General features: G+C 45.2%; 57 protein-coding genes, 9 tRNA genes and 1 pseudogene (1 of these 67 only partly in view). 39 read left to right on the top strand and 28 right to left on the bottom strand.

Annotated elements, in window-relative coordinates:
* A protein-coding gene (gene metH, locus MD535_RS17620) for a methionine synthase (protein ID WP_265676354.1) crosses the window boundary here: on the top strand, positions 1-1400 show its 3' end. It extends 2278 nt beyond the left edge of the window; only the last 1400 of its 3678 coding nucleotides appear in the window; the start codon falls outside the window, past its left edge; its stop codon occupies positions 1398-1400.
* Positions 1401-1475: 75 nt separating this feature from the next.
* On the opposite strand, the gene MD535_RS17615 is transcribed toward metH, so the two are convergent.
* Both MD535_RS17615 and MD535_RS17610 read right to left on the bottom strand, forming a co-directional pair.
* A complete protein-coding gene (locus MD535_RS17615; RefSeq protein WP_265676353.1) occupies positions 1476-2747 on the bottom strand; it encodes an HlyC/CorC family transporter in 1272 nt (423 codons plus the stop codon).
* Positions 2748-2851: 104 nt separating this feature from the next.
* Positions 2852-3646 (bottom strand): cytochrome C assembly family protein, encoded by a 795-nt coding sequence (locus MD535_RS17610; RefSeq protein ID WP_265676352.1) that lies wholly within the window; start codon positions 3644-3646, stop codon positions 2852-2854.
* Positions 3647-3818: 172 nt separating this feature from the next.
* Here MD535_RS17610 and ffh point away from each other — a divergent pair, with 172 nt between their 5' ends.
* The 5 genes from ffh (at position 3819) to rplS (ending at position 7649) form a co-directional block, all read left to right on the top strand.
* Entirely contained in the window at positions 3819-5207 is a 1389-nt protein-coding gene (ffh, locus tag MD535_RS17605; protein WP_265676351.1) for a signal recognition particle protein, read from the top strand.
* A 430-nt stretch (positions 5208-5637) separates the two neighbouring features.
* On the top strand, positions 5638-5886 hold the full coding sequence (gene rpsP / locus MD535_RS17600; RefSeq protein ID WP_250615891.1) for a 30S ribosomal protein S16: 249 nt from the start codon (positions 5638-5640) through the stop codon (positions 5884-5886).
* A gap of 20 nt (positions 5887-5906) precedes the next feature.
* Positions 5907-6461 carry a ribosome maturation factor RimM gene (rimM, locus tag MD535_RS17595; protein WP_265676350.1) on the top strand — a complete coding sequence of 185 codons (555 nt, stop codon included), beginning with the start codon at positions 5907-5909 and terminating at the stop codon, positions 6459-6461.
* A 35-nt stretch (positions 6462-6496) separates the two neighbouring features.
* Positions 6497-7246: a tRNA (guanosine(37)-N1)-methyltransferase TrmD gene (trmD, locus tag MD535_RS17590; RefSeq protein WP_265676349.1), complete on the top strand. Its 750-nt coding sequence runs from the start codon at positions 6497-6499 to the stop codon at positions 7244-7246.
* A 49-nt stretch (positions 7247-7295) separates the two neighbouring features.
* The gene (rplS, locus tag MD535_RS17585) at positions 7296-7649 is read left to right on the top strand and encodes a 50S ribosomal protein L19 (protein ID WP_265676348.1); all 354 of its coding nucleotides are present in this window, start codon (positions 7296-7298) and stop codon (positions 7647-7649) included.
* Positions 7650-7823: 174 nt separating this feature from the next.
* Here rplS and mgtE read toward each other — a convergent pair whose 3' ends face one another.
* The 12 genes from mgtE to MD535_RS17525 all read right to left on the bottom strand — a co-directional run bounded on the left by mgtE (position 7824) and on the right by MD535_RS17525 (position 17007).
* Complete coding sequence (mgtE, locus tag MD535_RS17580; RefSeq protein WP_265676347.1) at positions 7824-9182, bottom strand: magnesium transporter; 1359 nt, start codon at positions 9180-9182, stop codon at positions 7824-7826.
* Positions 9183-9296: 114 nt separating this feature from the next.
* Complete coding sequence (locus MD535_RS17575) at positions 9297-9572, bottom strand: HPr family phosphocarrier protein (protein ID WP_265676346.1); 276 nt, start codon at positions 9570-9572, stop codon at positions 9297-9299.
* Between the two features lie 9 nt (positions 9573-9581).
* Positions 9582-10439, bottom strand: coding sequence for an RNase adapter RapZ (rapZ, locus tag MD535_RS17570; protein WP_265676345.1), 858 nt, complete (start codon positions 10437-10439; stop codon positions 9582-9584).
* Positions 10440-10457: 18 nt separating this feature from the next.
* Complete coding sequence (gene ptsN / locus MD535_RS17565; protein WP_265676344.1) at positions 10458-10904, bottom strand: PTS IIA-like nitrogen regulatory protein PtsN; 447 nt, start codon at positions 10902-10904, stop codon at positions 10458-10460.
* A gap of 1 nt (position 10905) precedes the next feature.
* On the bottom strand, positions 10906-11193 hold the full coding sequence (gene hpf / locus MD535_RS17560) for a ribosome hibernation promoting factor (protein WP_265676343.1): 288 nt from the start codon (positions 11191-11193) through the stop codon (positions 10906-10908).
* 25 nt (positions 11194-11218) lie between these two features.
* Positions 11219-12685: an RNA polymerase factor sigma-54 gene (locus MD535_RS17555; RefSeq protein ID WP_265676342.1), complete on the bottom strand. Its 1467-nt coding sequence runs from the start codon at positions 12683-12685 to the stop codon at positions 11219-11221.
* Positions 12686-12730: 45 nt separating this feature from the next.
* A complete protein-coding gene (gene lptB, locus MD535_RS17550) occupies positions 12731-13456 on the bottom strand; it encodes an LPS export ABC transporter ATP-binding protein (protein ID WP_265676340.1) in 726 nt (241 codons plus the stop codon).
* A gap of 11 nt (positions 13457-13467) precedes the next feature.
* On the bottom strand, positions 13468-13962 hold the full coding sequence (gene lptA, locus MD535_RS17545) for a lipopolysaccharide transport periplasmic protein LptA (protein ID WP_265676339.1): 495 nt from the start codon (positions 13960-13962) through the stop codon (positions 13468-13470).
* Positions 13943-14506, bottom strand: a complete 564-nt coding sequence (lptC, locus tag MD535_RS17540; protein ID WP_265676338.1) for an LPS export ABC transporter periplasmic protein LptC — start codon at positions 14504-14506, stop codon at positions 13943-13945. The genes lptA and lptC overlap by 20 nt, the downstream gene beginning before the upstream one ends.
* Positions 14503-15060: a 3-deoxy-manno-octulosonate-8-phosphatase KdsC gene (kdsC, locus tag MD535_RS17535; protein ID WP_265676337.1), complete on the bottom strand. Its 558-nt coding sequence runs from the start codon at positions 15058-15060 to the stop codon at positions 14503-14505. Before kdsC ends, lptC begins: the two co-directional genes overlap by 4 nt.
* Complete coding sequence (locus MD535_RS17530) at positions 15060-16028, bottom strand: KpsF/GutQ family sugar-phosphate isomerase (protein WP_265676335.1); 969 nt, start codon at positions 16026-16028, stop codon at positions 15060-15062. The genes kdsC and MD535_RS17530 overlap by 1 nt, the downstream gene beginning before the upstream one ends.
* A gap of 10 nt (positions 16029-16038) precedes the next feature.
* The gene (locus tag MD535_RS17525; RefSeq protein ID WP_265676334.1) at positions 16039-17007 is read right to left on the bottom strand and encodes a calcium/sodium antiporter; all 969 of its coding nucleotides are present in this window, start codon (positions 17005-17007) and stop codon (positions 16039-16041) included.
* A gap of 301 nt (positions 17008-17308) precedes the next feature.
* Between MD535_RS17525 and mlaF the strand changes: the two genes are divergently transcribed.
* From mlaF to MD535_RS17485, 8 genes are all read left to right on the top strand, one after another.
* Positions 17309-18103 carry a phospholipid ABC transporter ATP-binding protein MlaF gene (mlaF, locus tag MD535_RS17520; protein ID WP_265676333.1) on the top strand — a complete coding sequence of 265 codons (795 nt, stop codon included), beginning with the start codon at positions 17309-17311 and terminating at the stop codon, positions 18101-18103.
* 1 nt (position 18104) lies between these two features.
* The gene (gene mlaE / locus MD535_RS17515; RefSeq protein WP_265676332.1) at positions 18105-18884 is read left to right on the top strand and encodes a lipid asymmetry maintenance ABC transporter permease subunit MlaE; all 780 of its coding nucleotides are present in this window, start codon (positions 18105-18107) and stop codon (positions 18882-18884) included.
* A 17-nt stretch (positions 18885-18901) separates the two neighbouring features.
* Positions 18902-19390 carry an outer membrane lipid asymmetry maintenance protein MlaD gene (gene mlaD / locus MD535_RS17510; RefSeq protein WP_265676331.1) on the top strand — a complete coding sequence of 163 codons (489 nt, stop codon included), beginning with the start codon at positions 18902-18904 and terminating at the stop codon, positions 19388-19390.
* Positions 19371-20036 (top strand): ABC transporter substrate-binding protein, encoded by a 666-nt coding sequence (locus tag MD535_RS17505; protein ID WP_390902952.1) that lies wholly within the window; start codon positions 19371-19373, stop codon positions 20034-20036. The genes mlaD and MD535_RS17505 overlap by 20 nt, the downstream gene beginning before the upstream one ends.
* Positions 20033-20332: an STAS domain-containing protein gene (locus MD535_RS17500; protein WP_265676330.1), complete on the top strand. Its 300-nt coding sequence runs from the start codon at positions 20033-20035 to the stop codon at positions 20330-20332. The genes MD535_RS17505 and MD535_RS17500 overlap by 4 nt, the downstream gene beginning before the upstream one ends.
* Positions 20333-20341: 9 nt before the next feature.
* Positions 20342-20596: a BolA family iron metabolism protein IbaG gene (gene ibaG, locus MD535_RS17495; RefSeq protein WP_250615872.1), complete on the top strand. Its 255-nt coding sequence runs from the start codon at positions 20342-20344 to the stop codon at positions 20594-20596.
* Between the two features lie 9 nt (positions 20597-20605).
* Entirely contained in the window at positions 20606-21871 is a 1266-nt protein-coding gene (gene murA / locus MD535_RS17490) for a UDP-N-acetylglucosamine 1-carboxyvinyltransferase (protein ID WP_265676329.1), read from the top strand.
* Between the two features lie 70 nt (positions 21872-21941).
* The gene (locus tag MD535_RS17485) at positions 21942-22670 is read left to right on the top strand and encodes a 1-acylglycerol-3-phosphate O-acyltransferase (RefSeq protein WP_265676328.1); all 729 of its coding nucleotides are present in this window, start codon (positions 21942-21944) and stop codon (positions 22668-22670) included.
* Positions 22671-22756: 86 nt separating this feature from the next.
* On the opposite strand, the gene MD535_RS17480 is transcribed toward MD535_RS17485, so the two are convergent.
* The 5 genes from MD535_RS17480 to arcA form a co-directional block, all read right to left on the bottom strand.
* Positions 22757-23146, bottom strand: coding sequence for a RidA family protein (locus MD535_RS17480; protein ID WP_265676327.1), 390 nt, complete (start codon positions 23144-23146; stop codon positions 22757-22759).
* 109 nt (positions 23147-23255) lie between these two features.
* Complete coding sequence (gene pyrI / locus MD535_RS17475; protein ID WP_265676326.1) at positions 23256-23717, bottom strand: aspartate carbamoyltransferase regulatory subunit; 462 nt, start codon at positions 23715-23717, stop codon at positions 23256-23258.
* 12 nt (positions 23718-23729) lie between these two features.
* Positions 23730-24659, bottom strand: a complete 930-nt coding sequence (gene pyrB, locus MD535_RS17470) for an aspartate carbamoyltransferase (RefSeq protein WP_265676324.1) — start codon at positions 24657-24659, stop codon at positions 23730-23732.
* Positions 24660-24947: 288 nt separating this feature from the next.
* The gene (gene argF, locus MD535_RS17465; RefSeq protein WP_265676323.1) at positions 24948-25955 is read right to left on the bottom strand and encodes an ornithine carbamoyltransferase; all 1008 of its coding nucleotides are present in this window, start codon (positions 25953-25955) and stop codon (positions 24948-24950) included.
* 119 nt (positions 25956-26074) lie between these two features.
* Complete coding sequence (gene arcA / locus MD535_RS17460; RefSeq protein ID WP_265676322.1) at positions 26075-27295, bottom strand: arginine deiminase; 1221 nt, start codon at positions 27293-27295, stop codon at positions 26075-26077.
* Positions 27296-27854: 559 nt separating this feature from the next.
* On the opposite strand from arcA, the gene rraB reads away from it, so the two are divergent.
* Together rraB and MD535_RS17450 are read left to right on the top strand one after the other, a co-directional pair.
* The gene (gene rraB / locus MD535_RS17455) at positions 27855-28271 is read left to right on the top strand and encodes a ribonuclease E inhibitor RraB (protein ID WP_250615864.1); all 417 of its coding nucleotides are present in this window, start codon (positions 27855-27857) and stop codon (positions 28269-28271) included.
* A gap of 127 nt (positions 28272-28398) precedes the next feature.
* Complete coding sequence (locus tag MD535_RS17450) at positions 28399-29202, top strand: glycosyl hydrolase 2 galactose-binding domain-containing protein (RefSeq protein ID WP_265676321.1); 804 nt, start codon at positions 28399-28401, stop codon at positions 29200-29202.
* 87 nt (positions 29203-29289) lie between these two features.
* Here the strand turns inward: MD535_RS17450 and mutS are convergent, their stop codons facing one another.
* On the bottom strand, positions 29290-31848 hold the full coding sequence (gene mutS, locus MD535_RS17445; protein WP_265676320.1) for a DNA mismatch repair protein MutS: 2559 nt from the start codon (positions 31846-31848) through the stop codon (positions 29290-29292).
* A gap of 122 nt (positions 31849-31970) precedes the next feature.
* Between mutS and pncC the strand changes: the two genes are divergently transcribed.
* The 22 genes from pncC (at position 31971) to luxS (ending at position 49923) form a co-directional block, all read left to right on the top strand.
* Positions 31971-32471, top strand: a complete 501-nt coding sequence (gene pncC / locus MD535_RS17440) for a nicotinamide-nucleotide amidase (protein WP_265676319.1) — start codon at positions 31971-31973, stop codon at positions 32469-32471.
* Positions 32472-32619: 148 nt separating this feature from the next.
* Positions 32620-33660, top strand: a complete 1041-nt coding sequence (gene recA, locus MD535_RS17435; RefSeq protein WP_250615860.1) for a recombinase RecA — start codon at positions 32620-32622, stop codon at positions 33658-33660.
* A gap of 238 nt (positions 33661-33898) precedes the next feature.
* Entirely contained in the window at positions 33899-36484 is a 2586-nt protein-coding gene (gene alaS, locus MD535_RS17430) for an alanine--tRNA ligase (RefSeq protein ID WP_265676318.1), read from the top strand.
* Positions 36485-36739: 255 nt separating this feature from the next.
* Positions 36740-37927, top strand: a complete 1188-nt coding sequence (locus MD535_RS17425) for an aspartate kinase (RefSeq protein ID WP_265676317.1) — start codon at positions 36740-36742, stop codon at positions 37925-37927.
* A 92-nt stretch (positions 37928-38019) separates the two neighbouring features.
* A complete protein-coding gene (csrA, locus tag MD535_RS17420; protein WP_009847619.1) occupies positions 38020-38217 on the top strand; it encodes a carbon storage regulator CsrA in 198 nt (65 codons plus the stop codon).
* A gap of 210 nt (positions 38218-38427) precedes the next feature.
* A tRNA-Ser gene (locus tag MD535_RS17415) sits at positions 38428-38520 on the top strand.
* 51 nt (positions 38521-38571) lie between these two features.
* Positions 38572-38648: transfer RNA gene (locus MD535_RS17410), tRNA-Arg, on the top strand.
* A 35-nt stretch (positions 38649-38683) separates the two neighbouring features.
* Positions 38684-38776: transfer RNA gene (locus MD535_RS17405), tRNA-Ser, on the top strand.
* 65 nt (positions 38777-38841) lie between these two features.
* Positions 38842-38918: transfer RNA gene (locus tag MD535_RS17400), tRNA-Arg, on the top strand.
* A 39-nt stretch (positions 38919-38957) separates the two neighbouring features.
* Positions 38958-39034: transfer RNA gene (locus tag MD535_RS17395), tRNA-Arg, on the top strand.
* 63 nt (positions 39035-39097) lie between these two features.
* Positions 39098-39174 (top strand) — tRNA-Arg (locus tag MD535_RS17390).
* Between the two features lie 40 nt (positions 39175-39214).
* A tRNA-Arg gene (locus MD535_RS17385) sits at positions 39215-39291 on the top strand.
* Between the two features lie 62 nt (positions 39292-39353).
* Positions 39354-39430 (top strand) — tRNA-Arg (locus MD535_RS17380).
* A gap of 38 nt (positions 39431-39468) precedes the next feature.
* Positions 39469-39545, top strand: a tRNA-Arg gene (locus tag MD535_RS17375).
* A 400-nt stretch (positions 39546-39945) separates the two neighbouring features.
* A complete protein-coding gene (locus MD535_RS17370) occupies positions 39946-40203 on the top strand; it encodes an oxaloacetate decarboxylase subunit gamma (RefSeq protein WP_265676312.1) in 258 nt (85 codons plus the stop codon).
* 31 nt (positions 40204-40234) lie between these two features.
* Positions 40235-42019, top strand: a complete 1785-nt coding sequence (oadA, locus tag MD535_RS17365) for a sodium-extruding oxaloacetate decarboxylase subunit alpha (protein WP_265676311.1) — start codon at positions 40235-40237, stop codon at positions 42017-42019.
* Between the two features lie 9 nt (positions 42020-42028).
* Positions 42029-43159, top strand: a complete 1131-nt coding sequence (locus MD535_RS17360) for a sodium ion-translocating decarboxylase subunit beta (RefSeq protein ID WP_265676310.1) — start codon at positions 42029-42031, stop codon at positions 43157-43159.
* Between the two features lie 182 nt (positions 43160-43341).
* Positions 43342-44292 carry an NADP-dependent oxidoreductase gene (locus MD535_RS17355; protein ID WP_265676309.1) on the top strand — a complete coding sequence of 317 codons (951 nt, stop codon included), beginning with the start codon at positions 43342-43344 and terminating at the stop codon, positions 44290-44292.
* Positions 44286-44741 (top strand): YqaA family protein, encoded by a 456-nt coding sequence (locus MD535_RS17350; protein ID WP_265676308.1) that lies wholly within the window; start codon positions 44286-44288, stop codon positions 44739-44741. Before MD535_RS17355 ends, MD535_RS17350 begins: the two co-directional genes overlap by 7 nt.
* Before the next feature lie 9 nt (positions 44742-44750).
* Complete coding sequence (locus MD535_RS17345) at positions 44751-47606, top strand: M16 family metallopeptidase (protein WP_265676307.1); 2856 nt, start codon at positions 44751-44753, stop codon at positions 47604-47606.
* 87 nt (positions 47607-47693) lie between these two features.
* On the top strand, positions 47694-49271 hold the full coding sequence (gene gshA, locus MD535_RS17340) for a glutamate--cysteine ligase (RefSeq protein WP_265676306.1): 1578 nt from the start codon (positions 47694-47696) through the stop codon (positions 49269-49271).
* A gap of 133 nt (positions 49272-49404) precedes the next feature.
* The gene (luxS, locus tag MD535_RS17335) at positions 49405-49923 is read left to right on the top strand and encodes an S-ribosylhomocysteine lyase (RefSeq protein WP_265676304.1); all 519 of its coding nucleotides are present in this window, start codon (positions 49405-49407) and stop codon (positions 49921-49923) included.
* A gap of 123 nt (positions 49924-50046) precedes the next feature.
* Here luxS and ruvX read toward each other — a convergent pair whose 3' ends face one another.
* The 8 genes from ruvX to metK all read right to left on the bottom strand — a co-directional run bounded on the left by ruvX (position 50047) and on the right by metK (position 56607).
* Positions 50047-50472 carry a Holliday junction resolvase RuvX gene (ruvX, locus tag MD535_RS17330; protein WP_265676303.1) on the bottom strand — a complete coding sequence of 142 codons (426 nt, stop codon included), beginning with the start codon at positions 50470-50472 and terminating at the stop codon, positions 50047-50049.
* 2 nt (positions 50473-50474) lie between these two features.
* A complete protein-coding gene (locus tag MD535_RS17325; protein ID WP_250615846.1) occupies positions 50475-51044 on the bottom strand; it encodes a YqgE/AlgH family protein in 570 nt (189 codons plus the stop codon).
* 97 nt (positions 51045-51141) lie between these two features.
* Positions 51142-52089, bottom strand: coding sequence for a glutathione synthase (gene gshB / locus MD535_RS17320; protein ID WP_265676302.1), 948 nt, complete (start codon positions 52087-52089; stop codon positions 51142-51144).
* Between the two features lie 13 nt (positions 52090-52102).
* Entirely contained in the window at positions 52103-52834 is a 732-nt protein-coding gene (rsmE, locus tag MD535_RS17315) for a 16S rRNA (uracil(1498)-N(3))-methyltransferase (RefSeq protein WP_265676301.1), read from the bottom strand.
* Between the two features lie 99 nt (positions 52835-52933).
* Positions 52934-53644, bottom strand: a complete 711-nt coding sequence (locus MD535_RS17310; RefSeq protein ID WP_265676300.1) for an endonuclease — start codon at positions 53642-53644, stop codon at positions 52934-52936.
* A gap of 93 nt (positions 53645-53737) precedes the next feature.
* Positions 53738-54235, bottom strand: coding sequence for a SprT family zinc-dependent metalloprotease (locus MD535_RS17305; protein ID WP_265676372.1), 498 nt, complete (start codon positions 54233-54235; stop codon positions 53738-53740).
* A gap of 73 nt (positions 54236-54308) precedes the next feature.
* Complete coding sequence (locus MD535_RS17300) at positions 54309-55103, bottom strand: DUF2189 domain-containing protein (protein ID WP_265676299.1); 795 nt, start codon at positions 55101-55103, stop codon at positions 54309-54311.
* A 349-nt stretch (positions 55104-55452) separates the two neighbouring features.
* A complete protein-coding gene (gene metK, locus MD535_RS17295) occupies positions 55453-56607 on the bottom strand; it encodes a methionine adenosyltransferase (RefSeq protein ID WP_265676298.1) in 1155 nt (384 codons plus the stop codon).
* 327 nt (positions 56608-56934) lie between these two features.
* On the opposite strand from metK, the pseudogene MD535_RS17290 reads away from it, so the two are divergent.
* Positions 56935-57336: pseudogene (locus MD535_RS17290) on the top strand (transketolase); the annotation flags it as partial.

Raw genomic sequence — 57336 nt, 5'->3', positions numbered from 1 at the left:
ATGACATCGGTAAAAATATTGTTGGCGTTGTACTGCAATGTAATAATTACGAGATCATCGATCTTGGCGTCATGGTGCCGTGCGAAAAAATATTGAAGGTAGCTAAAGAAGAAAACGTCGATATTATTGGTCTGTCAGGATTGATTACCCCATCGTTAGATGAAATGGTGCATGTTGCTAAAGAAATGGAGCGACAAGGCTTTGACCTACCATTGCTCATCGGTGGCGCCACGACGTCTAAAGCGCATACCGCTGTTAAAATTGAACAAAATTACAATCAGCCCGTTGTCTATGTTAACAATGCATCGCGGGCGGTAGGCGTGTGTACTTCGCTACTGTCGAACGAGTTGAAACCAGATTTTGTTAGCAAGCTCGATATTGATTATGACCGTGTACGTGATCAGCATAATCGTAAGAAGCCAAGAACCGCGCCAGTCACACTTGAGCAAGCTCGAGACAATAAAGTCGCGATTGATTGGGATAGTTATACGCCTCCAGCACCATTAAAACCTGGCATTCATATTTTCGATGACTTTGACGTTGCGACGTTGCGAGAGTATATCGATTGGACGCCATTTTTTATGACGTGGACACTAATGGGTAAGTATCCGAAAATCTTTGAACATGAAGAAGTTGGTGAAGAAGCGAAGCGCTTGTTTAAGGATGCGAACGATATGCTCGATCGTGTTGAAAAAGAAGGACTTCTGAAGGCGCGAGGCATCTGTGGTTTATTTCCTGCTGCCAGCGTTGATGACGATATTGAAGTATATACCGATGAGTCACGAACCGAAGTCAAACAGTTATTGTGTAATCTAAGACAGCAAACCAAGAAACCTAAAGGTTTTAACTACTGTCTATCAGACTACATTGCACCGAAGAGCAGTGGTAAGCATGACTGGATAGGTGCCTTCGCTGTAACGGGCGGAATTGGAGAGCGAGAGTTAGCTGATGAATATAAAGCGAATGGCGATGATTATAATGCGATTATGATTCAAGCCGTTGCTGACCGCCTAGCAGAGGCATTTGCGGAATACTTACATGTCCGTGTTCGTAAAGACATTTGGGGTTATGCTCCCGATGAGTCATTGGATAACGAAGATCTGATTCGTGAAAAATACCAAGGTATTCGACCTGCGCCGGGTTACCCTGCATGTCCTGAGCACACAGAGAAAGGGCCGCTTTGGGATTTACTTCAAGTGGAAGAATCTATCAATATGTCGCTAACAACAAGCTATGCTATGTGGCCAGGAGCGTCGGTGTCTGGTTGGTATTTTTCCCACCCAGATTCGCGTTATTTTGCCATAGCTCAAATTCAAGAGGATCAATTGTTGAGCTATGCAGATCGCAAAGGCTGGGATAGGCTTGAAGCTGAAAAGTGGCTGGGACCAAATATAAACTAACGCGAGTGTGTCTGAAGTAGACAATCAAAAAACGGCTCATAAAGAGCCGTTTTTTTCTGGATGAAAATGCGTCTATCAAGACTGATGGTTTTTAGGGAAGACCTTAACCATTTTTATTCGGTTTTCTTCTAGTTCGACAATTTCCATTTGGTGCTCGGCCACTTCGATACTTAGATGGCTTTCAGGAATATCTTCTAAGTGCTCAAGCATTAAGCCATTAAGCGTTCTTGGACCATCGGTGGGTAGTGACCACTTTAATCCTTTGTTGATGTCTCGTATATTTGCGCTGCCTTCGATTAAGAAGCTGCCATCGCCTTGTGGTGAAATTTCTTCAGCTAAGGTTGGGGCGATAGAAGTGGTAAATTCACCAACAATCTCTTCTAAGATATCCTCTAGCGTTACAAGACCGTTGATGTCGCCATATTCGTCGACGATAAGACCAATCCGCTGTTTATTACGCTGAAATTTTAGCATTTGTACGTTGAGGGGAGTGCCTTCCGGAATAAAGTAGACTTCATCGGCGCTGCGCAACAGTGTCTCTTTAGTGAATTCATTTTTTTCTAGCATAAGACGATAAGATTCACGAAGTCTTAGCATACCGACAACTTCATCTATTTGATCGCGATAAAGTACCACTCGACCGTGAGGGGAGTGTGTTAGCTGGCGCACAATAGATTTCCAATCATCATTGATGTTGATACCGGTGATTTCATTACGTGGAATCATAATGTCGTTTACGGTGACATGTTCAAGATCCAAAATTGAAATCAGCATGTCTTGGTGACGTCTAGGGATTAATGACCCGGCTTCATTAACCACGGTACGTAATTCATCAGAGCTTAAGTGGTCTTCATCATTGTGGTTAGCTTTAATGCCAAGAAGTCGAATAAAGCCGTTAGTAATGAAGTTAACCAGAATGACGAGAGGAGAGAGTAACTTCATTAAAATGGTGAGTAAGATGCTGCTCATGAAGGATACTCGCTCGGGATAGAGAGAGGCCAGAGTTTTTGGGGTGACTTCCGCAAAGACTAAAATAACAAGGGTCAAGGCGCCCGTTGCTATCGCGACACCAACATCCCCATAAAGACGTAAGCCAATAACGGTTGCAATTGCAGACGCGAGAATATTGACGAGGTTGTTTCCGATAAGGATTAATCCTATCAGGCGGTCTGGACGATTTAATAATCGTTCAACGCGCTTTGCGCCTTTATGACCCGTTTTTGAGAGATGTTTGAGTCGATAGCGATTCAAAGACATCATCCCTGTCTCTGAACCAGAAAAATAGCCGGAAATTACAATCAGACCTGCGAGAATCGCAAATAAAATACCGGTCGAAATGTCGTCCAAAACGTAGCCGTTCCTTTAATAATAGTATTGGTCAATTAATGAGCGAGTTGACGCTTGATGTCAATGCTACTTTTGAATAACAGTGAGCAAGGCGTCATTCTGAATTAGTTGAGTATGATTTCTTGAACAAAGCGACTACCAAAGTACGCTAAGGTGAGCAATGTTGCGCCAGCAATGGCAAACCAAGTCACTTTTTTACCACGCCATCCCTTATGGTAGTGACCCCAAAGCAGTACAGAATAAATTACCCATGCCATGAATGACAGGATACCTTTGTGCGCCTTGCCTTGAGCAAACATATCTTCGACAAAGATGAAACCTGTGATCAGTGTGGCACTGAGTAGAGCGGTTCCAATTAAAATGATCTTGAAAAGTTGCCTTTCCACCATCATTAATGGGGGTAAGTTCGGGTTGATGCCCAACGCTTTCTTATTTTTTAGTTTGTGATCGAGCCAAGCAAGTTGGATAGCATAAAGAGCCCCAATGGATAACGTGGAATACGAAAATAATGCTAATGCAATATGAAGCAATAGCTTTGGATTATGTTCTAAATGGGTAATGAAGGCGGTCGGTACAAATGCCGCGACGGATAAGTTGATAGCGGCAAAGCTGTAGACGACAGGCAGTAAAAACCAAATGCGCGTTTTCATCATAGCCGCACTCATAAAGAGTGAAATAATAAAGCCAATCAGTGAGGCGACATTTAGGATGCTAAGGTTTTGTCCAGAGCCACTTAGGATAAGATCACTTAGCAACCAGGCATGACATAGCAGGGCTAGCGAAGCACTGATGAGAACAGTTTTCGTGCGGATCCCGACTTGTTGAACCAAGCCTGGGATGATGGTAGCGATAGCAAGCGCATAAAAAATGGCTGCAGATGTTGCGATTAAACTGTCCATTTTGCCTAAAAATCTATGGTTTAGAGCTTGAATTATACCCTGCATCGACCCAATGAGCTACGGCATATGTAAAAAGTATTGATTAGTATTTGATCTTGTTAAGTATGACTCTGATCGCTGGCTAAGGTATACTCACCATAATTGATCGCAATTTTTAAGCGAAGAGAAAAAAATGTTTGAGAATTTAACGGATCGTCTATCCAAAACGCTGAAGAACATCAGCGGTAAAGGTCGTTTGACCGAAGAGAATATTAAAGACACGTTACGCGAAGTTCGCATGGCGCTTCTGGAAGCGGATGTGGCATTGCCTGTGATCCGCGAGTTCATTAAAGGCGTTAAAGAACGTGCCGTTGGTGTTGAGGTGTCTAAATCGCTGACACCAGGCCAAGAGTTCATCAAGATTGTTCAAGCAGAGCTTGAGTCTGTGATGGGCGAATCGAATGAAGCTTTAGATCTTGCCGCACAGCCACCTGCCGTTATTTTGATGGCAGGTTTGCAAGGTGCCGGTAAAACGACCAGTGTTGGTAAGCTTTCAAAAATGCTCCATGAGCGTGAGAAGAAGAAAGTACTGGTTGTGTCTGCCGATGTTTATCGCCCGGCGGCGATTAAACAGCTTGAGACATTGGCGAGTGATGTAGGCGTTGATTTCTTCCCTTCATCGGCAGATCAAAAACCGATTGATATTGCCAACAATGCGATTGAGCATGCGAAGAAAAAATTCTACGACGTATTGATTGTTGATACGGCGGGTCGTCTCGCGGTTGATCATGAAATGATGGAAGAGATTCGCGATCTTCACGCGGCTATCGATCCTGTTGAAACGCTATTCGTTGTTGATGCGATGACCGGTCAAGATGCTGCGAACACGGCAAAAGCGTTTGGGGACATGCTGCCATTAACGGGTGTCGTTCTTACCAAGGTTGATGGTGACGCACGTGGTGGTGCTGCGTTATCGGTTCGTCATATTACCGGTAAGCCGATTAAGTTCTTGGGTGTGGGTGAAAAAACTGACGCGCTTGAACCTTTCCACCCGGATCGTGTGGCATCGCGTATTTTAGGCATGGGTGATGTGCTGTCGTTGATTGAAGACCTACAGCGTAATGTCGATACCGAAAAAGCCGAAAAAATGGCTAAGAAGTTTAAGGAAAAGAAAGGTTTTGACCTTGAAGACTTCCGTGAACAGCTTGGCCAAATGCAAAATATGGGTGGAATGATGGGAATGATGGACAAGCTACCAGGCATGTCGAACGTCCCAGATAATGTTAAAGATAAAGTTGATGACAAAATGTTTAAGCAGATGGAAGCCATCATCAACTCTATGACGATGAAAGAGCGCCAGCGTCCAGAGCTTATTAAAGGCTCACGCAAAAAGCGTATTGCTGCAGGTTCTGGTACTCAAGTTCAAGATGTTAATCGTCTTCTTAAGCAGTTTACCCAAATGCAAAAGATGATGAAGAAGATGCAAAAAGGTGGCATGCGCGGCATGATGCGTAATATGCAAGGTATGATGGGCGGTGGCGGCATGGGCGGCGGCGGTGGTTTTAACCCATTTGGACGCTAATTGACATGCTGTTCATAGAATGAGCTAGCTAACACAGCTTCTCTACCCATTTTGAAATTCGGGTTGCTCACAACGATGTGAGTAACCCGTTTTTATATCGCCAGCTTCTACCTAAATACAACCTATCAAAGATGTCAGTTATCACGGTGAGTGACGGCTTGTTTGTGAGCGGAAATTATAGAACGATTGTTGGTTTTTTAATCATGAGTTGTGTTTAATTTCTCATCGTTGTGATGTTACTTTTCAAACTGTTAACTCAATCACACTACAAAGCTCTCGTTTGTGCTGGTGAAAAAATAGCTAAATACCTTGCATTGAAACGGAATAAGAGTAAAATTCCGGGGCTTTATTTTGGCACGAGACCTCAGGTTTTTCATAAGAGAAACGCTTCTGAGGTCATTTTTATTATTGAGAAAGCAAAGAGGACGATATGGTAACCATTCGTTTGGCACGTCACGGCGCGAAGAAGCGTCCATTCTATCAAATCGTAGTAGCGGATAGCCGCAATGCTGCAACTGGTCGTTTCATTGAGAAAGTAGGTTTCTTTAACCCAACTGCTCAAGGTCAAGAAGAAGGCCTACGTCTAGATCTAGAGCGCGTTAACCACTGGGTTAGCCAAGGCGCTACAGTTTCTGACCGCGTAGCTAAGCTAGTTAAAGACGCTCAAAAAGCGGCTTAATTATTAGCTCAGTAAGCAGTATGTCGATGAAAGGTAAAGACACGATGAGTAACCAAAGCGAAAGAATTGTTGTAGGTAAATTAGGTTCTACTTATGGCATTCGTGGATGGCTGAAAGTTTTTTCCTATACAGACGATCCTGAAAACCTTTTTGATTACAGCCCTTGGTATATTAACCAAAAGGGCAAATGGGTTGAGGTTAAGGTTGAAAGTTGGAAGCGCCATAACAAAGGTATGGTGTGTAAGCTAGAAGGTTTAGAGGTTCGAGAAGAAGCTCACCTACTGACTAACTTTGAAATCGCAATCGACCCAGCGGTGCTGCCTGAGCTGTCAGAAGATGAATTCTACTGGCGTGAATTGTTTGGCATGAAAGTGTTTACAACAAAAGGTTACGACTTAGGTGAAGTAACTGACATGTTAGAAACCGGTTCAAACGATGTTTTGGTAGTGAAAGCAAATCTTAAAGATGCTTTTGGGCAAAAGGAACGGTTGGTACCGTACCTTGAAGAGCAAGTGATCAAAAATGTTGATCGCGAAGCTCGACGGATCGAAGTTGACTGGGATCCTGGATTCTAATCCAGTAGCTGGTAACCAACAGAGCGAGAGAACAGATGTGGGTTGGCATAATTAGCCTGTTTCCAGACATGTTCCGCAGCGTTACTGACTACGGAGTAACAGGTCAAGCGGTTAAAAAAGGTTTATTGTCTATTGAGACATGGAATCCTCGAGATTTCACTCATGACAAGCATCGCACTGTCGATGATAGACCTTACGGTGGTGGTCCAGGTATGTTGATGATGGTTCAGCCTTTGCGCGATGCCATTAAAACTGCCAAAGCTGCATCACCGGGTAAGACGAAAGTGATTTACCTATCTCCCCAAGGTCGAAAGCTCGATCAGCAAGGGGTAGAGGAATTAGCGAAGAACGACAACCTAGTGTTGATATGTGGTCGCTATGAAGGGGTAGATGAGCGCATCATCCAAACTGAAGTTGACGAAGAATGGTCAATTGGAGATTTTGTGATGACGGGTGGGGAGATCCCAGCCATGACGTTGATTGACTCAGTGTCTCGGTTTGTTCCGGGAGTATTGGGTGACTTTGCGTCAGCAGAAGAAGACTCTTTTGCAAATGGTTTGTTGGATTGTCCGCATTACACGCGCCCTGACGTGTTGGACGGACTGGAAATACCAAGTGTATTAAAGTCTGGAAATCACAAAGACATTCGTCGCTGGCGACTACAACAGTCGTTGGGCCGTACTTGGCTAAGAAGACCGGAACTCCTGGAAAACCTAGCTCTGACTGACGAACAGGAACAATTACTGGCTGAATTTGTCAAAGCGTATCGTTTAGATGAAAAGTAAGCAGTAACCTATTTATTTTAGTATCAGTTTATTCTAGGAATTTAAGAACATGAGTAACATCATCAAGGCTCTTGAAGAAGAGCAAATGAAATCAGACCTACCTAAATTTGCACCAGGTGACACTGTTGTAGTTCAGGTTAAAGTAAAAGAAGGTGACCGTGAGCGTCTACAGGCATACGAAGGCGTTGTAATCGCTATTCGTAACCGTGGTCTTCACTCTGCATTCACAGTTCGTAAAATCTCGAACGGTGAAGGTGTAGAGCGTGCGTTCCAAACTCACTCTCCAATGGTTGATAGCATCGAAGTTAAACGCCGTGGTGCAGTACGTCGTGCCAAGTTGTACTACCTACGTGAGCGTTCTGGTAAGTCAGCTCGTATCAAAGAGAAACTTACTAAGAAGTAATGCTATTAGACTAGCGTTCTCAAATAAAAACGGAGCCCAATGGGCTCCGTTTTTTTATTGTACGTCATCTTTATTTTTAGTCTCTGGGGGAAACCAGCCCCTAATATTACGATACAAGCCCCCCCAATATCACGATAATAGTAGGGGCCGAATGAGATAGCGCTGTGAAGACGGTTAGGTGAGGAGTACGGTGGCTAAGCCAAGGAAGACCGATAAACCGATCACATCGGTAATCGTCGTCAATGCCATGCCGCCTGCAAGCGCTGGGTCAATATTCAGTTTCTTCAAGAAGATAGGGATCGTGACTCCAGCAATACCTGCCACCAGTAAGTTGGTTAGCATGGCGGCTGAAATAATGCCTCCTAGCATCCAGTTTCCTTTCCACGCCACGACAATACCACCAATAATTAATGCCCATAATATGCCGTTTAGAAAGCCTATCGCCGCTTCTTTCAGTAAAAGTTCTCGCTTGTTACTGTCACCAATGTGACCTAATGCAAGGCCTCTAATGACCAAGGCGACGGTTTGGTTCCCTGCAACCCCTCCCATTGAAGGTACAATGGTCATCAGCACGGCGATAGCTGCCATTTGCTCTAAGGTGGCTTCAAACATATTAGAAACAGAAGCCGCAGCAAGTGCCGCTAGGACATTGGCGCCCAGCCATACGCTTCGGCGCCTTGCTGATTTGACGACTGGAGCGAATGTATCTTCATCGTCATCCATCCCTGCCATGCTCATCATTGAGTGTTCGGCGTCTTCTCGAATAATATCGACAACATCATCGATAGTAATACGACCAACAAGGTGGTGGTCACTATCTACTACTGGCGCTGAGACCCAGTCTCGACGTTCAAATAAGGATGCGACATCAGAGTCACTGGTTTCCACATGGATAGCCTCGTCAGCGTCATCCATGACATCAATCACCTTTACGTCGGGTTGAGTGGTCAAAATGGTACTGAGAGATAAGTGTCCTATTAGCATGCTCTCTTCATCGATGACATAGAGGGCATCCGTCGCTTCAGGGAGCTCCCCTCGCATGCGAAGGTAGCGAAGTACCACATCGACATCGACATCACCACGAATAGTAATTACGTCAGTGTTCATGATGCCGCCGGCACTGTCTTCCGGGTAGGAAAGGGCGGTCTCTACACGCTGCCTGTCAGCCGTGTCCATTTGGGAAAGTACTTCTCGTGAGACGTCATCAGGCAGGCTTCGCAAAACATAGGCGACATCATCGGTGTCCATGCCTTCTGTTGCTTCCGCCAGCTTCTCTGGTGCCATTTTAGACACAAGGTTATCTTTGACGTCTTCATTTAATTCATCAAGAATTTCGCCGTAGTCTTCAGGGTCGGTAAGTTGCCAAAGGACGTCGCGACTTTTACGAGGGGAGGCCTCGAGAAGGTGGGCAATGTCTTCAGGTTCCATATCCTGAAGCTGTCTGCGTACGTAAACAAAGCGACCATTTTCTAGCGCTTCACTTACTTCTTGGAGCGTTTGGTGAGCTTGGTCGAATTCTATTTGCTCTGCCATGGCTACCCCTTGAACTTAACTGCTTTAATGTACTGAATATTAGCCTAATTCTACACGTTAATTAATAACAACGTATAAATGGCAGTGCGAAATTTTTACTCGCTAAGAATTGGCTTACTCATCTTCATCAAAACGATGTTCAACCAGTTCGCAAACCGCCTGTAGGGCTTGCTCAGCTTGTTCTCCATCGGCTTTGATAGTGATGAATTCACCTTGTGCGGACTCTAACATCAGTAGCCCCATGACACTGTCCGCCGTCGCTTCTTTTTGTTCGTGATTACAAACGGTAACGGTAGCATGAAAGCTTTGTGCGAGTTCGACGAGTTTGACGGCTGCACGTGCGTGCAACCCTAAACGATTTTGAATCAAAACAGTTCGGGATGTCGACATGAAAGGTTCCTATTGATGATGTTCTAGCGAAGCATGCCGTATTTGGACCTGATGCCCGCTTTGAGCAAAGTACTCACCAATTTGCTGAGTAATGTAGACTGAGCGGTGTTTGCCCCCTGTGCAACCGATGGCGACCGTTAAGTAGCTGCGGTTGTTTTTCTCTAGTAATGGCAACCATCGTTCTATGAAGTTTTGGATTTGTAATTTCAGCTCAATGACTTCAGGGTGTGACTCGAGAAATGATTTGATCGGGGCATCAAGACCAGTGAGTGGTCTTAGCTCAGGTTGCCAGTGAGGATTGGGAAGAAAGCGCACATCAAATACGTAGTCGGCATCGTTGGGCATCCCATATTTGAATCCAAATGATTGGAATACCATCACTAATTCTTTTTTCTCTTTGCCTTCTAGTTCGATGCGGATGGTTTCACTAAGATCGTGAATAGAGCGTTCACTAGAGTCGATCAAGTAGTCGGCTTGCTCTTTGATTGGCTTTAACAGTTTGTGCTCAAGATCAATCGCTTGCTCGAGAGAGAGTTTTTCTTTTTGTTGGGAAAGCGGGTGAATCCGTCTTGTCTCGCTATAGCGAGTAAGGAGAACCGATTTTGTCGCATCGAGAAATAATACTTTTACGTCGTGCTGCTTAGCCAATTCATCAAGCTTTATGCTGAGTTGGTTTAAATTTTCTGGTAGGTTTCTAATATCAATGCTGACCGCAACATTTTGTTGAGAGTCTTGAGTACTCTCAACAAAATGATCAAGCAAATCGACGGGTAGGTTATCTACGCAGTAGTAACCAGAGTCTTCTAGTACCCTAAGAGCAACGCTTTTCCCAGCACCAGAATGCCCACTCACAACAACCAATCGCATAATTTTGACTCTGTATAATTAGTGGCTAACGATAATATCGTAAAGCTCTTGATCGCTTTGGGCTTTACGCAGTTGTTTAAGCACCGCTTTGTCGTTCAAGCGCTCTGCCATACACGACAGAGTCTTAAGGTGCTCTTTACATTGAGCATCAGGCACTAGCAGCGCAAACAGTAAATCAACAGGTCGATTATCTATTGAATCAAATTCAACAGGTTCTTGGCACTGTAACAGGATGGCGACAGCTTTATCGCTATCTTGCATTCGCGCGTGAGGGATCGCAATACCATTTCCGATACCAGTACTGCCGACTTTCTCTCGATTTAGCATGCACTCAAACAATTCTGTTGAGTTTTGACCCGTCTGTTCAGCCGCAATTTCACTGATGATTTCAAGGGCGCGTTTTTTACTCGTACAAGGGACTGCACTTTTTGTGCAGTCCAGAGTCAATACTTCACTTATTTGCATGTTAGTGATTACTTATTTTTTCTTTGTGCTTATTCAATTGTCGGACAAGCTTGTCAACGAGTGAGTCGATCGCCGCGTACATACTCTCGTCTTCTGCTGTCGCATGAATTTCAGCTTGATTTATGTGGAGCGTAGCTTCAGCGATCTGATTTAATTTTTCAACACGTAATATCACTTGAATGGTATTTATATGATCAAAAAAGCGTTCTAGTTTCTGAAATTTACTATTAACGTAGTCTTGCATGGACTCAGTAAGATCAACATGGTGGCCTTGGATTTGAATTTGCATAGACTTTCCTTTTTGGTTGTGGGCCTTAAAGTAGGCGTTTGCGCTGACTTGAAGGTGCGATGCCTAACGACTCTCGATACTTTGCTATAGTCCGTCTAGCAACTTGGATGCCTTGGTCAGCTAGCTGAGCTGCGATTTTACTATCGCTCAATGGCTTGGCTGAATTTTCACCAGCAACAAGCTTCTTGATAAGGGCTCGAATGGCGGTAGAGGAGCACTCACCACCATTGTCTGTTGATACATGGCTTGAGAAAAAATATTTCAGTTCAAAAATACCACGTGGCGTATGCATATACTTCTGTGTGGTTACCCTAGATATTGTTGATTCGTGCATATCAACCGCTAACGCAACGTCATTCAATACCATAGGTTTCATCGCTTCTTCTCCATATTCAAAGAAGTCGTGCTGATGTTCAACAATACATTTCGCGACTTTGAGCAGAGTCTCATTTCGACTCTCTAGGCTTTTGATTAGCCATTTGGCCTCTTGCAGGTTTGAGCGAATATATTGGCTATCTGGGCTATTCCCGGTACCTAGCTGCGCGTATTGTTGATTGACCTTTAATCGAGGCACACTGTCAGGGTTAATTTGTACGACCCACTTACCGCGGTCTTTAAAAACAGAGACATCAGGGACCACATACTCGGTTTCATCTGGCGTAATCTTGCTGCCGGGACGAGGATCGAGTTGTTGAATAAGCTGTAGGACTTCTCGAAGTTCTGTTTCTTTTAGCTTAGTCTCTTTAATCACGAGTTTGTAATCACGATTGCCCAATTGGTCAATATGATGGGCCAAAATCAGTCGGGCCTCATGCAACCACGGGGTATCTTCAGGGAACGTGGCCAGTTGCAGCAAGAGGCAATCTTGTAAATTAACGGATGCAACACCTAATGGATCAAATTGCTGAATACGTTTACGGACCGCTTCTACTTCGTCAAGTTCAAGATCGTCAATATCAACACTTTCGAGTAACTCCTCACACGATTGAGTGAGATAGCCTTGGCTATCAATCGCGTCGATAACCGCTAAAGCTATGGCTCGGTCAGTGTCGGAAAACGGAGTAAGGTCGAGTTGCCAGATTAGGTAGTCTTGAAGAGATTGCGTGGTTTCGCCTTGGTAGATAGGCAGGTCGTCGTCCAAACTAATACCCGTGTTACCAGTATTAGCGCTGTATACATCATCCCACGTGGTATCAATTTCTAAATCAGTAGTTATTTCAGAGGACTCGATGAGTTCAGAGCTGTCTTTCGGCTCAGGCTCGTTTGTTGCTTCAAGACTGGAGTCCTCTTTTTTTTCTAGGCTAGTCTTTTCTTCATTAGCGCTAGTTTCTTCTACTGACTCTTCAACATCAAGTAGCGGGTTAGAATCCAAGGCTTCTTGAATTTCTTGTTGAAGATCGAGTGTAGACAACTGCAATAAGCGAATGGCTTGCTGCAGTTGTGGCGTCATTGCTAACTGTTGACCTAGCTTGAGTTGTAATGAGGGTTTCATGCAGTCTTGTTGGCCTATTAATAAATGTTCTACCTGACTATTAAATCATAGTCGGAATTGTTCTCCGAGATAAACCTGTTTTACATGTTCATTATTGAGAACATCTTCCGGTGTTCCTTCGGCGATCAGGTGACCTTGGCTGACAATGTAGGCTTTTTCACAAACATCAAGTGTTTCACGCACGTTATGGTCTGTGATTAAAACGCCGAGACCTCGGTCTCTTAAGTGTTCGATAATCTTTTTAATATCAATAACCGAGATAGGGTCAACCCCGGCAAAAGGTTCATCGAGCAAGATAAATTGCGGGTTAGCGGCTAATGCTCGAGCAATTTCGACACGGCGGCGTTCACCACCAGACAGTGCCATACCAGCACTTTTACGGATATGCTGAATACTAAATTCTTCGAGCAAGTCTTCTAAACGATCCTGACGCTCCTCTTGCGTCAACTCGTTACGGGTCTCTAGTACCGCTAAGATGTTATTTTCAACGCTTAGTTTTCTAAAAATAGACGCTTCTTGCGGTAAATAGCCAATGCCCATTTTCGCGCGGCTGTGCATCGGTAAAATACTGATGTCTTCGTCATCGATGGTAATTGACCCTTCGTCTCGAGGAACTAGCCCAACGATCATGTAGAATGAAGTGGTCTTACCCGCACCATTAGGACCGAGTAAGCCGACAATCTGACCTGACTCTACGGAGAGGCTCACGTCAGACACGACCTTTCGATTTTTATAGCTTTTTGCCAGGTGAGTTGCTTTAAGTAGCGCCATAATCGAAATATTTACTCTTGAGCTTGTTGAGGTTGAAGAACGGTAGATACTCGTTCATTAGCGTTACCATCAGCAATAAGTTTTTGTGATGATATTCGATAGCGAATTTTGGTGCCTCGAATAATGCTGCCATCTTGCGATAGCATGGCTTGGTTCGTCATCGTTAATTGATCCGCTTGCAAGGCATAATGTAACGCCTTTGCTTCGCCGTACAAGGTTTTACCGTCGTCAGTTAACTGTGAGAAAGTCGCTAAATTACCATATCCTTCAATGACTTGAAGGGCTCCAGTTTTCGCTTCTCTGGTGACTATAATCTTGTCTGCATTAATATTAATGCTGCCTTGTTTTAGTTTTACATCACCAACGAACGTGACTTGATTACTTTTCATATCAAGCTGTTGGCTGTCAGAGTCGATATACACGGGTTGCTCTGTATCCGTAGAGAGTGCGTATGCGGCTACTGGGAACATCAGGCAAAGCCCAAGGCTAAGGTGTGAGAGTTTCATATTTACTATTCACTTTTTTATAGAGCTCTGCGAGGTTGTCTGCGAAGTTTCCTTTCATCGCATCCCCACGCGTTTCAAACTGTGGGCCTAACATAAGAACGTTAGTATCAGCCCAAAAATCACGATTGTCTAACTGAATGCTCATCTGGTCTGTTGATAAAGTATCGAAACCTGAGTCATCAAGCAAATTTCTAGCAATGACATCGTCATAGAGCGTTAGCACATCTTGTTTATCGAGAATGGCTTTTGCCGCTGAAATTTCCCATTCTTGAGTCGTGCCTTGCGCATAGATTTTTAGCACCGGTCGCTCAAACACCGTCTCGCCTTTTTTGGAAAAATGCTCGAGATGGATGGAGTTAATGCTGTAGCTGCGCACACCATTATCGGAATAAGAAATGTTGTGCAGATCTTTACCACTAAAGGCTGGAAGTTCAATATTCGGCGCTACTTGAATCACGCCAGTATCCTCTTTGGTATAGAGATAATACGCGCAACCAAGCGATATGATGAATAAAAGGGTATAAAGAGTACGAGATAGACTCATATACTCAAACCTTTATGACGTTCTAGTTGCCCTTTCGACTCTAAAATAATATCGCAAACCTCTCGTACCGCCCCACGTCCTCCAGGTATAGAGGTGACATAATCTGCCTTTCTTGCCAATAACGGGTGTCCATCAGCCACGCAAACACTAAAGCCAATTTGTTCCATAACCGGCCAGTCAATGAGATCGTCACCAATATACGCCGTTTCGCTGGCGGCTATATTGAGTTTATTACAGATATCTTGGTACGCAATGACCTTGTCATCCTGGCCCTGATAAATCAAAGAAATACCCAAAGCTCTCATTCGGTTTTCAACAATTTTCGATGTTCGACCTGTAATAATGGCGACTTCAATACCCGCACTCATAAGGGCTTTGACGCCATATCCGTCACGAGTATGGAAGGTTTTGAGCTCTTCGCCATCGTTACCCATGTAGACAAGGCCATCAGAAAAGACCCCATCGACATCACAAATAAGCAGTTGCACTTGTGCCGCTTTATTCACAAGGGTGGTAGCGATCGGACCATAAAGTGTTTCGGTCATTTGAGTCATTACATTACCCCCGCTTTTAGTAAGTCGTGCATGTTGAGCGCCCCGACAACTTGATTGTCTTCTAATAGAATTAGGCCATTAATGTTTCTAGATTGCATTAGGTTAAGCCCTTCTGCCGCAAGCATATTTGGTGTTGCCGTAGTCGGGTTTAGCGTCATCACCTCACCGATACTCGTCGTGTGAATGTCAATGCGTTTATCTAAAATGCGTCGCAAGTCGCCATCGGTAAAAATACCCAGTAGCTCACGAGACTCATTGACCACAGCGGTCATGCCTAACCCTTTTTCGGTAATTCTTAGCAGGGCATCGCGGATGAGGGTTTCTGGGGTAACAAAGGGCAATGCCTCTCCAGAGTGCATGATGTCACTTAATTTTAGCAGTAGCTTACGACCAAGCGCACCACCAGGGTGAGAGAGTGCGAAATCTTCTTCACTAAACCCTCTCGCTTCAAGCAGGGCGATCGCTAAGGCGTCTCCCATGACAAGAGTGGCGGTGGAGCTTGATGTAGGCGCTAGACCTAATGGGCATGCTTCTTTAGGCACGGTGATTTGTAAGTGATGATCGGAGAGCTTAGCCATGGTCGAGGTTGGCTTGCCCGTCATGCTTACGGTCGTGATTCCTAGGCGTTTAAAAACAGGGAAAAGACTGATGATTTCATGGGACTCACCAGAATTAGAAATCGCAATAACGAGGTCTTGTGCTTCAATCATACCCAAGTCACCATGCGCCGCTTCACCAGGGTGCACGAAAAAAGCAGATGTCCCCGTGCTAGCAAAGGTCGCCGCCATTTTTTTGCCTATGTGGCCAGACTTGCCCATCCCCATGACAATCACTTTGCCCTGGTGGTTCAAAATGCTATGACAAACCGCTTCAAAATTCGCATCGATGTAATGTTCAAGATTTTGTAGAGCCAAGATTTCCGTATTCAATACGCGCTTTGCTGAACCGATATAATCAAATGAAGGCATAGTGTGACTCCTAAGCTGCCATATTGGCGATGAGGTAGATTTGGTAAGCTAGGAAGCAGGCAAATAAGACAAAGCCTTCTAGGCGATTGATACTGCGAGATTTTCCAAGTGCCATGACCACAAGTAACAGTGACACACCGAGCATGACCCAAAAGTCACGACCCATAGCGTATTCGCTCAATACTGACGGATTTAATACGCCAGGTATGCCCATTACGGCAAGAATATTAAAGACATTGGAGCCAATGATATTGCCGACGGCCATGTCATCTTCGCCTTTTAATACGCCAGCCAAAGAAGCGGCGAGTTCAGGTAAGCTGGTACCAATTGCAATGATGGTTAAACCGATAACAAGGTCACTCATACCAAAATATTGTGCGATGGTCACGGCGCTATCGACGAGACGGTCAGCAGCGATAGGGAGAATAATGAGACCAATAATAACCCACATAGCGGCTTTGCCGTTACTCACCCCTTCTGGAATTTCGGACTCTTGGTCGTCAAGCATGACGTCTCCGCCACTGGCTTTTTCCGCTTTACTGATGTGAAGCATAGCGATGATGAAGGCACCAAATAGCGCAAATAGGATGATGCCTTCATAAAAGCCTAAATGGCTATCCCAAAGTAAAACACCAGCAATTAGTGTGACCGCAATCATCAGCGGGAGTTCACGCCTTAAAATGCCAGACGAAATTGAAAGTGGCTTGATCATAGCGGTGATACCAAGGATCAGCGCTATGTTGGCGATGTTTGAGCCAAGAACGTTACCGACGGCGGTGTCCGTTTTACCTTCTAGGGCTGCCGTTGCTGAAACCATCATTTCTGGCGCAGAAGAGCCCATAGCTAGGATCGTCATACCAATGACTAGCGGTGATATACCAAAGTTTCGCGCTAAAGCTGCGGAACCATAAACGAGTTTGTCTGCACTCCATACTAGAAATACCAGACCAATAATAAGAAACACCACTGCTTCAAGCATGCTTTAGATCCATTCACTTTTATTAAGATATTTGGCGGGTAATTTTGACGGTTTAGCATCCAAAATGGAAGCTAATCAACAAATAAAATGCACAATATGTTTCAGAACCATATACGCTAATAATAGTGGTGAATCCGAGTGCTGCATCAATGATCATGCCATTATCGGTCGGAAATGCGATGAATACTCATACATGTTTGTTGCGGTATCGCGAACCATCATCATTTTAGGGTTTTCATTGTGCGTTGCGAACATTATGATGTAAGGCTCTGCGGATTTGGCTTTATTGATAAGGAACTCTATGTCAAACAATGACTTGGTTTCCGTGAAAGGACTGTCATTCTCTCGAGGTGAACGTGTAATTTTCGATGATATCGAATTGCATGTGCCTAAAGGAAAGATCACGGCAATCATGGGGCCGTCTGGAATAGGTAAAACAACGTTGTTGCGTCTAATCGGCGGGCAGTTGTATCCAGATAGTGGCGAGATCTGGTTTGAAGATGCCAATATCCCCACGTTATCTCGCAAACGCTTATACGACGTACGAAAAAAAATGAGCATGCTGTTTCAGTCTGGGGCACTGTTTACGGATCTTACCGTCTTTGACAATGTTGCTTTTCCCCTTCGAGAGCACACCCAGCTGTCAGAACCATTGATACGAACGTTGGTGTTATTAAAGCTTGAAGCGGTGGGTCTGCGAGGTGCGGCGCAGTTAATGCCAAGTGAGCTCTCGGGTGGTATGGCACGGCGAGCTGCATTGGCACGAGCCATTGCGCTCGACCCCGAACTGATAATGTATGATGAGCCATTTGTTGGGCAGGACCCTATTACCATGGGGGTGTTGGTTGAATTAATTCGCTCGTTAAACACAGCGCTTAATCTTACTTCTATCGTCGTATCACACGATGTCCCTGAAGTCATGTCCATTGCGGACTGGGTATACTTGTTGGCCGACGGGAAAGTCGTCGCTAAAGGCTCACCGGAGGAGCTTAGAAATAACCCAGACCCTAGAGTGCAGCAGTTTTTAGTTGGTGATGCTGATGGCCCTGTGCCTTTTCGTTATCCTGCCAAGTCACTAGAACAGGACCTTTTTTAATATGTTACAGCTGGTACAAAAGCTCGGTCATCGCACTCTGATGTTTTGTCAGTCGTGGGGACGTGCGACCTTTGTATTATTGGGCGTGCTGTTATCGAAGCCTCAACCAATAAAACATTTCCCTTTGCTAATTAAACAATTACACAATGTGGGTGTACAGTCTCTTGCCATCATTACCGTTTCGGGACTATTTATTGGCATGGTATTGAGTCTACAAGGTTATGTCGTGCTGGTGGATTATGGGGCGGAAGGTAGTCTTGGGCAAATGGTGTCGTTGTCACTGCTTAGGGAGCTCGGACCGGTTGTGACGGCATTGTTATTTGCAGGTCGAGCGGGTTCTGCGTTAACGGCGGAGATAGGCTTGATGAAAGCGACAGAGCAGTTATCGAGTATGGAAATGATGGCTGTGGACCCGCTAAAACGTGTGATTGCTCCTCGTTTTTGGGCCGGCGTGATTTCGATGCCATTGTTGGCGATGATTTTTATGTCCATTGGTATTTGGGGCGGGCAGTTAGTCGGCGTGGATTGGAAAGGTATCGATCATGGGAGTTTTTGGTCGGCGATGCAGTCATCGGTAGAGTTGGGAAGAGACATTGGTAACAGTGCGTTAAAATGTATTGTATTTGCGATAACGGTGACTTGGATAGCACTCTTTAATGGTTACGATGCTGTACCAACATCAGAAGGTATCAGCCAGGCGACAACAAGAACGGTTGTTCACTCGTCATTGGCGGTATTAGGTTTGGATTTTGTGCTAACCGCATTGATGTTTGGTAATTAAGAATAAAGGAATTATGAATGCAACAAACTAGAAAGCTAGAATTGTGGGTGGGAGGCTTTGTCCTCACAGGACTTTGCGCAATTTTGTTTATCATTTTTCAGGTTGCTGACGTTAAAGGGCTTGGTTCAACGGATACTTACACATTAGAGGCTCGATTTGACAATATTGGTAGCTTAAAAGCACGCTCTCCAGTCAAAGTTGGAGGGGTTGTTGTTGGAAGGGTCAGTAAAATACACCTTGATAAGGAAAGTTATTTACCCGTTGTTGAGTTATCGATTAATGCTGACTATCAGTTTCCGGATACTTCTAGTGCACAGATCCTTACCTCAGGGTTGATTGGTGAACAATATGTTGGTCTTGTTCCAGGCTTTATATTTGATGATGAAGAGTACTTGGTGGATGGAGGCAGAATCGAAGACACCAAATCAGCCTTAGTGTTAGAAGATATGATAGGGCAAGTACTGTACAGCATTGGAGGAAATTCAGATGATACTAACAAAGAGTAATACCGTGATCAGAATTTGGGTGATGCTGATGGTTGTTTTAGGGACGTTCAGTGTTTCAGCCCAAGATATTGATAAAAGTCAGCCTTACGAGATGATGCAAAAGGTAGCGGATCGTACTTTTATGAGACTGGCAAAAGAGCAGGCGTTAGTTCAAAGCGACCCTAATTACCTAAAAGTGGTGGTTGAGGAAGAGCTGATGCCTTACGTCAACGATCGTTATGCGGCATTGAAATTGTTAGGTCCGAATTTAAAAGGGGCGAAGCGCGAGGACGTATTAGAGTTTGCAAAAGCTTTTCGCGAATATCTCGTCACCTCTTATGCGCAAGTGTTAACTCAATATACAGGACAAGAGATTCAATTTGGGCCTAGGCCTATTATTGACGATAAAACCACGATAACGGGCGTGCGAGTCACGATATTGGACTCGCCAAGACCTAACATTAATCTCGAGTTCAAACTACGAAAAGATAAGAAAACCGGTGATTGGAAAGCGTTTGATATGATCGCCGAAGGTATCAGCCTATTGTCGAGTAAGCAATCAGAGTGGAACAGTAAAATTCGTCAAGAGGGCATCGTCTCCGTGGCGAAAGAATTGGAGGCATTGTCTCAGGCATCGATTCGATTTGAAGGGAAGTCAGGACAGTGAATGCTAAATTCGACTTTAGTGATGGTAGCAATTTATGTCTCAGCGGTATCTTGACTCGCGATAGCGTTCCTTCACTTTGGAAGCAAATTGAGGCGCTTGACTACCCTGAATCTAGTATTAATGTGTCTCTAAAAGAGGTAGAACGTATAGATTCTGCTGGTATGGTGATGCTAATTCACTTAATAGAGCATGCAAAAAATCGAAAGTGTCATATAATGCTCAGCTTCGTGCCCGACGAGCTGAAAATGTTGTTTCAGCTAAGTAATGTTGAATCGGTAATTGAGAAACACATTTAGGAGTATCTTGTGGATAGCACAAAAGTACAGGAACTATTGCAAAGCGAACTAAACCTAGAAGAAGTACATGTTAAAGGTGAAGGTAGCCACTACGAAGTGATCGCAGTAGATGCTCAATTCGCAGGCATGAGCCGAGTTAAAAAACAGCAGATGATTTATAAGCCTCTGATGGAATACATTCAGCGTAATGACATCCACGCCGTCTCGATAAAAGCCTTCACTCCAGAAGAGTGGGCTCGAGATAAAAAGTTGATGTCACTGTAAGGTTAAGTAATGGATAAGTTTAAAGTTATTGGATCGGACACACCGCTACAAGGTGAAGTGTTGATCTCAGGTGCTAAAAATGCAGCACTACCAATTTTGTTTGCTTCGATTCTTGCAGAAGAGCCAGTAGAAGTAGCGAATGTTCCTCGTTTACGTGATATCGATACCACGATGAAGCTGCTAGGCCGTCTAGGCGCTAAAGTTCACCGTAATGGTTCAGTTCATGTCGATGGTAGCCAAATTAATGAATTTTGCGCACCTTATGATTTAGTGAAAACCATGCGTGCCTCGATTTGGGCTCTAGGTCCACTGGTGGCTCGATTTGGTAAAGGCCAAGTGTCTCTTCCAGGTGGCTGCGCAATTGGTGCTAGACCCGTTGATCTGCATATTCACGGCCTTGAACAGCTTGGTGCGACCATTACATTAGAAGATGGTTACGTGAAAGCAGAAGTCGATGGTCGCTTAAAGGGCGCTCATATTGTCATGGACAAAGTGAGTGTTGGTGCGACGATTACCGTTATGTGTGCTGCGACTTTAGCAGAAGGAAAGACTGTTCTAGATAATGCCGCGCGCGAGCCTGAAATTGTTGACACGGCGAACTTCCTGAATGCTATCGGAGCAAAAGTGTCTGGCGCAGGTACGGATACGATTACCATTGAAGGTGTTGAGCGCCTTTCTGGTGGCAAACACAGTGTGGTTGCGGATCGCATTGAAACCGGAACATTTTTAGTTGCCGCTGCAGTTTCTGGCGGTAAAGTAACATGTCGTAACACCAGTGCGCATTTGTTAGAAGCGGTGATCGCTAAGCTTGAAGAAGCGGGTGCAAAGGTTGAAAGTGGTGAAGACTGGATATCGCTTGATATGACCGGACGTGATCTAAAAGCTGTCTCTATTCGTACCGCTCCTCATCCAGGGTTTCCAACGGATATGCAAGCGCAGTTTACGCTATTAAATATTATGGCAAAAGGTGGTGGCGTTATCACCGAAACCATCTTCGAAAATCGCTTCATGCATGTACCTGAACTTATGAGAATGGGTGCAAAAGCTGACATTGAAGGCAATACCGTGATTTGTGGCGATGTTGACTCGTTAAGTGGTGCTCAAGTGATGGCTACGGATCTTCGAGCATCCGCAAGCTTGGTTATCGCAGGCTGCATCGCGAAAGGTGAAACGATTGTTGATCGTATCTACCATATCGATCGCGGTTATGATCGCATTGAAGATAAGCTAACGTTGCTCGGTGCGAATATTACTCGTATCAAGGGCTCTGAATAGCGTTTAAGTAATAGTAATTAGCCGGAATCGAGAGGTTTCGGCTTTTTTTTGATATTTGTCGGAGCACAAAATGATCGCTTTTTTCCGCTGCATCGCAGTGGCTATTTTCGCTATCGTCATGTTTGTTTTTGGGTGTGGCTACTGTTTATTGAGCCCAAGAAATCCAAAACACGTATTTAGATTCGGCCGCTACTTTGGCGCTATGTCTAAAGTCTTTGGTGTTAAACTCGAACTTAGATTGCCAGAAGATGCCTATCAGCGTGGTCAGCATGTCTATATTGCTAACCACCAGAACAATTGGGATTTATTTACTGTCTCTGCCGCTGTGACACCCAATGTTGTGACGGTTGGGAAAAAGAGCTTAGCGTGGATGCCCTTTTTTGGTCAGTTGTATTATCTCACGGGGAATATTTTGATTGATCGCGCAAATCGTAGCAAGGCGAAAGGGACGATCGACCAAGTTGTCGACAGCATGAAGAAAAGCAATCTATCGGTTTGGATGTTTCCGGAAGGAACGCGTTCACGTGGTCGTGGGATGCTACCCTTTAAAACTGGCGCATTTCATGCTGCAATAGGTGCGAAAGTGCCAATTATCCCCATCGTGTGTAGCAGCACTTCTCACTTAAAGCTGAATAAGTGGGATAATGGTCATATCATTGTTGAAATGCTGCCACCGGTTTCTACCGAAGGGTGCAGTAAGGATAATATTCGAGAACTTGCCAACCTGTGTCGAGAGCAGATGAAGCATAAGCTAGAGCAGCTTGATGCAGAAGTTATCGAACTCAATAAAAAGAAATAATAAAAAAGGGTTGTGTGAACAACCCTTTTTAGTTTCTAGCGTTTCAATATTTTATCGAATCGATAGTGAAACAAGTCGAGAGCGAGTTATTTGCGAACCGCGATGGCTTCGATTTCAATCTTCACATCTTTTGGTAGGCGTGCAACTTCAACACATGAACGAGCGGGGTAGTTGGCAACTTGGTGTTCATCAAAAAACTTGCCGTAGACTTCATTGACTGTACCAAAGTCATTTAAATCTTTAACAAAAACCGTCATCTTTACAATATCGCTAACCGTTAGACCTGATGATTCGACAACTGCTTTTACGTTGTCTAGAGATTGACGGGCTTGTTCAGAGATATCATCAGAGACGTCGCCGGTGATCGGGTTGACTGGAATTTGACCTGAAGTCAGAACCATATTGCCGAGATCGACGCCTTGAACATAAGGGCCAATTGCAGCTGGAGCCGATTCAGTATGAAGTACTTTAGTCATTGTTCATCTTCCATTGTTTTAGGGGAAATAATATAACGACTAGACTGCCAACTGGCTCCATAAAAATCAAGCCTACATTTAGTAGGCTTGATTAATAACATTATTGTGCTTAGCGCTCAGTTAGGATCTCTCTGGCAAAGACTTTCTCGCAGTACTTACACTTTAGGCGAATGTCATCATGCTTCTCGAAGACTTGGAAGCTGCTGTCTACTGGCTCATTGTGAGTAATGCAGTTCGTATTTGGACACTCAAAGATGCCTGTAATATGCTCTGGCAATTCCAGTGCTAACTTCTTACTGACTTCGTAATTTTCGATCTGGTTTACCGTGGCATGAGGCGCATAAAGTGCCAATTTATTCGCTTGCTCTTCACTAACGAAGACGTTCTCAATTTTGAGTAGGTCCTTACTGCCCAATGCTGAAGAAGGAAGGTTTAGACCAATCGTTACCCGTTGCTGGGATTGATCCATCGCAAACAGCTTTAATACCTTGATACCAATATTGGCAGGAATATGGTCAATGACCGTACCGTTTTTAATTGCTTCGACTTGCAGTTGAGTTTCTTTAGTCATGTTATGCCTACCTTACAACGTTTCATTTAACACAAGAGCTAAGAGCGCTTCACGCGCATAGACGCCATTTTCTGCTTGCTGGAAATAGTAAGCGTAAGGCGTTTTATCAACGTCCACGGTGATTTCATCAACACGAGGAAGAGGGTGAAGGACTTTTAGGTTGTCGCGTGCTTGTTTCAAGGTATCCGCGGACAAGATGTAGGCTGACTTGATGTGCGCATATTCTGATTCATCAAATCGCTCTTTTTGCACTCGAGTCATATAAAGCACATCCAGTTCAGGCACCACTTCTTCAATCTCTTGGTGAATACTAAACTTGATGCCCGATTCTTCTAGCTCTTCACAGATATAGTCAGGCATGGCAAGTGCTTCTGGCGCGATGAAATAAAAACGCACATTATTAAACTTTGCTAGCGCTTGAGTTAGCGAGTGAACCGTTCGACCATATTTAAGATCACCAACGAATGCGACATTGATGTCATCGAGTCGCCCTTGTGTTTCATAAATGCTGTAGAGATCCAGAAGAGTCTGTGTCGGGTGTTGATTCGCACCATCACCGGCATTGATAACTGGCGTGCCATTTGAAAACTCAGACGCAAGGCGAGCTGCCCCTTCTTGTGGGTGGCGCATAACAAAAGCATCAACGTATGAGGAGATAACTTGAACGGAATCAGCAAGTGTTTCGCCTTTTTTAGCCAGCGATGTATTGCCGCCACTATCAAAACCAATGACATCACCACCAATGCGTTGGATAGCTGTTTCAAATGATAGGCGAGTACGAGTTGAGGGTTCAAAGAAACAGCTCGCGATCACCTTATTTTTGATCAGCTCAGGTTGTGGGTTTGACTTAAGTTGTCCAGCCGTTTCCACGATGAGTTCTAGCTCTTCACGAGACAGCTCAGGAATTGAGATAATGTGCTTTTGGTACAGCGTATTCGCCATGTTTATCTTCCCTATAGTTAAAACTAAACCAGAGTTAGCAGCCATAAAAAAGCCCCCCATAGCGGGAGGCTTAGTATTCAATAGGAAATAATAACGGTGCGTGATAAGTAAAGAACCTATCGTGAGTTGCCACTGCATTAACGCTTAAACATGTAGTAAAGCTCAGCAATGTATTGAAACTCGGTTGCGCCATGTACTATCCCCCTGACAAATTGCCGAGGATTATACTCTTAACAATTGTGAGCGCAAGCGATTACATCAAAGGTTTAACCGTTATATTGTGACTTTTTATCCATTGCCAAGTGTCGCAACCATCACCGCTTTTATGGTGTGCATTCTATTCTCTGCTTCATCAAAGACGATAGAATGTTCGGATTCAAACACTTCATCACTGACCTCTAAACCATTAAGGCCATATTTTTCCGCAATCTCTTTGCCTATAGTCGTTTGGTCATCATGGAATGCTGGTAGGCAGTGCATAAATTTCACATCACGATTACCCGTGGATTCAAGCATGGCCATATTGACTTGGTAAGGCTTCATTTGTGCAATACGTTCCTCCCAAGCCGAAGCAGGTTCGCCCATCGATACCCACACGTCGGTATAGAGAAAATCACAGCCTTTAACACCTTGCGCTACATTCTCCGTTAAGGTGATCGTTGCGCCTGTTTTTTCTGCGATAGCCTGGCACTCTTCGACTAACGCCTGTTCTGGCCAAAAGGCTTTTGGAGCCACTAAGCGAATATCCATGCCCATTTTTGCCGCGCCCACCATAAGAGAGTTGCCCATGTTATTACGGGCATCACCAAGGTAGGCGAAGGTCATTTGATGCAGTTGTTTTCCTTTGCCATGCTCAAGCATAGTGAGAAAATCCGCTAAGATTTGTGTGGGGTGGAATTCATCGGTTAAGCCATTCCAGACTGGGACACCTGCGTGTGCGCCAAGCTCTTCAACAATCTCTTGTCCAAAGCCTCGATATTCGATGCCGTCATACATTCGACCTAGCACTCGCGCGGTGTCTTTCATTGACTCTTTATGGCCGATTTGAGACCCAGAAGGCCCTAGGTAAGAGACTTGTGCACCTTGGTCAAACGCTGCTACTTCAAAAGCACATCGGGTACGGGTCGAGGCTTTTTCAAAGATTAACGCAATATTTTTTCCGACCAGTTTTTTTTGTTCTGTGCCCGCGTATTTTGCCGACTTTAAAGACAGAGAAAGGTCGAGAAGGAATTGAATTTCTTTGGGCGTAAAATCGAGAAGCTTTAAAAAGTTTCTATTACGTAAGTTATAAGCCATGTGCCGTACCTAGTGAGTGAGGGTTAGCTTATTTATACATATAAATGCTTTTAAAGTGAATATTTATTTTTTGATTGAATTGAAAAAAGCGCCGGTATGGCGCTTTTTTCTCGTGATAACTAGATGCCATCCCGTTCTATTGGACAGCTCATACAGCGTGCGCCACCACGCCCACGGCCTAGTTCATTACCAGGAATTGTGAGAACCTCTATTCCTGCTTTATCATATTTTTCATTGGTATAGACATTTCTTTCATAACCGATGACAACACCAGGCTTGACGGTCAGCACATTGTTTGCGTCGTTCCATTGTTCACGCTCCGCTTCATAGTTGTCACCACCAGTCGTAATGATATTCAGTTTATCGACATCGAGAGCACTTTCCAGCGCAGTTAAATAGTTAGGCAGTTTCTCAACTTGCATTTTTCCTTCTGGAGCGGCAGTGAGTCGCCATGTATCAAGCTTGTCGCTGATAATTTCTGGGTAGACAGAAAAGGTATCGACGTCCATATGTGTCATGACAGTATCAAGGTGCATGCAAGAGCGATGTTTAGGAAGATCCAGAGCAATCACTTGGCTTGCTTGACCAGTTTTAAAGAGGTTCGCCGCTAAGTTTTCGACACCTTGAGGAGTTGTGCGCTCAGAGATTCCGACAAGTACCGCGCCATTGCCAATGACAAGGACATCACCGCCTTCAATATTGGCATTGTCGTAGTGTAAGTCTTCATCGCCAAAGTACTTGATGAAATCTTGGCCCGCAAAAGTAGGATGCCAACGGTAGATAGCACGCAAATGATTAGTTTCGCGTTGACGAGCAGGTTTCATCATTGGATTTAATGAGACGCCACCATAAACCCAGCATGAAGTATCACGAGTAAATAGGTGATTAGGTAGAGGCTCGATAACGAAATCGAGTGGGCGGCTCATTTTTTGTAAAATTGACGTGGTTTTAATGGGCAGCTCTGAGTAAGCAAGGCCGCCAAGTAAAATAGAAGCAAGGTGTTCGTTGTCCATCTCTGCTAGGTAAATTTTCAGCTCGTCGGCAAAGATAGGGCCATAACGATAATCTGAAATTTGAGTTTCAAGCAGCCAAGACTTTGCTTCTGGTACGGCGAGTGTTTCTACAAGAAGATCGTGAAGTAGTAGTACTTCGACCTCTTGGCTACGCAGTGTGTCAGCAAATGCGTCGTGTTCAACCCCTGCAGCTTCCACCGCCAACACATCATCAAATAACAGTTCATGACAATTGGATGGTGTGAGGTGGGTAAGCGCTCTTTCCGGGCGATTTAGTAATACTCGGCGCAATTGGCCAACTTCGGACCCTACGTACAACGTGCTCATTGTGATTCCTTTCCATTTTCAATGCGCTATTTATGACAAGCTTGTTATCAAGATGCAAGTGTGGAAACTGGCGTTAGTTGCTGCAAATAGGCCAATATGCAGCAACTAATGGCTATTTTCCGAATGCAAAGCAGACAAATTTTCTGCTTTGGTCAGCGGCGTAAGCGTGACATTATTGCTTGAATATTCAGCAAGGGGAACGGATGAGGCATTACTATCCATCGATTATCAGTGCATAAATACACAAAATGGTATGGTTTTTCCTTTGCACAGTGATTAAAACCAACATGAGCGCTCTGAGGTGCGGCGAGATGATATGCAAAATGAAGTCATAATTTTTCTTTGGTGATGATGATGCTAAAATGACGTACTGTGACATAAATAGCCATGACTCGTAATGTAACAGTGAAATGTTAAATTTATGTATCTGTGATCTCGATCGATCTAAAAAAATCAACAATAGTGAAAATTTGTTGCGAAACATCTCGCTTCGATCTTTCGATTTATAGCGACATACCGTATTATTCGTCCGATAACCTAATTTAGCTGGAGCACTTTTATGTCTCAACAAGATGAGTATCTAACCGTTGAAGAATTGATCGAAATTCAAAAGGAAGAAACTCGCGATATCATTCAAGCATTAATTGAAGATGGTAGTGATCCAGACTCTCTTTATGAGATCGAGCATCATTTTTTCGCTGAAGATTTTGAGCGTTTAGAAAAAGCGGTGGTCGAAGCATTCAAGTTGGGCTTTGAAGTCCTTGAAGCTGAAGAAACAGAAGACGAAGATGGCAATAAGCTACTTTGTTGTGATGCGACGATGGAATCAGCGCTAAACGCTGAGCAAATAGATGCTCAGGTTGAAAAGCTTGTGAACCTCGCTGAAAAGTACGACATCATCTACGATGGTTGGGGTACGTACTATGAAGGCGAAGACGCCTTGTACACCGAAGAAGATGATGCCGACGAAGAGTAAGCGTCATTGATTGAAAGGCCAGCATTGCTGGCCTTTTTTGTCTCTTGTTCATGCTTTTAACAACGGTATCTTTCTAGCAACAATTTGACTATACTGCGCAAAATACGGCGTAGGTCTCATTATTACAATGAAAGTAAACATTTCAGGTTATTGGCAGCTTTCCCCGCTGACCGATCTTTCTATTCCTCAAGGGGATCTGCAATTTCCCGGTGCCCTGAGTCAAATCCTCCCAGAAACCTTGTCTGAAGCAACGATTGCTGAGCAAGAATGGCATCTGATGCATGATTTTGAGCTGACTGAGCATGAATTATCGCACCCAGCTGTCGATCTTGTTTTCTCTGGTATTGATTACTTTGCGGAAGTAAGAGTTAACGGTGTTGCTGTTATGGATTGCGACGGCAGTGAAGTGACATACCGTAAAGAAGTGCGACCCCATCTACAGCTTGGACGTAATCGCATTGAAGTGCTGTTCCTTGAGTATGATGAAGAGGATTTACTCGTCGATGAAGAGGCTGCAACGCCTCAATGTTCATTAGGAGTGATGTCGCCTGAAAATGACCCAAGAATGGGCATTTGGCATTTACCTTACTTGCAATTTATTCCTCATGTTCGCTTAGAATACGTGGCTATGGAGCAAATTTGGCACCATGGTGGTGGTTGTGAGTTTAAGGTGGATCTTTACTACAAAACGTATCGTTCAGGTTTATTGTCGGCGTCAGTAAAGTTTAACGGCATGACTTACTCATTGCCCATTGACGTAAGAAAGCAGCAAGTGTCTGCGTTGTTTCAAGTGGAAGCGCCGCGATATACGGATCCTAAGCAGCCGAATAGTGATGATGTATATCCATTATATGTCGAGCTCGATGGGCAAGAGCAGACGTTGGATGTAGTGTTAAATCGCTCCCTTTGTGCGACGCATTGCCCACTTTGATCTTGTTTATAAGCACGTACAACTTAATGTTAAAAAGCGACCTAATGGTCGCTTTTTAACATGTGTAACTAGCGGTTATGGCGAGATCTACAACATATGCTTAAGGCGATAAAGGGCTTCAAGTGCTTGGCGCGGAGTGAGGTCATCGGGATCAATCCCCGCTAATGCCTCTTCGACTTCACTTGGTTCCGGGATCAGACTAAGTTGGTTCGCCACGTCCACTCGAGAAGAGGAAGGAGTGGGTTTCTGTGCGAGTTGCTCTAGCTGGCTAAGTTTTTGACGCGCATTTTTGATGACTGCTTTTGGCACACCGGCAAGTCCAGCAACCGCGAGTCCATAGGACTTGCTTGCCGCCCCCTCTTGAACGGCATGCATGAAGGCAATGGAATCGCCATGTTCAACCGCGTCTAAATGCACGTTAGCAAGATGAGGTAACTGGTTGGGCAACTCAGTGAGTTCAAAATAGTGAGTGGCGAATAAGGTCATCGCGCCAATTTTTGCAGCCAACCACTCAGCGCTTGCCCAGGCAAGGGACAAACCGTCATAGGTGCTAGTACCACGGCCTATTTCGTCCATTAACACCAAGCTATTTGGAGTGGCGTTGTGCAAAATATTTGCGGTTTCTGTCATCTCCACCATAAAGGTTGAGCGACCTGATGCTAAGTCATCAGAAGCGCCGATACGAGTAAAGATACGATCAATCGACCCAATTTCAGCGCTCTCCGCCGGGACGTAAGATCCAATGTGAGCCAGTAGGGCGATCAGTGCCGTTTGACGCATATAGGTCGACTTACCCCCCATGTTGGGTCCGGTAATGATCAACATTTGTCGTTGCGCACTCAGTGAAATTGGGTTGGCAATAAACGGGTCGTTCATCACTTGCTCGACCACAGGGTGACGACCTGCTTGAATACTTAATCCTACTTTGTCGCTGATGGTCGGACGGCAATAGTCTAGGCTTTCTGCGCGCTCGGCTAAATTTTGCAGTACATCGAGTTGAGACAGTGCTGATGCCAAGTTTTGGAATTGCTCAAGCTGAGGGAGCAGAAGATCAAACAACGATTCCCAGAGCTGCTTTTCAATCGCAAGTGCTTTAGATTTCGAGCTTAAAACCTTGTCTTCGTGTTCTTTAAGCTCTGGAATAATGTAGCGCTCGGCATTTTTTAGCGTTTGGCGGCGTACGTAATGGGCGGGCACAAGGTGGCTCTGACCACGACTCACCTGAATAAAAAAACCATGGACGTTGTTATAGCCCACTTTTAAGGTGTCGATACCGTGACGTTCGCGCTCATCGAGTTCCAGTTTATCTAAGTAAGCCGTTGCGCCATTGGCAAGCTCACGCCATTCATCAAGCTCAGCATGATAGCCATCAGCAATAACCCCACCGTCGCGAATCACAACCGGTGGGTTTTCTTTAATGGCACGTTCTAACAATTCACAGGCGTCGTTCATGGGTGCTGCAAACTGAGCGAGCTGTTGTAAATATGGGTGTGACACCGATTCTAAACTGAGGGCAAGATCAGGCAGTTGTTGCATGGCACTACGTAGGCGAGCCATGTCTCTAGGTCGAGCAGAACGCAGTGCAAGGCGCGCCAATATACGTTCGATATCGCCAATCTGTTTAAGGACTGGAGCAAGTTCAGAAAATAGCGTGTCTTCTTTTAGCTCTGAGATAGCATCGAGACGATAGTTGAGTGTTTTTTGACAACGCATTGGCTGATGAATCCAACGCTTAAGCATACGACTGCCCATGGCTGTTGCTGTATGATCAAGCACTTCAGCAAGAGTATTGTCGTAACCGCCAGATAGATTCTGTGTGAGCTCAAGGTTGCGTCGCGTCGCCGCATCCAAGATCACGGATTGATCTTGGCTGACAAGTGTTAATGCGCGGATATGAGGCAGTGCGGTTCGTTGAGTATCTTTGACGTATTGAATCAAACACCCTGCTGCGGATAGCCCAAGCAGGCATTGTTCAACGCCAAAACCAACCAGGTCTTTGGTACCGAACTGTTGGTTGAGCTGTTGTCTGGCTGTCTCTATTTCAAATTCCCAAACAGGTCGGCGACGGTTACCGTTGCGGCTCGCCATAATATCAACGGGCTCAAAATCTTCTGGAAAGAGCAGCTCTTTAGGCGCGGTTCTTTGCAGCTCTGCCAACATCGCTTCTTCGGTTTCTGGCTCACAAAGTTGGAATCGACCAGAGGTGATGTCTAAAGTCGCATAGCCAAATTTACCATTGTGGTGATAAATTGCGGCAATGAGATTGTCGAGTCGCTCAGAGAGTAACGCTTCGTCAGTCACCGTGCCTGGTGTTACGATTCTAACGACTCGGCGTTCTACCGGGCCTTTGCTCGTCGCGGGATCGCCCACTTGCTCACAGATAGCGACAGATTCGCCTAACTGTACTAACTTTGCGAGATAACCTTCTACGGCATGAAAGGGAACACCCGCCATTGGAATTGGCTCGCCAGCAGAGGCGCCGCGTTTGGTTAGAGAAATATCGAGTAGATGAGACGCTTTTTTTGCGTCGTCATAAAATAACTCGTAGAAATCTCCCATGCGATAAAAAAGCAATATCTCTGGGTTTTCAGCTTTTAGCTTCAGGTATTGCTGCATCATTGGCGTGTGTTTTTGTTCCGATTTCACTGTGACATCTTTGCTGCTAGTTTGGAGTGTTGTTAGGATACGTGAAACCGCCCTGAGCGGAAAGAGACATTGTTAGTAACTGTACGACCGTGCTGTGTTAACGGCGTTGAAGGATGGAATTTATGCACAATATTCAAGAATTAAGCGCAACCCTTGGAGAGCTGCTCCTTGATAAAAATCAGCGGCTGGTCACCGCGGAGTCCTGCACTGGTGGTGGGGTCGCGACGGCGATTACTGATATAGCAGGGAGCTCGGCGTGGTTTGACCGCGCCTTTGTGACTTATAGCAATGAAGCTAAATTTGAGATGCTGCAAGTATCGTCAGAAACGCTGCATCAAGAAGGGGCGGTGAGTGAAGCGGTTGTGACTGAAATGGCGAGAGGCGCGTTGCAGTTTTCTAATGGGACGTTGAGTGTTGCAATTAGTGGAATTGCAGGACCTGGCGGCGGGACAGAAGATAAACCGGTAGGGACGGTATGTTTTGCTTGGGCATCCTCTTCAGGGTGGAGCTTGACGGAGACGTGTTGTTTTCGTGGAGATCGTGCGCAAGTCAGACAACAAGCGGTGTTGCATGCTTTGCTCATCTTGTATCATTCGGTTCTAGAAGGGCGCCCTTTTAAATAAACCAATAAAATTTTCATACAGCTATAGACACTGTATGAATCAACAGTATAATAAAACCATATCGCGGTCACTTTTAATACTAACCGCTCACTTATTTTAAGAATTGCGCATAGCGTGTTATCCCTAGCGGATACTTGTGGAGAAAGTAATGGACGAGAATAAACAAAAGGCATTAGCAGCAGCACTAGGTCAAATTGAAAAACAATTTGGTAAAGGTTCTATCATGCGCCTTGGTGACAACCGTACGATGGATGTTGAAACTATCTCAACGGGTTCACTTTCTCTTGATATCGCGTTGGGAGCGGGTGGTCTGCCAATGGGACGTATCGTTGAAGTTTACGGTCCAGAATCATCAGGTAAAACCACGTTAACACTCGAACTGATTGCGGCAGCGCAACGTGTTGGTAAAACTTGTGCTTTCATCGATGCAGAACACGCACTCGACCCGATTTATGCTAAAAAGCTAGGTGTAGATATCGATGCACTGTTGGTTTCTCAGCCAGATACGGGTGAGCAAGCGCTTGAAATTTGTGATGCATTAGCGCGTTCTGGTGCGATTGATGTCATGGTTGTCGACTCGGTTGCAGCACTAACGCCAAAAGCTGAAATTGAAGGCGAAATGGGCGATAGCCACATGGGTCTGCAAGCTCGTATGTTATCTCAAGCAATGCGTAAGCTAACAGGTAACCTTAAGCAGTCTAACTGTATGTGTATTTTCATCAACCAAATTCGTATGAAGATTGGTGTGATGTTTGGTAACCCAGAGACAACCACGGGTGGTAACGCACTTAAGTTTTATGCTTCCGTTCGTCTTGATATCCGTCGCACAGGTTCTATCAAAGAAGGCGATGAGATTGTTGGTAACGAAACACGTATCAAGGTCGTTAAGAACAAAATTGCTGCGCCATTTAAGCAAGCAGAAACGCAAATTTTGTATGGCAAAGGTTTTAACCGTGAAGGTGAGCTGATTGACTTAGGCGTGAAGCACAAGCTCGTTGAAAAAGCCGGTGCATGGTACAGCTACAATGGCGATAAAATTGGTCAAGGTAAAGCAAACGCAGGTAAATATCTTCGTGAAAACCCTGAGGCTGCACTAGCGATTGATACAAAACTTCGTGAAATGTTGCTTACCCCTGCGCTACCAGAAGAGCCTGAAAAAGGTGAAGCTCCAGCAGAAGAAGAATTCTAACGCTGACTGAGCTTGTCTCGTCCTAAAATAGATTGAAATTGAATAAAGCCTCGCTAATGCGGGGCTTTATTATTTCTATCGGTAAAGTCTGTGTAGCAGACATCACTTTTCTTGCCTAACATGACCGATGAAATCGCTTTGTTTCTGTCCTTTTTTATGAGAAGACTAGGCGAATGCTTATTCATGGGGTTACAATATGTCCCCAAAATCTAACTCGAATTATTTCAGGAAAAGCTGCATGTACATGAGCACAGATGAGGTTCGCAACGCGTTCCTTAAGTTCTTTGAGAGCAAAGGGCACCAAATCGTAGAAAGTTCATCATTGGTTCCTCACAATGATCCAACGTTGCTTTTCACTAACGCCGGGATGAACCAGTTCAAAGACTGCTTCCTAGGTTCAGAAAAACGCAGCTATACGCGTGCGACGACGTCGCAGCGTTGTGTCCGTGCTGGTGGTAAACACAACGATCTTGAAAACGTTGGCTTTACTGCTCGTCACCATACTTTCTTCGAAATGCTGGGTAACTTCAGCTTTGGTGATTACTTCAAAGAAGATGCGATTGGCTTTGCTTGGGAATTCCTGACAGAAGCATTGAAACTTCCACAAGAGCGCCTATTAGTCACAATCTACGAGACAGATGACGAAGCGTTTGAGATTTGGAATAAAAAAGTTGGTATTCCTGCTGACCGTATTATCCGTATTGGTGACAAAAAAGGTGGTAAAGCCTACGAGTCAGATAATTTCTGGCAGATGGGTGATACGGGTCCATGTGGTCCTTGTACGGAAATATTCTATGATCACGGTGAGCACATTTGGGGTGGACGCCCTGGTACGCCTGAAGAAGATGGTGACCGCTTTATCGAGATCTGGAACAACGTCTTTATGCAGTTCAACCGTCACGCTGACGGTACGATGGAGCCATTACCTAAGCCGTCAGTAGATACGGGCATGGGTATTGAGCGTATCTCTGCCATCATGCAAGGGGTGCACTCCAACTATGAAATCGATGTTTTCCAAACACTAATCAAAGACGCGGCAGAGACGATTGGTTATGAAGACCTATCTAACCAGTCGTTACGTGTTATTGCAGACCACATTCGTTCATGTTCATTCCTGATCGTTGATGGTGTGATGCCTTCAAATGAAGGTCGTGGTTACGTATTACGTCGTATTATTCGTCGCGCTGTACGTCACGGTAACAAGCTGGGGGCACAAGGTGCGTTCTTCTATAAGCTTGTTGGCACTCTGGCTACGATCATGGGCACAGCTGGCGAAGAACTGAAGAAGCAGCAGGCGCTGGTTGAAAAAGTACTACGTATCGAAGAGGAAAACTTTAGCCGTACACTTGAGCGTGGCATGGTCATCCTAAATGATGCCCTAGACGCACTTGGCGACGAGAAAATCCTTGATGGCGAAACCGTGTTTAAGCTTTACGATACTTACGGCTTCCCTGCTGACTTAACCAATGATGTGGCTCGTGAACGCGAGTTTACTATTGATGAAGCAGGCTTTGAAAAAGCAATGGAAGCACAGCGCCAACGTGCTCGCGAAGCGGGTCAATTTGGTACTGATTACAATGCGACGATCAAAGTTGACACAAACACCGAGTTCTGTGGTTATAGCGCGACGCAAGGGGCTAGCACGGTTGCAGCACTATTTGTTGAAGGCAAAGAAGTCGACGCACTCTCTGCGGGCGATAAAGCGATTGTGATTCTTGAAGAAACGCCTTTCTACGCTGAGTCTGGTGGTCAGTGTGGTGATGCTGGTGTATTGAAAACATCGGCAGGACGCTTCAAAGTTGAAGATACTCAAAAGCTAGGTAATGCGATTGCGCACCATGGCGAGCTGATTGAAGGTGTGCTTGCTAAACATGATGATGTGGATGCCATCGTTGATGCTGAGCGTCGTGCTGCGATTACGTTGAATCACTCGGCGACCCACTTATTGCACGCTGCATTGCGTCAAGTATTAGGTGAGCATGTTGCACAGAAAGGCTCTTTAGTTAAAGCCGACAGCTTGCGTTTTGACTTCTCTCATTTAGAAGCCATGACAAAAGCAGAAATTAAAGAAGTTGAACGACTTGTTAACGCGCAAGTTCGAATTAACCATAGCATTGAAACTCAAGTTATGGACATTGAATCGGCGAAGAAAAAAGGCGCGATGGCGCTCTTTGGCGAGAAATATGACGAAGAAGTTCGCGTACTTTCAATGGGTGACTTCTCAACGGAATTGTGTGGCGGTATTCACGCACACAATACGGGTGATATTGGTCTGTTTAAGATCACGTCAGAAGGTGGTATTGCTGCCGGGATCCGTCGTATTGAAGCGGTAACGGGTGAAACAGCACTTGATGCTGTGGAAGCTCAACAGCATGCACTAGAAGCCAAACTCGCAGAGTCGGCTCAAAAGTCGAAGTCGCTTGAAAAAGAAATTCAACAACTGAAAGACAAGATGGCGGCGGCAGAAAGTGCCAATATCATGGGTAAAGTTGAAGACATCGCAGGGACAAAAGTATTGGTCGCAGCGATTGAAGGTGCTGACAATAAAAACTTACGTACTATGGTCGATAATGCTAAGAACCAAGTGGGTAGCGGCGTTATTTTGATTGCCAACGTAGCGGATGGAAAAGTCGGTCTTATTGCTGGTGTGACAAAAGATCTTATCGGTAAAGTCAAAGCGGGTGATCTCGTTAAGATGGTAGCGGAACAGATTGGTGGTAAAGGCGGTGGCCGTCCAGATATGGCCCAAGCTGGAGGCACAGATGTTGAGGCACTGCCAGAAGCGCTTCTGTCGGTACGCGTTTGGTTAGAAGAACGCTTGTAACGATTTAAGCTCGTAATACAATGCCCAATCAATAGCTATTGATTGGGCATTGTTGCTTTAAGGTGCCTTTGATAAGCGCAGTCAATGGCAATGCAAACTAATGCGTTATAATTTTATGGTTCTATGACCACGCTAGAGCTTTACCATGCTTCGAGTGTGTTGGCTGCTGCTAACGAAGGACTGGTTCAGCTGGCAAATGGTGTAGATCCCAATGAGTCAAAGGCACATTACTGCTGTCTGGGAAGGTGAAAACTGGTGAACAAACCGCTAATCGTACAAAAATTTGGTGGGACTTCGGTTGGCTCTATTGAGCGAATTCAAAGCGTTGCAAAGCAAGTGATTCAAGCTAAATTGGCGGGTAATCGACTTGTAGTCGTGGTATCTGCGATGTCAGGTGAGACAAATCGCTTAGTTGAGTTGGCAAAACAAATTGATAGTGTACCGAATGCTCGTGAGCTCGATGTCCTGCTCTCTACGGGGGAGCAAGTGTCCATGGCACTGTTAGCCATGGCCTTGAGTAAATTAGGGCATCATTCTGTCTCGTTGACAGGGCAGCAAGCTCAGATCCAGACAAATAATCAGCATAACCACGCCACGATTAGCGAAATAAACACGCAAGTAATACAGCGCTACCTAGACGATGAAATCATTGTTATTGTTGCAGGTTTTCAAGGGGTTAATGCCCTTGGCGATATTACTACTCTGGGAAGGGGGGGCTCGGACACGACCGCAGTAACACTAGCGGCCGCGCTGTTGGCTGATGAGTGCCAAATCTATACTGATGTAGCGGGTGTTTATACCGCTGACCCACGTGTTGTGGTGAATGCGAAGTGTTTAGATAAAATTGACTTTACCACTATGGAAGTTATGTCGAAAAAAGGGGCAAAAGTACTGCACCTACCTTGCGTAACGCATGCCGGGAAAAATGATGTTCCTCTACGTGTACTCTCAAGCTTTGAATCAGGATCTGGCACGTTGGTTAAGGGATGGAACCCCACACCAGGTATGTCTGGTATCGCATTGAAAAAGCATTTGCTCGCAATATCGATACCAGCGCACCAAAAGCAGCGTATTGACCAGCAAATTAAGTTGTGTGGTATCGAGATTGATTGTCAGATTACCGATGATGCTGATTACACCCTAATTGCTCAGCCTGATGCCATACACAGAGTTGTGGCCATGTTATCCGAGGTTGCGACAGAAAAAAGTCCAGTAGGGCTGGTAACCGTTGTGGGAGATATCTCGCCACCCTTTACCTCACAATCTCAACAACTTCTCAACTTGGCGGAAATATCTGTTCTACACTTTTGTGAAGATAAACACTCATTTACTTTCGTTATAGCCTCCGAGGCTATCGACAAAGCGGCTAACGTACTGCATGATAACTACATTATTTCCAATGACACCGTTTCAAGAGAAGAGAAATTGGCCTATTTGGGGTAAATAGTTGTTAGAAGATAGTTTACGAAAATATAACTTATGTTGGATAATGTGTTTCGTAGCAAGATAATTAGAGATTACTCAAGGAGCAAAGAATGCTGATTTTGACTCGCCGTGTTGGTGAAACATTAATGATTGGTGACGAAGTCACTGTTACTGTATTGGGTGTAAAGGGTAACCAGGTTCGCATTGGTGTTAATGCTCCTAAAGAAGTATCAGTGCACCGTGAAGAAATTTACATGCGCATTCAAGCAGAAAAGGGAAATGGTAATGTTGCACCAGGCAACTACTAATTTCTTTTAAAGAGGGCTAGCATTTTGCTGGCCTTTTTATTATCTACAATTTGCCATTATGTCTTAGACTTAGTGCGAATTTTAAACAGTGAAAATGTGCTTATGTGGCACTTTGATTAATTTGCCAACGGTTAAGCTGTTTTTTGCAATTTTTGCCAAGAAAGTGTTTGACTTATTTTTGGTAAATCGTAATATGTGCCTCCGCAAGACGGTGAGGTGGCCGAGAGGCTGAAGGCGCTCCCCTGCTAAGGGAGTATACGGTTTATAGCCGTATCGAGGGTTCGAATCCCTCCCTCACCGCCATTCTTGCACTGCTTAATTTTATGAAGCAATTCATAAAACGAAGTAAATGATGCGCTCTTAGCTCAGCTGGATAGAGTACCTGGCTACGAACCAGGCGGTCGGAGGTTCGAATCCTCCAGAGCGCGCCACTTCCCCTTGCAAAGGAAGATTAGCAATACAAGACGGTGAGGTGGCCGAGAGGCTGAAGGCGCTCCCCTGCTAAGGGAGTATACGGTTTATAGCCGTATCGAGGGTTCGAATCCCTCCCTCACCGCCATTATTGACCTTGAGTCAATTTTTTTGTTCTCAAGACAATTTAATGTGATATGCTTCACATTCTGCGCGCTCTTAGCTCAGCTGGATAGAGTACCTGGCTACGAACCAGGCGGTCGGAGGTTCGAATCCTCCAGAGCGCGCCACAATTTGAAAATGTTTGATAGTAATATCGAGCATACTGTGCGTCCTTAGCTCAGCTGGATAGAGTACCTGGCTACGAACCAGGCGGTCGGAGGTTCGAATCCTCCAGGACGCGCCACTTTTTAGGGTCTTAGATCCTGATGCCGCTCTCTTGAAAAAGAATACGACATCAAAACTTTGTGCGCTCTTAGCTCAGCTGGATAGAGTACCTGGCTACGAACCAGGCGGTCGGAGGTTCGAATCCTCCAGAGCGCGCCACAATTTGGAAAATGTTTAATAGCAATATTAAACATCCCGTGCGTCCTTAGCTCAGCTGGATAGAGTACCTGGCTACGAACCAGGCGGTCGGAGGTTCGAATCCTCCAGGACGCGCCACCTTTTAGGGTCTTAGATCCTGATATGGTTTTCTTAAAAAGAATACGATATTAAAACTTTGTGCGCTCTTAGCTCAGCTGGATAGAGTACCTGGCTACGAACCAGGCGGTCGGAGGTTCGAATCCTCCAGAGCGCGCCACAATTTGGAAGTGTTTGATAGTAATATTAAGCATCTGTGCGTCCTTAGCTCAGCTGGATAGAGTACCTGGCTACGAACCAGGCGGTCGGAGGTTCGAATCCTCCAGGACGCGCCACTTATTTAAAACCCTGCCTTTGGCGGGGTTTTTTATTAACAAAAAATTATCATATCACTAACCTTATTATTACAAATGGCTGTTTTTTAAAAGAAAGTTACTTGTAATTTTAAGCGTGTCTCAGTTTTAAACCCTTACTTTGTTATGTTGTTCACTCAGTATGAAGTTCTGTGTAACGTGTCTTACACGATAAATTGTCGGCTTCATCATAGTTTTTCGTTTGAATAACGTTTTAATGGCAACTCTAGATTAAACAAAATTGACAAACTTTCACCAATCGAGATAATCCTAGTCCTCTTGCAATGGAAGCAATGTAAGAACGTATGCATATCTAACCTTAGGCAATGATGCCTAGTACTTGGTTGAATGACTTGTCAGGATGACAAAGAAAGGACGCAAAATGACTAATATTGGAAGCCTGCTAGGCGATGCGGCTACCCTAATGCTAACGGGCATGTCCGTTGTATTCGTATTTCTAACTATTCTTGTTTATCTCGTTCGGTTAATGTCGAAATTGGTGCCAGAAGAAGCGCCAGAGCCGATCGCTGCCCCAAAACAAACTAAACCATCACTGTCCCCATCGAATACTGTTAGCCCGAGTGTTGTCGCTGCTATTTCTGCAGCCGTACACCAATACCGCACTTCGGCCGCAAAATAGATTAAGTTAAGATTAAAAGGAGTTAATGAGCATGTCTAAACCACTAGCTATCACGGACGTGGTACTTCGTGACGCCCATCAGTCACTGTTTGCTACCCGTATGCGAATTGAAGATATGTTACCTATTGCCGCCGAGCTGGATAAAGTCGGCTACTGGTCGTTGGAAACATGGGGCGGTGCCACTTTTGATTCATGTATTCGTTTCTTGGGTGAAGATCCTTGGGAGCGCTTACGTGAACTAAAGAAGGCAATGCCAAATACGCCGATGCAAATGCTTCTGCGTGGTCAGAATTTATTGGGTTATCGCCATTATGCTGATGACGTAGTGGAAAAGTTTGTTGAACGTGCTCATGCCAATGGCATGGATGTTTTCCGTATCTTTGATGCGATGAACGATGTTCGCAACTTTGAAAAAGCAGTGAAGGCAACTGTTGACGTGGGTGCCCATGCACAAGGAACATTGTCTTACACCACAAGTCCAGTACACAACACGAATACTTGGGTTGATCTAGCGAAACGCCTTGAAGATCTTGGCTGTCACTCTCTTTGTATAAAAGACATGGCAGGTCTTTTAAAACCTTATGAAGCAGAAGATCTTATCACGAGAATTAAAGAGTCTTGTGATGTGCCACTCGCATTGCATTGCCATGCTACAACGGGTTTATCTGCGGCAACGGCAGTAAAAGCGGTTGAGGCCGGCATTGATATTTTAGATACCGCTATTTCATCAATGAGTCAGACTTATGGTCACACACCAACTGAAACCGTGGTGGCGATGCTACAAGGGACTGAGCGTGATACTAACCTCAAACTAGAACAAATTGAGCCTATCGCGGCTTACTTTAGAGAAGTTCGTAAAAAATACGCAAAATGGGAAGGACAACTGAAAGGTGTCGATTCGCGTATTTTGATTGCTCAGGTGCCGGGTGGCATGTTGACTAACATGGAAGGTCAACTTAAAGAGCAAGGCGCCGCTGATCGTCTTGATGAAGTACTTGAAGAGATCCCTCGCGTACGCGAAGACTTAGGGCATATTCCATTGGTCACGCCAACATCGCAAATTGTCGGGACTCAAGCGGTCATTAATGTGCTGACTGGTGAGCGTTATAAGAGTATCACTAAAGAGACGGCTGGTGTCCTCAAAGGTGAGTACGGAACTGCGCCAGCACCAGTGAACGCCGAGCTACAAGCAAAAGTACTCGATGGTGCAGAGCCTATTACTTGTCGTCCTGCGGATCGATTGGAAGCGGAAATGCATACATTAACCGATGAGCTGCTCGTTAAGGCGAAATCCGAGGGGATTTCCTTAGCAGAGGATACGGTTGATGATGTACTGACGTATGCCTTGTTCCCACAAGTAGGATTAAAGTTCCTAAAAAATCGTCACAATCCCGATGCATTTGAACCAGCGCCGACGTTAGAAACAGCGAAACCCGTTGCTCAAGCTGCGTCTCCGGCACCGAGCAGTGGTGGAATTGAGTCTTATAGCGTGAAGGTGGATGGACAAGTTTATGATGTTGAAGTCGGTCCTAAAGGTGAACTCACATCAGTCACGCCTTCTGCCGCCGCTCCTGTACAAGCTGCCCCAGTTGCTGCTACGAACGTAGAAGCGGTAGGTGCACCGTTGGCAGGTAATATCTTTAAGGTCAACGTCGCGTCCGGTGCTCAGGTGGAAGAGGGCGACGTACTACTGATTTTAGAAGCCATGAAAATGGAAACAGAGGTTCGAGCAGCGCAAAGTGGTGTGGTGCACGATATACATGTCAAAGAGGGCGATGCGGTTACCGTTGGCGCACCTCTCGTTAGTTTGGCGTAAGGGAGTACCATGGACGGATTGATGACCTTATGGTCAGAAACAGGGATCGCTAACTTTGAGTTTGGCCAGATCTGTATGATGTTAGTCGGTGGTTTATTGCTGTTTTTAGCGATAAAGAAGGGCTTTGAACCACTGTTGCTATTGCCGATCGGCTTTGGTGCAGTGCTCGCTAATATCCCTAATGCTGGATTCACCGATCCCGGCGGCTTATTGTACTACGTGTATTACATCGGTATTGAAACTGGCGTTTTTCCACTGTTAATCTTTATGGGCGTCGGTGCCATGACCGATTTCGGGGCATTAATTGCCAACCCGAAAACGTTGTGGCTAGGCGCTGCGGCTCAGTTTGGTATTTTTGCGACACTATTTGGCGCAATCTTACTCAACTACGTGCCTGGTATGGAGTTTTCTATGCCAGATGCGGCGTCGATTGCCATTATTGGTGGTGCCGACGGACCGACGGCTATTTTCCTAGCTAGTCGTTTGTCCCCAGATTTACTGGGAGCCATCGCGGTTGCGGCGTATAGTTACATGGCATTGGTGCCAATTATTCAGCCGCCTATCATGAAAGCACTGACGACTCCAGAAGAGCGCAAGATAAAGATGGCTCAGCTGCGTCATGTCAGTAAAGGGGAGAAGATCCTCTTTCCTCTAGCTGTCTTGTTAATGACCATCTTGTTCTTACCTTCTGCAACGCCATTGGTCGGAATGTTTTGTCTTGGTAACTTGATGCGTGAGGCTGGTGTCGTTGATCGTCTATCAAAAACCGCGCAGAACGAGCTGATTAACATAGTGACGATCTTTTTAGGGCTAGGTGTTGGTTCAAAGTTACAAGCGGATCAATTCTTAAACGTTGAAACCTTAGGCATTTTAGCCCTAGGGGCCGTGGCATTTAGTATTGGTACTGCTGGAGGCGTGCTTATGGCTAAGCTTCTTAATAAGTACTCTAAAGAGGACATTAACCCATTAATTGGCGCTGCAGGTGTTTCTGCGGTACCGATGGCAGCGCGAGTTGTGAATAAAGTTGGTTTAGAGGCCAACCCACAAAACTTCTTGTTGATGCATGCGATGGGACCAAATGTTGCTGGTGTATTAGGCTCAGCCGTTGCGGCAGGCATACTACTGGCGCTGGTTGGCTAATCAGGTTGCTAGATAGTAAAAGGGGGAGCTAAGCTTCCCCTTTTTGTTGCCTATCGTATTTCAGATACGATATCTGGCGCTTATTTTGTTACATAGCGGCAGTGAATGGTTGATTTAATGACCTAGTAGTCTGGGTACTAAATGGCTAATATGTTGTCACTGCACGAAAAAAGGATAGTGACATGCAATGCAAACAAATTGTAATCCCTGAATTTGGCGCGCCAGAGGTGCTCCAAACGCGTGAAATTGACATGCCAACACCCCGGAAGGGGGAAGTGCTAGTCAGAGTCGCTTTTTCTAGCATTAATCCAATTGATGTCAAAACACGGGCGGGTCTTGGTTGGGCAGCCAGTGAGAATAAAGACAACTTGCCTTGGGTGCCTGGATATGACATTTCGGGGAAAATCGAGCAGTGCGGCGACAATGCATCCCGTTTCTCTGTTGGTGATGAAGTGGCGGGCTTTATTGGGTTTCCGGCTCGAGGTGGGGGGTATAGCCAATACGTTTGCGTCCCAGAGAGCGAGCTATCCTCAATCCCTAGCACAGTGACTTTGGAAGCGGCGGCGGCATTGCCTTTGGCGGGTCAAACTGCCGCTCAAGCGATTAATAAAGCACAAGTTAAAGAAGGCGAGCGTGTCCTTATTTTAGCAGGAGCGGGTGGTGTGGGGCATATTGCGGTGCAAATTGCGATTGCGACAAAAGCGGAAGTGTATACCACATGCAGTGAAGCTAATTTGGACTATCTGGCAACGCTTGGTGCACATGCGATTAACTATCAATTTGCACCTGCCTCGGAACGGTTATCTGATATCGATGTCCTGATTGACCTTGTTGGTGGAGAGGTTGCACTTGATGCATTGAAGTGTTTAAAAGACCATGCACGAGTGATCACCATTCCTACAGTAACGGCTGAACTCGTCTGTGAGAAAGCGACGCTGCTAGGTTTTAGTGCCAGCGGCATGTTGGTGTCTCCAGACCCTAAACAGATGGAGACATTGCTATATATGGTCGGAGTTGGTTTACTGAAAACAGAAATACAGCACATTTTCCCATGGCATGATGTTATTAGCGCTCATAAGCAAGTTGAAACCAGCCGCACGCGTGGGAAAGTCTTATTGGATATGCAATGTTAGAGTCGTTTTCTCAATATCTAGCGCAGTCTTGGTTTGCCGACTCTGCGTTAGCGGTCTTATTTATCTCCGGTTTTTTAAGTGCGACGTTGCTACCCGGTGGGTCGGAAGCAGGATTAGTTGCAACGTTAAGTCTGGGTCAGTACAGTACTTTGACCGTTATTTTGGTAGCGACAATTGGTAACACTCTCGGTGGGTTGACGAATTACTGGATCGGTCTTTGGTTACCAAATCGAACTCAAAACGAAAAGCATGGTCATAAAGCCATAGCTTGGATACAAAAATATGGTTACTGGACACTGTTGTTCAGTTGGCTACCTGTCATTGGTGATCCCCTGTGTTTAGCCGCAGGGTGGTTAAGAATGAAATTTCTTCCTTGTGTTGTACTTATCGCAATTGGTAAGGCGCTTCGCTACGCTGCATTGGCAGCGATCTTCTTTGGTCTCTTCTAAGGAGCATATATGAAAAAGATCTGGCTCGGCATGATGTCGTTAGTCTTTATTTACGGTTGTAGCAGCGAGACTACAACATCGACGACAGTTAACTTGCCTGATGGTGTGCGTCTGATTGAAGAAGCAAAGCCGGATCCGAGTAAAACGATGATCCCCTATTCGAAGTACCAGTTAGATAATGGCTTAACGGTCATCCTTGCCCCTGATAATTCCGATCCGTTAGTGCATGTCGATGTCACTTATCATGTAGGTTCTGCGCGCGAAGAAGTGGGAAAATCGGGCTTTGCACACTTTTTTGAGCATATGATGTTTCAAGGCTCGGAACACGTTGGTGACCAGCAACATTTTAAAATTATCACCGAAGCTGGTGGTACGCTTAATGGCACCACGACACGTGATCGCACCAACTACTTTGAAACTGTCCCTGCGAATCAGTTAGAAAAAATTCTTTGGCTTGAAGCCGATCGTATGGGCTTTTTACTTGGCGCAGTTTCTCAGCACAAATTTGAGATCCAGCGAGATACAGTAAAAAATGAACGCGCACAAAATTACGATAATCGCCCTTACGGCTTAGTTTGGGAAAAAATGGGTGAGGCCATGTATCCAGAAGGGCATCCATATTCGTGGCAGCCAATTGGTTATGTAGAGGATTTAGATCGTGTGGATGTGAATGATCTAAAAGCTTTCTTTTTACGCTGGTATGGTCCGAATAATGCGGTATTAACTATTGGTGGCGACATCGATACCGAGCAGACCTTACAGTGGATTAGTAAGTACTATGGTTCTATTCCAAAAGGTCCAAGTGTCGATAAGGCGCCGAAACAGCCAGCTATTGTCCCAAATGATCGTTACGTCACATTAGAAGACCGAATTCGTCAACCTATGGTTGTCATAGGCTGGCCGACCGATAGCTATAGAGGGGCTGACAATCAAGCCACACTCGAAGCAATGGCTGATGCTATTGGTGGCGGGACGAATGGATTACTGTATCAAAAGTTGATTAAGACTCAGAAAGCGCTCGATGCAGGTGCTTTTACCGAATGTAATGAGTTGTCATGCAATTTCTTTGTGTATGCAATGGGCGCTTCAACAGATAAAGATGGCTTAAAGGCACTTTATCAAGAATTGTTGAGCACGCTGGATGAGTTTGAAAAAGAAGGCATTAGTCAGGCTCGTTTAGAACAGATCACGGGATTGTCTGAATCAGGCTCAGTCTTTGCGTTGCAAAGTGTTAAAGGAAAAGTCACGCAGCTTGCGTCTAACCAAACCTTCTTTAATCAACCAGACAGGTTAGAGCAGCAGCTTACTCAGATCCGTGCAGTCACACCTGAAGATGTTAAAGCGGCTTACAATCAATTCATCAACAACAAACCGAAAGTGACATTAAGTGTGGTACCTGTGGGGCAGTCGGATATGGCGGTGCAACAGGCGAACTTTGAGACCCCTAAACGCACGCTACCTGCTTATGTCAAAGTGACCGAAGATCAGTTAACGTTCCGCCGTCCGGTTGATGATTTTGATCGCAGCGCGATGCCAGAAGTGGCGCAGGCAGTAAAAGCAACCATGCCAGAGCTTTACCAAGTACACTTTGATAACGGTAGTGAGCTACTTGGTACCGTGAGCTCAGAAACACCAACCGTAGAAATACATTTTCAGTTACCAGCGGGAGAGCGTTACGTCGAGAGAGGCAAAGAAGGCCTTGCGGGTATGACAGCCTCCATGATGGAAGAGGGCACAACAACATTAAGTGTCGAAGAACTGCAAGCAAAGCTTGACCAGCTTGGTAGCCAAATTAGCATCAGCGCAGGCTCGTACTCGACACGAGTCACCGTCTCTTCTCTAGAGAAAAATCTGACTCAAACATTAGCGCTAGTTCAAGACGTGTTGTTTAACCCAGCGATGAAGCAGAGTGACTTTGACCGCCTGAAAGCACAGATGTTAGAAGGTTTGGTATATCAGCATCAAAAACCAAGTTGGATGGCATCGCAAGCAACACGTGATGTACTGTTTGGTGATACGGTCTTTGGGCGTTCTTCTGACGGATCAGAGTCGTCGATTGCCTCCATTACACTCGATGAAGTTAAAGCCTTCTATCGTTCGCACTACACGCCGCAAAGTGCGCAAATTGTGGTGGTTGGTGATGTAAGCCGTAAACAGATAGAGCAAAATCTTGGCTTTTGGAAAAACTGGCAGGGTGCAGCTGCCCCTCTGTTGGCTCCAGAAGCGGTGAAGCCGTTAGCGGGTCAACACATTTACTTGGTGGATAAACCCGCCGCGCCACAAAGCATTGTGCGTTTGGTTCGCCAAGGGATGCGCTTTGATGCAACGGGAGAGTTGTATTTGAGCCGCTTAGCGAACTTTAACTTGGCGGGCAATTTTAATAGCAGGATTAATCAGAATTTACGTGAAGATAAAGGCTACACCTATGGTGCGAGTGGGTACTTTGCCAGTAACCGCGAAGTGGGCGCGATCGTTTTTAGTGCACAGGTACGTGCAGATTCAACCATTGCTTCCATTGAAGAGTTGCTTAAAGAGCTAAAAAATTACAGTGACAATGGCATGACAGAAGATGAACTGAATTTCATGCGATTAGCGGTTGGTCAGCAAGATGCGTTGACGTACGAAACTCCGAGCCAAAAAGCCAGCTTACTATCGAGTATTTTGACCTATAGTTTAGACAGAGATTACCTCAAGCAGCGTAACGAGATTGTTGAAACCGTTGAAAAATCGGAGTTGGATGCCCTAGCGGAAAAATGGTTTGACCCGAGTCAGTATCAGATTATTGTCGTGGGTGATGCCAAGGCATTAAAACCACAATTAGAGAAACTGAATATTCCAATTGAAATGCTTGAAATCTCTCAATAGAGTGACCATATAGGGGGGATAGGAGTGGCATTGATAATGTTTCACCTAGCCCTCAATTGGAACAACAACATATAAGCGAATCGCATTTTGACTAATTTTGCTACGCGACTGGAGCAGGTTGCTAAAGATCAGACTGTCTTTAAAGAGTTTGGTCGCGGTGTAGAAAGAGAGACGTTACGTTATACCGAAGATGGCCAATTGGCTATGACGCCTCACCCTACCTCGCTAGGTTCTGCGCTGACGAATGAATATATTACAACGGACTTTTCTGAATCATTACTCGAGTTTATTACGCCAGTCTCCCACGACGTGGATACTCTCGTTAATCAACTGTCAGATATTCATCACTTCACTCAAGCGAAGTTAGACAACGAAAAGCTTTGGCCGCTTTCGATGCCTTGCTACGTCGGCAAAGAAGATGATATTGCCCTTGCGCAGTACGGCAGTTCAAATGCAGGACGAATGAAAACCTTGTACCGACAAGGTTTAAAGCACCGTTATGGCAGCTTAATGCAGGTTATTTCAGGTGTGCACTTTAACTTTTCGTTCCCAGAGTCTTTTTGGGATGCGCTTTATGGTGAACAAGATGAGCCCTCTCGCCAAGCCTCTAAATCGGAAGGGTATTTTGGTTTAATCCGAAATTACTACCGTTTTGGTTGGCTCATCCCTTATTTCTTTGGAGCCTCACCGGCCTTATGCAGTTCGTTCGTGCAAGGAAAAGAGAGTGCGCTGCCGTTTGAAAAAATAGGTGGAACACTTTACCTCCCAGAAGCAACGTCATTGCGTTTGAGCGATTTAGGTTATACCAATAATGCGCAAAGCTCGCTTAAAATCGGTTTCAACAGCCTTAATCAATACTTAGAAGGGTTGAATGAAGCGATTCACACCCCATCGGATGACTTTGCCAAAATTGGTGTCAAAGTTGACGGTGAATACCGTCAATTAAATGATTACGTTCTGCAAATTGAAAATGAGCTCTATGCACCCATTCGACCAAAGCGAGTAGCGAAAAACGGGGAAAAACCGTCTGAAGCGCTATCGAGAGCCGGTGTTGAATACATTGAAGTCCGTTCGTTGGATGTGAATCCATTTAGTCCTATTGGTATTACAAAAGAGCAGATTCGTTTCCTCGATCTATTTATCACGTGGTGTGCGCTGAAAGATTCAGAGCCGATGGATGATTGTGAGCTGGAATGCTGGCGTCAGAACTGGAACAAAGTCATTCTTGAAGGGCGTAAAAAAGGCTTGGAGCTTAAAATTGGTTGTGAAGGTGAAAAACTCTCTAGCCAGCTTTGGGTTAAGCGCGTCTTTGACGATCTTCGCAGTATTGCTATTGTTATGGATGAAGCGCACGGCAGTGATGACTATGTTGCGGTGTGCAACTTGTTAGAACAATGGAATGATGATCCTCAGCAAACGATTTCAGGTCAACTTTTGTCGATGACGAAAGAGTTGGGTGGTTTAGGAAAAGTAGGTTGTGAGTTAGGTAAAAAATACCGAAATAGCAACACGGAACAACGTTATCGCACTTATAGCGAGGCGATGATGGAAGAAGAAGTGATTCGCTCATTTGCGGCGCAGAAAGACATTGAAGCGGCGGATACGCAAGGCTTTGATGAGTTTTTAGCGGACTACTTTGCTCACCTGCAAACGAAAGCGGACTAGTAAGTTCAGTCAATCTGCACGTAAGCCGAGTCTGAAGATACTCGGCTTGCACCGTGTGTGCTGTGCTTTTACAATGACCATACACTATTGAATGCTAAGCTTCATGTCTTGAAGCCTTAACGGAGAAACAACGATGCCTTTATTGGATAGCTTTACCGTCGATCACACTAAAATGCACGCCCCTGCTGTGCGCGTAGCCAAAACAATGCAAACGCCAAAGGGTGATACGATCACTGTGTTTGATCTTCGTTTTACGGTACCTAATAAAGATATCTTGTCTGAAACTGGGATCCATACACTTGAGCATTTGTACGCGGGCTTTATGCGTGCGCATTTAAATGGCGAGCAAGTTGAAATTATCGATATTTCTCCAATGGGGTGCCGTACTGGTTTTTACATGAGCTTGATTGGTACACCTTCTGAGTCAGACGTCGCGCAAGCATGGTTAGACTCAATGCAAGATGTACTAAAAGTAGAAAGCCAAAACAAGATCCCTGAGTTGAATGAGTACCAATGTGGTACGGCCGCGATGCACTCTCTAGAAGAGGCTAAATCGATTGCTACGACGATCATTGCAGCGGGTATTCAAGTGAATAAAAACGATGAATTGGCGTTGCCTGACTCGATGCTACAAGAGCTTAAAGTGGACTAGTGAGTCGATGAAAGCAAAAAAGGATGGCCTAGCCATCCTTTTTTTGTATTTTAGCTTCGCGCTCAAGCGAGTGAGAATCGCTGATCGTGAATCAGAGAGCGAGAATAGGTTAGCAACTTGATGTTAGCCCCATTGGGTTTCAAACCAACTTTCTAGAATCACGACTGCCGATTGGCAGTCTACATTGCCTTTCGATAGGGCTTTATAACCGCCCATACTAAACAGATCAGCTCTCGCTTCTGTCGTTGATAGGCGCTCATCTTGAAGCTCGACGGGCAGACCAAAGCGCCCGTGTAGTCGGTTAGCAAACTTTTTCGCTCTTGGGGTGATACTCTCGAGATCTTTACCATGAAGATCGGTCGGTAGCCCAACAACGATCAAATCGGGTTGCCATTCTTTAATTGTTTTCTCAATGTCATCCCAGTTGGGAATACCATCTTTAGCTTTGAACGCTTTTAAAGGATTCGCGGTCCCTGTCACTTCTTGCCCTATGGCACTTCCGATACTTTTGGTACCAAAATCAAAGGCGAGTATGGTTCTTGTTGTCATGACTATGCGTGCCCAACTTGAGTGGAGAGGTGTGCAATATCAATACCGAGCATTTGAACAGCGCTGTGCCAGCGATCTTTGACCGGAGTGTCAAAAATCACGCTAGTGTCTGCTTCAATCGTTAGCCAAGAATTATCCGCCAATTCCGTTTCTAATTGACCCGCGTCCCACCCGGCGTAGCCTAAGGCGACCAAATAGTTTTCTGGTTGAGCATCAGTGCCGAGTACCGCGAGGATGTCTTTAGATGTGGTCACGGAGATCTTTTCGGTAATTTGGATACTGGATTGATATTTATCTTTGGGTTTATGCAGGATAAAGCCTCGGTCTTCCGAGACAGGTCCCCCATTTAAAACCGGTTCATCTAGGCTTTTGCTGTGCTGCGTTTGGGAGGCGATGGGTAGCTCATTTTGTACTTGCAACAGCATGTTGGCCACGGTGACATCAATAGGGGTATTGATGATAATCCCCATCGCACCATCATCATTGTGCTCGCACACATAGATAACCGTACGTTGAAAGTAAGGGTCTTTCATTCCGGGCATTGCTACAAGAAAATGATTAGCTAAGTTCATTTTCGCCTCCTAACGTGACATGGTTTGGAACCTGTGGTGTTAACTATCAGTCATAACTGTTGGCTTATGCTAAGTTAACCACGGGCACAAACCTCGGTTATTGACCTAATCGGCGCTCAATAGCATCCATCAGCTTACCAGTAATAGAAACATCAAATGCCGCTTCAATCTCGCGAATACAAGTTGGGCTTGTCACATTGATTTCTGTCAGTTTATCGCCAATAACATCAAGACCTACAAATATTAACCCTTTCTCTTTCAAAGTGGGAGCAACAGCAAGGGCGATTTGTTTATCTGTCTCACTTAGTGGACGAGCTTCACCTGTACCGCCTGCCGCAAGGTTGCCACGTGTTTCCCCTTTTGCTGGGATGCGAGCGAGACAATAAGGCATTGGTTCACCATCAACCACGAGAATACGTTTATCACCGTTACTGATATCGGGAACAAAAGTTTGCGCCATTGCGTAGTTTTGCCCGTGATTGGTGAGTGTTTCAATAATTACCGACACGTTTGGATCATCTTGCTTGACGCGGAAAATTGAAGCGCCACCCATACCGTCTAATGGTTTTAGGATCACATCGCCATGAGTATCACGGAAAGCTTTAATTTTCTCCGCTTTACGGGTCACGATAGTGGTTGGGGTGAGTTCTGGGAACCACGCTGTAAAGAGCTTTTCATTACAATCGCGCAAACTTTGCGGCTTGTTAACGATTAATGTGCCTTTCTCTTCTGCTCGTTCAAGAATATAGGTCGCATAGATAAACTCAGTATCAAAAGGAGGATCTTTACGCATAAGAACGGCGTCGAGATCAGCGAGTTCAATCGTCTGCTCTGAGGTGAACTCATACCAGCTTGCCGGATCTTCTTTAAGCGTTACTACTTTTGTATCGGCAACCGCAACGCCTTGGTCAAGGTGCAGGTCTTGCATTTCCATATAATGGATTTCATAGCCACGACGCTGCGCTTCGAGCATCATGGCAAAGCTAGAGTCTTTTTTGATGTTAATGGACGAGATTGGGTCCATTACGATTCCGAGTTTAATCATGCGTGTTCTCCAGTTAGCCTAAATCGCCAAAGCGGACTTGGAGGGCGGTTATCGCTGTTAAGGCAGCGGTTTCCGTTCTCAGTACGCGGGGGCCAAGCAGGGTTTCTTCAAATTGGTATTGTTCCGTCATCTCGATCTCTTGAGGAGACAAGCCGCCTTCAGGGCCAATCAACAGTCTGACCTTGCTAATTGGCTCAGGCAGTGTGTTAATCGAGTATTTTGCTCTAGGGTGCAAATTGAGCTTTAGCGCGTCAGAGGGTTCTGCACACCATTGTTCCAATGACATGATTGGGCGTATTGTCGGCACGGTATTGCGACCGCACTGTTCACAGGCACTAATAGCGATCTTTTGCCATTGCTGCATCTTTTTTTCAAAGCGTTTAGGGTCCAGTTTTACACCGCAACGCTCTGAAATAAGCGGGGTGATGGTATTGACGCCTAATTCAACCGATTTTTGGATGGTAAATTCCATCTTGTCACCGCGAGAGACTACTTGCCCTAAATGCAGATCGAGCGGAGACTCAATACTGTGAGCGACTTTCTCGGTTAAGGCGACAGTGACTGATTTTTTTGTGACTTCATCTATAGTGGCTGGAAATTCATGTCCACTGCCATCAAAGAGTAATACGTCTTGGCCTTCTTTCATTCGTAATACACGGCCAATGTGATTGGATGCATCCTCGCTCAGTGCGAGTCTACCCAAGCTGACAATGGTTTCAGGGTGATAAATACGAGGTACGCGCATAGTAACTTCCAACGAACAAAAAAGGTATTGAGGTATAACATGGATGCAAGCCCCAGAAATTACAAGGGCTTGCTGGCTAAAATAGTCAATGTTCTAGCCCTACGAGCGATCACGACAAGCTGCGACCACAAAAGGGTTATTGTTACCTTGTCGTGAAGCAATACGTTTGTCGCGCTCACACTCCCATGCATCTGCGGGATAAGAACGATTCCACGCATTCATAAGCTGTTTTTGTTGCTTTGACAGTGTGAAGCCATACTCTTGGCTCATATAAAGATAGGTTCGAGCAATCGAGCCTTTTGCTCTATCGGGTGGCATCACTTTACGTTGCTTGAAATTGACCTGCATTTCGCATCGACCGTAGCTCACACCATCAACGCCATTCCACTGACTAAAATTGTAATTGGAGCGATCGCCATTCACTTCGCCAATAGCAGGTGTCAGGTTATGAAGATCCGCTTCCATTAATCGGAACGTTTTGTCATTTTTAGTGCAGTTTTTTCGTCCTCCTTCCTGCCAGCATTGACGCTGGTGGCCAAATTGCCATGCAGGAACAACGTGCTCCCATTCAATTCGGCTTGCCCGTTTTTGTTGTTTGCGAACTTGATAGCCGCAAGAGTCGAGATCGGGCGTGCCTTTTTTTCCTTGCCACTGAATATCACAACCGCAGTAAAAGCTAATAGGGTGATCGGCGTAGATTTTAACCGCCTGCCTTTTGGCTGAGCTAAAGCTGCTCGGTGGTGCTGATTGTACGGTTAAGGGCAGAAAAAGTAGGCCTACTACAAGGGCCGAAGTTACGCGAATGGTCATTTATAAGTCTGATAAAAGTGCTAGATAACCTAGTTTAGATCGCACTTTAGTCTATGACTACTACCTTATTTGACATTAATGACATCGTGGATACTAGCTAAGCTGCTTACCCGAAAATTGAAGAGCAGCGCGGCATTTTTGACATAAGTAGCGTGCTTGCTGCCGTTGTACTTTGTTGTGTCGGCGAATCGTTAACGGGTAGGTCGAGCATTGGCATTGATATTCAAATGTTTTGCCTTGTACCGATGTGATATCCATGGCGTGAGTGGTTTTCGGTGAGACATTAAATACGTGGTGCATTATGGACTGCCAATGAGCACCGTGAGCAGGGACTCGACCATAGAACTTAAAGGCAAGCAGGTGGGCGACCTCATGCGGGATAACCTCATCAATAAAGGTATCGCAGTTTTCTGTAAAGAGAACTGGGTTCAGCCTAATTTCCCATGTTTGTAGATAAGCTTTACCCGCCGCCTTACCTCTTAATTTGAAGCTGAGTGTCGGTATTGGCAAAGTTTGTTGGAAGTGTTGCTCGGCAATTGATATGCACTCGGCCAAGCGCTTTGACGCTCGATAGTGTAAGTCAGTCGTCAATGAAGCCATGGTTAAACCTAATAACGCCCTATGGAAGGGCGTTATTGTAGGTTAGCGGGCTAGTAAAGCAAGACTACGTATGGTGTCTTTTCTTAATGACTTCATGATAGGCGTGCCAAGTACCATATCCTAATATCGGCATGGTGATAATCATACCTAACCCAAAGGTGGCAAAGCCAATCAGTATTCCACCGCAAATAATGAATGCCCAGACAATCATGGCTGGGATATTCGATTTGACCGCATTAAAACTGGTGAAAACTGCCGTCATTACATCAACTCGACGTTCCATCATGAGAGGGATAGAGAAAGCCGATAAGCTAAATATGATGCTAGCGATGACAAAGCCAATCACAGAGCCAGTAATGAGAAATGGAGCGAATTCTGTCAGTGGCGCGCCTTGGACGGATGGGTAAAGCGCATGTAACAGCGCGGCTATTCTCATCCAAAATATCATGGCAACCGCGAGCAACACGGCGAACGCCCACTGTGAGGTGGAGTTGCGACCAATGGCTTTCATGGAATGAAATAAGCTGGCCTTATGACCTTTCTCTCTTTCCCAAGCGGCGTCATAAAGCCCTAATGCAAGGAAAGGGCCAATGAGCATATACACCACAAGGCTTGGCATGATGACTAAATGGGTACCTTGCCACTGTACTAGCTGAACAATCGCGACGGCTGCTGCGGTAAAACACAGCCCATAAAATGCGCTGATAACCGGCATTCTGATTAGGTCATGCAGGCCCAGTGCGAGCCAGTGAAAGGGTGCAGAAATGCTGACTTGGTTACAAGGTATGGTTTTAGCGTAATCCTGATCTTTGACTTCGTGTTTTTTTTGGAAGTCTTCTGTCTGAGCGGTTCGAGGCATATGTCCTCCCTGATTTGACAATCTGGCCTTCGTCTCTGATTTAAGGGACATGAACGAGCCGTATGATCATGTGATCACGGTATTGGCGCAGCGTGTTCCCAAAATGGAGTTAAGGATGCGTGTTGATGAGTTAGCGTAATTCTCATTCTGCATCGTTACTCTTAACGTTAACTATTGACCTAGTCGGGAAAAAACACAATTTTTGTAGGGTAGAAAAGATGGGCCATAACGCAGCTTTATAACACTTTTATAACAAAGTGATTGAAATGATTACTAATAGTAAAAAAAAGCCCTCAAATATTTTTTGAGGGCTTTTTGTTTGAATTATCGCTATGCGTGATAGAGAGCGTTATTTAATACCAGCAAAGTCACGTAGGATTGCCGCTTTATCAGTCGCTTCCCATGGGAATTCTTCACGACCAAAGTGACCATAAGCCGCCGTCTGCTTGTAGATAGGTTGAAGCAGGTTCAACATTTCTTGTAGGCCGTACGGACGCAGGTCGAAGTTTTGACGAACTGCTTCAATGATGATGTCGTGTGCGACTTTCTCGGTACCAAATGTTTCAACCATGATCGACGTAGGATCAGCAACACCGATAGCGTACGACAATTGAATTTCACAACGATCTGCCATGCCAGCAGCAACGATGTTTTTCGCTACATAACGTGCCGCGTATGCTGCACTACGGTCAACTTTTGATGGATCTTTACCAGAGAACGCACCGCCACCGTGGCGAGCTGCGCCGCCGTAGGTATCAACGATGATCTTACGACCCGTTAGACCACAATCGCCCATAGGACCGCCGATAACGAAACGACCCGTTGGGTTGATGAAGAAGTTAGTGTCTTTGTTGATCCACTCAGCCGGAAGTACTGGCTTGATGATCTCTTCCATTACGGCTTCACGAAGATCTGGTGTTGTGACGGAATCGCAGTGCTGAGTTGAAAGTACAACCGCATCGATACCAACGATCTTACCTTGGTCGTATTGGAAGGTAACTTGAGATTTCGCATCTGGACGAAGGAAATCAAGTTTGCCGCTCTTACGAACTTCAGCTTGTTTTTTCACAAGTAAATGAGAGTAAGTAATCGGAGCTGGCATTAGGATTGGCGTTTCGTTAGTCGCGTAACCAAACATGATACCTTGGTCACCCGCGCCTTGCTCTTTTGGATCGGCTTTATCAACACCTTGGTTGATGTCTGGAGATTGCTTACCAATGGTGTTTAGTACTGCACAAGAGTCGGCATCAAAGCCCATATCAGAGTGAACGTAGCCAATTTCGCGAACCGTTTCACGAGTGATTTCTTCGATGTCTACCCACGCTGAGGTCGTGACTTCACCACCAACCATTACCATGCCTGTTTTTACATACGTTTCACAAGCAACACGCGCTTTCGGGTCTTGTTCTAGAATTGCGTCAAGTACAGCATCAGAAATTTGGTCAGCAATTTTATCAGGATGTCCTTCTGAAACAGATTCAGAAGTGAACAGGTGCTTAGCCATGAGAGCTCCAATTACAGTTAAATAAGGCCAGCAATATTGTGCTCGCCTATAAAAAATACAATGATATTTTGTAGGTGTATCTACATCTAGACGTCTATTCTAGTCATCGATGTTTGAGAATCAAGCGATTTTTACTTTTATGTTATAGCCAAACGTTTGCGCATTTTGGAGGTATCACAGTGGAACGGGGTAAAAAAACCCAGTAAAAATGCTCAAAATGGCGGTAAAACGTTTGCAGAGGTTGGGGGGCTTTGCGACAATGCTTGCCGCTGACTTTATTCAGCAAGGAATCAACTTGAAATTCGCTTAATGCACTCAGGAGCAGACATGTCGTCTCGTAAAGAATTAGCTAATGCAATCCGTGCCCTTAGCATGGATGGTGTTCAACAAGCCAACTCTGGTCACCCAGGCGCCCCTATGGGTATGGCTGATATCGCCGAAGTACTTTGGCGCTCTCACCTAAATCACAACCCTCAAAACCCTGAATGGGCTGATCGTGATCGTTTTATTTTGTCAAACGGCCACGGTTCTATGTTGATTTATTCTCTGCTTCACTTAAGCGGTTACGAGTTATCAATCGATGATCTGAAAAACTTCCGTCAGTTACACTCTAAAACCCCTGGTCACCCAGAGTATGGTTACGCACCGGGTGTAGAGACGACAACGGGCCCGCTAGGTCAAGGCATCACCAACGCGGTTGGTATGGCGATGGCAGAAAAATCGTTGGCG

This window comes from Vibrio qingdaonensis (assembly GCF_026191675.1).
GTDB lineage: Bacteria > Pseudomonadota > Gammaproteobacteria > Enterobacterales > Vibrionaceae > Vibrio > Vibrio qingdaonensis.
Note: the sequence above shows the minus strand (reverse complement) of the source record. Positions and strands in the feature narration are given on the sequence as shown.

Excerpts from the sequence above, each read along its gene's own strand:
- MD535_RS17485 (WP_265676328.1), top strand. The coding sequence starts at position 21,942 with ATGATCGCTTTTTTCCGCTGCATCGCAGTGGCTATTTTCGCTATCGTC.
- ffh (WP_265676351.1), top strand. The coding sequence starts at position 3,819 with ATGTTTGAGAATTTAACGGATCGTCTATCCAAAACGCTGAAGAACATC.
- MD535_RS17325 (WP_250615846.1), bottom strand. The coding sequence starts at position 51,044 with ATGAACTTAGCTAATCATTTTCTTGTAGCAATGCCCGGAATGAAAGAC.
- MD535_RS17300 (WP_265676299.1), bottom strand. The coding sequence starts at position 55,103 with ATGCCTCGAACCGCTCAGACAGAAGACTTCCAAAAAAAACACGAAGTC.
- lptA (WP_265676339.1), bottom strand. The coding sequence starts at position 13,962 with ATGAAACTCTCACACCTTAGCCTTGGGCTTTGCCTGATGTTCCCAGTA.
- mlaD (WP_265676331.1), top strand. The coding sequence starts at position 18,902 with ATGCAACAAACTAGAAAGCTAGAATTGTGGGTGGGAGGCTTTGTCCTC.
- kdsC (WP_265676337.1), bottom strand. The coding sequence starts at position 15,060 with ATGACTCAAATGACCGAAACACTTTATGGTCCGATCGCTACCACCCTT.
- mlaF (WP_265676333.1), top strand. The coding sequence starts at position 17,309 with ATGTCAAACAATGACTTGGTTTCCGTGAAAGGACTGTCATTCTCTCGA.
- murA (WP_265676329.1), top strand. The coding sequence starts at position 20,606 with ATGGATAAGTTTAAAGTTATTGGATCGGACACACCGCTACAAGGTGAA.
- MD535_RS17370 (WP_265676312.1), top strand. The coding sequence starts at position 39,946 with ATGACTAATATTGGAAGCCTGCTAGGCGATGCGGCTACCCTAATGCTA.
- alaS (WP_265676318.1), top strand. The coding sequence starts at position 33,899 with ATGTACATGAGCACAGATGAGGTTCGCAACGCGTTCCTTAAGTTCTTT.
- MD535_RS17310 (WP_265676300.1), bottom strand. The coding sequence starts at position 53,644 with ATGACCATTCGCGTAACTTCGGCCCTTGTAGTAGGCCTACTTTTTCTG.
- csrA (WP_009847619.1), top strand. The coding sequence starts at position 38,020 with ATGCTGATTTTGACTCGCCGTGTTGGTGAAACATTAATGATTGGTGAC.
- lptB (WP_265676340.1), bottom strand. The coding sequence starts at position 13,456 with ATGGCGCTACTTAAAGCAACTCACCTGGCAAAAAGCTATAAAAATCGA.
- MD535_RS17525 (WP_265676334.1), bottom strand. The coding sequence starts at position 17,007 with ATGCTTGAAGCAGTGGTGTTTCTTATTATTGGTCTGGTATTTCTAGTA.
- MD535_RS17505 (WP_390902952.1), top strand. The coding sequence starts at position 19,371 with ATGATACTAACAAAGAGTAATACCGTGATCAGAATTTGGGTGATGCTG.
- luxS (WP_265676304.1), top strand. The coding sequence starts at position 49,405 with ATGCCTTTATTGGATAGCTTTACCGTCGATCACACTAAAATGCACGCC.
- oadA (WP_265676311.1), top strand. The coding sequence starts at position 40,235 with ATGTCTAAACCACTAGCTATCACGGACGTGGTACTTCGTGACGCCCAT.
- MD535_RS17610 (WP_265676352.1), bottom strand. The coding sequence starts at position 3,646 with ATGGACAGTTTAATCGCAACATCTGCAGCCATTTTTTATGCGCTTGCT.
- hpf (WP_265676343.1), bottom strand. The coding sequence starts at position 11,193 with ATGCAAATTCAAATCCAAGGCCACCATGTTGATCTTACTGAGTCCATG.
- gshB (WP_265676302.1), bottom strand. The coding sequence starts at position 52,089 with ATGATTAAACTCGGAATCGTAATGGACCCAATCTCGTCCATTAACATC.
- MD535_RS17345 (WP_265676307.1), top strand. The coding sequence starts at position 44,751 with ATGAAAAAGATCTGGCTCGGCATGATGTCGTTAGTCTTTATTTACGGT.
- rsmE (WP_265676301.1), bottom strand. The coding sequence starts at position 52,834 with ATGCGCGTACCTCGTATTTATCACCCTGAAACCATTGTCAGCTTGGGT.
- MD535_RS17360 (WP_265676310.1), top strand. The coding sequence starts at position 42,029 with ATGGACGGATTGATGACCTTATGGTCAGAAACAGGGATCGCTAACTTT.
- MD535_RS17575 (WP_265676346.1), bottom strand. The coding sequence starts at position 9,572 with ATGTCGACATCCCGAACTGTTTTGATTCAAAATCGTTTAGGGTTGCAC.
- ruvX (WP_265676303.1), bottom strand. The coding sequence starts at position 50,472 with ATGACAACAAGAACCATACTCGCCTTTGATTTTGGTACCAAAAGTATC.
- mgtE (WP_265676347.1), bottom strand. The coding sequence starts at position 9,182 with ATGGCAGAGCAAATAGAATTCGACCAAGCTCACCAAACGCTCCAAGAA.
- rraB (WP_250615864.1), top strand. The coding sequence starts at position 27,855 with ATGTCTCAACAAGATGAGTATCTAACCGTTGAAGAATTGATCGAAATT.
- MD535_RS17480 (WP_265676327.1), bottom strand. The coding sequence starts at position 23,146 with ATGACTAAAGTACTTCATACTGAATCGGCTCCAGCTGCAATTGGCCCT.
- MD535_RS17530 (WP_265676335.1), bottom strand. The coding sequence starts at position 16,028 with ATGCCTTCATTTGATTATATCGGTTCAGCAAAGCGCGTATTGAATACG.
- rimM (WP_265676350.1), top strand. The coding sequence starts at position 5,907 with ATGTCGATGAAAGGTAAAGACACGATGAGTAACCAAAGCGAAAGAATT.
- rapZ (WP_265676345.1), bottom strand. The coding sequence starts at position 10,439 with ATGCGATTGGTTGTTGTGAGTGGGCATTCTGGTGCTGGGAAAAGCGTT.
- trmD (WP_265676349.1), top strand. The coding sequence starts at position 6,497 with ATGTGGGTTGGCATAATTAGCCTGTTTCCAGACATGTTCCGCAGCGTT.
- MD535_RS17355 (WP_265676309.1), top strand. The coding sequence starts at position 43,342 with ATGCAATGCAAACAAATTGTAATCCCTGAATTTGGCGCGCCAGAGGTG.
- MD535_RS17555 (WP_265676342.1), bottom strand. The coding sequence starts at position 12,685 with ATGAAACCCTCATTACAACTCAAGCTAGGTCAACAGTTAGCAATGACG.
- MD535_RS17450 (WP_265676321.1), top strand. The coding sequence starts at position 28,399 with ATGAAAGTAAACATTTCAGGTTATTGGCAGCTTTCCCCGCTGACCGAT.
- pyrB (WP_265676324.1), bottom strand. The coding sequence starts at position 24,659 with ATGGCGAATACGCTGTACCAAAAGCACATTATCTCAATTCCTGAGCTG.
- mlaE (WP_265676332.1), top strand. The coding sequence starts at position 18,105 with ATGTTACAGCTGGTACAAAAGCTCGGTCATCGCACTCTGATGTTTTGT.
- metK (WP_265676298.1), bottom strand. The coding sequence starts at position 56,607 with ATGGCTAAGCACCTGTTCACTTCTGAATCTGTTTCAGAAGGACATCCT.
- rpsP (WP_250615891.1), top strand. The coding sequence starts at position 5,638 with ATGGTAACCATTCGTTTGGCACGTCACGGCGCGAAGAAGCGTCCATTC.
- rplS (WP_265676348.1), top strand. The coding sequence starts at position 7,296 with ATGAGTAACATCATCAAGGCTCTTGAAGAAGAGCAAATGAAATCAGAC.
- ptsN (WP_265676344.1), bottom strand. The coding sequence starts at position 10,904 with ATGCAAATAAGTGAAGTATTGACTCTGGACTGCACAAAAAGTGCAGTC.
- MD535_RS17350 (WP_265676308.1), top strand. The coding sequence starts at position 44,286 with ATGTTAGAGTCGTTTTCTCAATATCTAGCGCAGTCTTGGTTTGCCGAC.
- recA (WP_250615860.1), top strand. The coding sequence starts at position 32,620 with ATGGACGAGAATAAACAAAAGGCATTAGCAGCAGCACTAGGTCAAATT.
- pncC (WP_265676319.1), top strand. The coding sequence starts at position 31,971 with ATGCACAATATTCAAGAATTAAGCGCAACCCTTGGAGAGCTGCTCCTT.
- lptC (WP_265676338.1), bottom strand. The coding sequence starts at position 14,506 with ATGAGTCTATCTCGTACTCTTTATACCCTTTTATTCATCATATCGCTT.
- arcA (WP_265676322.1), bottom strand. The coding sequence starts at position 27,295 with ATGAGCACGTTGTACGTAGGGTCCGAAGTTGGCCAATTGCGCCGAGTA.
- pyrI (WP_265676326.1), bottom strand. The coding sequence starts at position 23,717 with ATGACTAAAGAAACTCAACTGCAAGTCGAAGCAATTAAAAACGGTACG.
- argF (WP_265676323.1), bottom strand. The coding sequence starts at position 25,955 with ATGGCTTATAACTTACGTAATAGAAACTTTTTAAAGCTTCTCGATTTT.